We start from the raw sequence: 55774 nt of genomic DNA, 5'->3' as shown, positions 1-55774 counted from the left end.
ATCGCGGAGGCGGAGTTCGCGGAGGTGAAGCAGGCACTGGACCAGTTGATCGACGTGGAACTGGCGGGTCTGAAGGAACGCCTGGACGGCGCCGGGGTACCCTGGTCACCGGGCCGCGGCGTGCCGCTCCGCTGACACCAATGTAGGAGGGCCTTCAGGCCCGACCGGGCTTTCTGTTGGCGTAGGCCCGCCATCGGCTGGGGTGGACTACTGGGGACGCTCAGTCGGACGTCCTGTCCTCCTTCACTTCGGCCGGGCCTCCTTCCCGCCGTCCTGGCTCCAGTCGGCCCGGACGACCCCAGCAGGGCGGCCAGGAAAGAACGTGGTGTCAGGCGGCCTTGCCGCCCTCGAACTGTTCCTTGTTCGCCAGCACCCGCTCGGTGAGGAAGTCGGAGACGGCGCGGATGCGGGCGCTGTGACGGAGTTCCTCGTGGGTGAGCAGCCACATCGGCGCCTCGAACAGGTTCGTGCCGGCCAGCAACGGCACCAGCCCGCCCTGCATGGCGACCCAGCGGTGTGACAGCACGGCGATGCCGTAGCCGGCCCGGGCGGCGGACATCTGCGCGGCCGCGCTGTTGGTGGTGAAGACGAAGCGGCCGGTCGGCAGATGGGCGAGCTCGTCGCCGGGGACGAGGTGTGCCGGGCTGCCGGCCTGCTCGAGGCCGATCAGATCGTGGTGCGCGAGATCGTCGAGCGACTCGAGCGGCGGCGCGTGCTCCAGATAGGAAGGCGCCGCATACAGCCCGAAGCCCACCGTGACGAGCCGCCGCCCGATCAGCTCGGGCTCTTTCGGTTCGCCGAGGCGCAGCGCGATGTCGGCCTCCCGGCGCAGCAGATCCATGGTGCGGCTGTCCACGCGGATATTGAGCGTGATATCCGGATAGCGCCGGCGGAATTCGGTCAGCTCCGGCGGCAGCCATTCCGTGCCCGTGCCTTCCGTGGCGGTGATCACCACCTCGCCGGCGAGTCCCTTCGACTGCACGTCCACGGCGCGCTCGATGGCGAGCATCTCCCGTTCCATGCGCTGCGCGTTCTCCAGGATGGACCGGCCCGTGTCCGTGAGCTGCATGCGCCGGCCGGTGCGCACGAACAGAGGCACGCCCATGCGCTTCTCCATCGCGGCCAGGCGGCGGCCGAGCGTGGGTTGGGATACGGACAGGTGTTCGGAGGCGGCGAGCAGGCTGCCGTGCTCCACGATGGCGAGGAAGAGGCGGATGTCGCCCCAGCCCCGCAGCGAGGTCGTGCTATTCATAAATGAATAGTAATTATATTTTTTCTTTATTGCTATGCGTATGCGTAATCCATACCGTATCCCCACGGTTCATCGAGAGGGAGATACCCATGAGCATCGCAACACAACTGGCCGCACTGGCATTGACACTGACCGGCGCCCTCGGCGCCACGGACGCGGCGGCGGCAGGTCTGGACCTGCAGACGACGCCGGAATTCGTACAGCGCGCCGAGGTGGCGCTGGCGGCCGGCAACACCGAACGGGCGGTGGGCCTCATCGCGCCGCGCATCGATCGGCTGCGGGGCGAGTACGCCCGCAACCGGGCTTACGCGACCCTCTGCAACGCCCACCTGCGCCAGAAAGACTACGAGCTGGCGGGCGAGGCCTGCAGGCTCGCGGCCGAGAACCGCTACGCCACTTGGAGTGACTACAACAACCTGGGTGCCTGGCATTACCTGACCGGCGACCTGGAGGCCGCGCGCAAGCAGTTCGAGAAAGCCGCGGAACTGGCGCCGGGCCGGGAGGCAGTCGCCATGAACATCGAGGCGACCGTGGCCGCCCGAGGCAGCCAGGGCCGCTGAGACTCGCGGCACCTGCGCCGGACACGATGCGGTCCAGCCTCCCCCGGACCGTATTCGCGCCTCTCGCGGTGCGCCGCAGCCGGGCCAGCAATGGCCCGGCTTTTTTCCTTTTTTTTCTAAGGCGCCAGCGGCCTTTCCGGCAGCAGCCCGCGCCGCTCCAGCAGCGGCTCGATGACCGGATCGCGCCCGCGGAAGGCCCGGAACAACTCGAGACCCGGCTTCGTGCCGCCCTTCGACAGGATCTCCTCGCGGAAGGCCGCAGCCGTCTCCCGGTCGAACAGCCCCTGTTCCCGGAAGGCCTGGAAGATGTCGGCGTCCATGACCTCGGACCACAGATAGCTGTAGTAGCCGGCGGAATAGCTGCTGGAGAAGATGTGCCGGAAATAGGTGCTGCGGTAGCGGGGGATGATGTCGTCGATCAGGCCGATACGCTCCATCTCCGCGCGCTCGAACTGCTCGGGCACCACCTCCGCGCCGGGCTCCAGCATGTGGTAGGCCATGTCGAGATAGGACGCCGCCATGTACTCCACGGTGCGGAAGCCCTGGTTGAACTTCGCCGTCGTCTGGATCTTGCGTATCAGCTCGTCCGGCAACGGCTCGCCGGTCTCGTAGTGACGGAAGGTCTTCAGCATCTCCGGTTCGCCGAGCCAGTTCTCCATCACCTGCGAGGGCAGCTCCACGAAATCACGCGCCGTGCTCGTTCCGGCCAGTGACGGATAGCGCACCTCGGAGAGCATGCCGTGCAGCGCATGGCCGAACTCGTGCAGCAGGGTCTCCGCCTCGGAGTAGCGGAGCAGGGCGGGCTGGCCGGGCGCCGGCGCCGGGAAGTTGAAGTTATTGGTCACCACCGGTGTCACGAATCCGTCCATGTCCGACTGCTGACGCAGCGCGTTCATCCAGGCGCCGCCGCGCTTGCTCTCCCGGGCGAACCAGTCCATGTAGAGGATGGCGAGATGGGAGCCGTCCGCGTCGAACACCTCGAACACCTGCTGGTCCGAGTGCCAGCGCGGCAGGTCCGGGCGCTCCTCGAAGGTCAGGCCGAACAGCCGGCCCGCCAGCTCGAACGCCGCGCTGCGAACGGCGGAGAACTCGAACCAGGGTCTGAGCGCCTGCTCGTCGAAGTCGTAGCGCTGCTTGCGCAGTTTCTCCGTGTAGTAGCGCCAGTCCCAGGGCTCCAGCTCGCCGTCGATGCCGTCGGCACGGAGCATCGCCCTCAGCGCATCCCGTTCGCGCTTCGCCATGGCCAGCGCCGGCTCCCAGACCTCGTCCAGCAATTCGTAGACGCGCTCCGGCGTCTGCGCCATCCGGTCCACCAGCACCGAGGCGGCGTGATTGTCGAAGCCGAGCAGCCGGGCCCGCTCGGCGCGCAGCGCCACCATCTCGGTGACGATCGCATTGTTGTCAGCCTCGTTGCCCCGGTCGCCGCGCAGGGCGTAGCCCGTAAATATCTGCTTCCGGAGCTCCCGGTTCGGCGAGTACTCCAGGAACGGCTCGATGCTCGGCCGCTGCAGCGTGAAGACCCAGCAGTCCTCGCAGTCGTGGCCGCGGCGCTCCGCCTCCGCCGCGGCGGAGGCGACCAGGCTCGCCGGCAGCGCGCCGAGGTCCGACCGGTCCGTGACCAGCAGTTCGAACCGGTTGGTCTCCTCCAGCACGTTCTGCTGGAAGTCCTCCTCGAGCACGGCGAGCCGGCTGTTGATCTCCCTGAGCCGCGCGCGGGCCTCGTCGTCCAGTGCCGCGCCGGCCAGGACGAACTCCTTGTGGGTCTCCTCCAGCAGCCGCAGCGCCTCGGCATCCAGCTCGAGGTCTTCCCGACCCTGCCAGAGCGCGTCGATGCGTTCGAACAGGGCCGGGTTCAGCAGGATGTCGTCGTCGTGGGCCGAGAGCTCCGGGGCGATGGTCTTCGCCGTCTGCCGGATCACTTCGTCCGAGTGAGCCGAGTTCACGGCGTAGAAGACCCGCGCCGTGCGTTCCAGGGACGATCCCGCGCGCTCCAGCGCCTCGACGGTGTTCGCGAAGGTCGGCGGCTCGGGGTTGGCGATGATGGCCTCGATCTCCCCGCGCTCCCGGCGCATGCCCTCGCGCAGGGCCGGCAGGTAGTGCTCCGCGCGGATGCGGTCGAAGGGCGGCACCCCGTGGGGCGCGTCCCAGTCGGCGAGCAGCGGGTTGCCGACGGCGGGAGGCTCGTCGGTTGCCGCGGGCGGCGCCGTTCCGGCGCCGGTGGCGGTGCCGGAGTCCTGGCCGCAGGCCGCGATCATCAGGGTCGTAAATGCGAGCAGACCTCGTGCGTACATGTTGCCTCTTCGGTGTCCGTGGATGATGGAAGGCCGCGACGCGGCGGGGTCGCGTCGTTCAGGCGTCCGCGAACACGATGTTCACGCGCCGGTTGTGCCGGCCCTTCTTCTCGATCTTGCTGACCCGGATGGGACCGATCTCGCTCGTCCGCCGCACGTGGGTGCCCCCGCAGGGCTGCAGGTCGACGTTCGGGATCTCGAGCAGCCGGATGTGCCCGGCGTCCATGGGCGGTGAGACCGACATGGTGCGCACGAGTTCCGGCTGGTCGCGGAGCTCCTCGCCCGTGATCCAGCGGGACTGCACTTCGTGATCCCCGGCGATGAGGGCGTTCACCGCAGCCGTCACGGCCTCCTTGTCCAGCGTCTCCTCCATGTCGAAGTCGAGCCGGCTCTTCGCGGCGCTGATATTGCCGCCGGTGACGCCGTGGGGGATCACGGCGCCCACCAGGTGCAGGCAGGTGTGCATGCGCATGTGGCGGTAGCGCAGCTCCCAGTCGATCACGGCGCGCACCTGTTCGCCCGGCGCGGGGAGTGGGGCGTCCCCGGCCGGGACGTGGCGGATGGCACCGGCCTCGCCCTTGCGGGTATCGACGATGCCGATGCGCTCGCCCGCGGCCGTCTCCAGCCTGCCCCGGTCGCCGGGCTGGCCGCCGCCGAGGGGATAGAACACGGTGCGGTCGAGCACGATTCCGTCCTCGTCCGCCGCAACTACGGTCGCCGTGCACTCCTTAAGATTGGCGTCCTGCTCGAACAGTCTTTCGGTCATGAGGTCTCCGCTCCCGCGGCGGGGCCGGTGCCTGCCGGCTGTGGCCCCAAAGCAACAGAATTGGCATGCGCCCGCGAGTGCCGTGGCGGTCTGCCCGCGACTGTGCCGCTTCCATTGTACATCAACGGAAACTGCCCCTCGCCAGCGATCCTGGATAGCCGGGATTTATTGGACAACGCCTCCACGCCGGGCCCACGCGGATCGGATTGTTGCGGCAAGCCGACAATTATCTTGACCGCGTGGAGCGGCCGTCGCTATGCTTGGTTGGCAGCCGGCGTCCGGCCACGGCCGATTGCCGCGCTGCGCAAGACCGCGCGCCGGCTTCGGCACGTGCAGACATCACAGGGGGAGAAATCGTGAAACACGGAATATCCGGTATCGCCCGGTGGGCGACCGCAGCGTTCGCACTTGCCGGTATGACCGGCGCGGCTACGCTCGCGCAGGCCCAGGGGGCACAGGAAGCCTTCGTCGAGGAGATCATCGTCACTGCGACGAAACGTGCCGGTGGTCAGGAGGTCCAGGACGTCCCCGTGGCCGTCACGGCACTCGGTGAGGAACAGATCGACGCGCTCTATCTGCGCGATCTGAAGGCACTCGGCTACGGCATACCCAACGTCCAGCTCGAGGACATCGGCACCACCCGCGGCGTGGCGAACTTCTCCATCCGCGGCCTCGGCATCAACAGCTCCATCCCGTCCATCGATCCCACCGTCGGCGTGTTCGTCGACGGCATGTACTACGGCATCAATGGCGGCGTCGTGTTCGATACCTTCGACCTGCAGGCCGTCGAGGTGCTGCGCGGGCCCCAGGGGCTCCTCTTCGGCCGCAACGTGACCGGCGGAGCGGTGCTGATGCAGACCAGCCGGCCCACCGAGGAACTCTCGGTCAAGGTCAAGGGAGCGGTGGAGACGGGCAACAACGTCGTCACGTCCGGCGTGTTCACGGGTCCGCTTAGCGAGTCGGGCAATCTGCTCGGCAAGATCGCCGTCTACCACAACAAGGACGGCGGCTGGCATACCAATGATTTCGACGGCAGCGACTTCGGCGAGGCGGATACCACGCTCATCCGCACCGGGCTGACGTGGCGTGCCACGGACGCGCTCGAGTTCCTGCTGCGCACCGAGAACGGTCGCAGCGAGGGTGATGGCCCCGCATCCCAGAACAGCGGCCTGTTCAGCCGGGACAGCTTCGACTTCTCCATCGATTATCCGGGTTCCTACGACAACGAGTGGGACCAGGCCATCCTGGAGACCACCCTCGACGTGGCCTTCGGCGACGGCGAGATCGTCAACATCCTGGCCTGGCGCGACTACGAGAGCCTGTCGGCCGGCGACATCGACGCCTCGCCGTTCTTCCTGTTCCACTCCCGCGCGCTGACCCAGCAGGACCAGATCTCCAACGAGCTCAGGTACTCGGGTGCCTTCGGCAACTTCTTCGTCACCAGCGGCCTGTACTACCTGACCCAGGACCTGGATTACCGGGAGGAGCGCAACCTCATCTTCGGCACCAACCAGATCGTGGGCGGCGGCATCCAGGAGCAGTCGACCTGGGGCGTGTTCACCCAGGTGGACTGGCAGCTGAGCGAGCGCTGGACCATCAATCTCGGTGCCCGCTACAGCTCGGAGGACAAGGACGTGCAGATCGCGACCCTCGGCCTGCCGACCCCGGGCGGCACGCCGGCCTGCACCATCGAGAACGGCTGCAGCTTCTACAACCTGGTGGACGACGAAAGCTGGGACGCCTTCACGCCGAAGATCGGTTTCCAGTGGCGGCCGAACGACGTGACCCAGGTCTACGGCTTCTACACGCGCGGCTTCCGCAGCGGCGGCTACAACCTGCGTAACACGTCGCCTACCGCCTCGCCCGGGCCCTTCGACCAGGAGACCCAGGACTCCTTCGAGCTCGGTGTGAAGACGGACCTGTTCGATGGCCGTGTCCGCATGAACGCCGCGGTGTTCTACAACAAGCTGGAGGACCTGCAGCGCGAGGTGAACCTGCCGGGTAACGAGGCGGGTGTCATCCAGATCATCGACAACACGGCGGACGCGACCATCCAGGGCTTCGACTTCGAGGCTCGCGCGTTCGTGACCGACAGCCTCACCGCCACGGTCAACGCGGGGTACGTCGACGGCCAGTACGACGAGGTGCGCTTCGACATCTCCGGCGACGGCGAGGTAAACGAGGAGGACGAGGCGCTCGACATCCCGCGCCTCGCGCCGTGGTCCTACGGTGCCAGCCTGATCTACGACCGCGACATCGGCAACGGCATGGCGGTTAACGCCCTGGTGAGCTTCAACCACCGCGACCAGGCCCCGTATACGGATAACAACGAGGGGCTGCTGAAGGAGGCCGACATGCTGGATGCCAGCATCTCGCTGTACCTGATGGATCGTGCCCTGAAGCTTTCCGTCTACGGCAAGAACCTGAAGGACGAGGTGACCATCGGCGGCGACACTCAGCTGCCCGACATCTTCGCCGGCGGCCCGCTGGCGGGGGCGGTCTTCGGTATCACGCCGGGGCCGAACGCCACGTTCTCGCCGCTGAACAAGGGCCGGATCATCGGTTTCGAGGCCGAATACTCGTTCTGATCCGAAGTCCGGCGACTTGCCAAACGGGGCCCCTGATCGCAGGATCAGGGGCCCTTCTCGTTCCGGAGACTGCCCATGCGAGTCAATGCGGATTTCGCCGCGCCCGCCTTCGAGCGGACCAGCGAAATGGACTGGGTGCCATCGCCGACGGCGGGAGTGGAGCGGCGCATGCTCGACCGGGTCGGCGACGAGGTGGCACGGGCCACCAGCCTGGTGCGCTATGCGCCCGCGAGCCGCTTTCCCGAACACACCCACGGCAAGGGCGAGGAGTTCCTGGTGCTGGAGGGCGTATTCGCCGACGAACACGGGGAATACCCGGCCGGCACCTACGTGCGCAATCCGCCGGGCTCCTCCCATGCGCCCGCCAGCCCCGACGGCTGCGTGCTGCTGGTGAAGCTGCGCCAGTTCGCCGACAACGACCTGGAGCGCGTGGTGGTCGATACGCACCACGGCGCCTGGGAGGCGATTGCCGCCGAGGGCGTCGAGGGCGTCGAGCGACTGCCCCTGCACGCCCACGACAGCGAGCGCGTGGCGCTCTACCGCATGGCGGCCGGCTCCCGGGTACCGGGGCACGAGCACCCCGGCGGCGAGGAGGTATTCCTGATCGAGGGCGGGCTCTCGGACGGCGAGCGGGATTATATTGCCGGCGACTGGCTGCGCCTGCCGCCCGGCAGCGGCCATGCCGTGAGTTCGGAGAGCGGCGCCGTTTTCTGGGTGAAGACCGGCCATCTGCCGCCGGCGGACGCCGGCTGAACGATCGGATCGCCGGCTTTCGGGTGCGTCGTCCGACCGGCCGTCAGGCGGCGCCCATGCGGAAGGTACCGGTCTGCATGTCGGGGTCCGGTGCCGCGATCTGCACCTGGTTGCGCCCGCCCGCCTTCGCGGCGTAGAGCGCCTCGTCGGCCATCTGGATGAGCCCCTCCGAGCTGCGGCGGTCGGCGGCGGGCTGGGTGGTGGCGACGCCCACGCTGACGCTGAGCCTGGTCGGCCGCCCATCCACCCGGTGCGGGATGCCGAGCTGAAGGATGCTCACGCGGATGTGCTCGGCCAGTTTCGCGGCGTACTGCTCCGTGGTGCCGGTGAGCAGCACCACGAACTCCTCGCCGCCGTAGCGGGCCGCCATGTCGGTGGGGCGGCGCACGGCGGCGCGCACCATTTTCGCCACCGTGATGAGCGCTCGGTCGCCGGCCTGATGACCGTACTGGTCGTTGTATTCCTTGAAGTGATCGACGTCGATCAGCAGCAGAGCCAGCCGCGCCTCGTCGGCCGACGCCTTCTGCCACGCGGAGCGGAAGCGTTCGTCGAAGGCGCGCCGGTTGCTCAGTCCGGTGAGCTTGTCCTGCCCGGCGACGCGCTCCATCAGGTTCGCCTCCAGGAAGCTCCGGCGCCGGCCGCGCTCCAGCGAGTAGGCGCCGAAGATGCCGATGAAGTTCGTGAACAGGATGTACAGGCCGTTGTACATCAGGTCCACCGTGACGCCCTGCAGCGCCAGGCTGAGGCCGACGAAGGTGAAGAGCAGCGTGAGCGCCGTGGCCGTGGCGTAGTAGAAGCCGAGGCCGAGGAAGAAATAGATGTAGACCGTGATGGTCATGAAGCCCGAGAAGTAATAGGGCGTGCCGAGGTCGGCCGCCAGCGCGCCGATGGAGAGCGAACCCAGGCCGGCCACGATCGCCGCGATCATGGTGAACAGCTTGATGATGCGCTGGGCGGGCTGCCAGTAGGAGAGCAGCAGGACGCCGGTTACCGCCGGGATGATCACGAAGAGCCGGACAAGGTTCGAGATCCGGGCATATTCCGGCGGCATGAAATAATGGTCCACGGCCATCAGCGCGAACAGCAGCACCAGCCCCAGCCCCAGGCCGGCACGGGTCTGCAGGAGCGTCATCGACAGGTGGTGCCGCTGGTACTCCTCCTCGAGCCGGCGGTCGAAGCGCAGCCACCGGAACCCGGACGCCAGCTGCCGGGCGTAGGGGTTGTCGAGTACCGGCGAGTAGTCCGTCACCTGGATCTCCGCGGCCCCGTGGGCCTCCGCATATTATGTCAAGCACGCCGGATGCGGCAGCGCCCTCACCGTGGCCGGAGGCGACGGCACAGGCCGCTCCACGCCCGATTGCACCGGAAACGCGGCCGGATTGCCCGGGTGCAGGTCACAATCCGGCCGATCCGCCGGCCTGCCTGCCGGCCCGTCTTTGAATACGGGCCGCCCGGGTTCGCTACAATACGGCGGTCCGCACAGCGTCGGCCGCGGAACGGGAGGGGGAGCATGAGTACACGTCATCTGTGGATCGTCATCGGTGTCGCCGCGGTCGCGGCGGGTTGCGGCCAGCCGCCCGATGGCGGCGTGTCCGGCGAGACCGGCGAGCCGCCGGATACGGCGTATCAGGACCGGCTGCTGCAGGAACTCATCGCCGCCCGGCCCGGCGACGTCATCGAGATCCCGCCCGGGGTCCATCGCATCACCCGCAGCCTCACGCTGAACACGGACGGGGTCACCATCCGCGGCGCCGGCATGGACCGCTCGGTGCTCTCCTTCGCCGGGCAGATCCAGGGCGCGGAGGGGCTGCTGGTGAATGCGAGCGACTTCCTCATCGAAGACGTCGGCATCGAGGACACGGCGGGCGACGCGCTGAAGGTCAACGAGGGCCGGAATATCGTCATCCGGCGAGTGCGGGCCGAATGGACCGGGGGGCCCGACACGGACAACGGCGCCTACGGCCTCTATCCCGTGCAGGTGGAGAACCTGCTGCTGGAGGACTGCGTGGCCATCGGCGCGTCGGACGCGGGCATCTACGTCGGCCAGTCCCGCAACGTGGTGGTGCGCAACAACCGCGCCGAGTTCAACGTGGCGGGCATCGAGATCGAGAACACCATCGGCGCCGACGTCTACGGCAATCTCGCCACCAACAACACCGGCGGCATCCTGGTGTTCAACATGCCGGACCTGCCCCAGCCCGGCCATTCGACGCGGGTCTACCGCAACCGCGTGATCGCCAACAATACCGGCAACTTCGCGGCCGAGGGCACGGCGGTGTCCGGCGTCCCGGCCGGCACCGGGGTGCTGATCAACGCCAACGACCGGGTGGAGATATTCGACAACGACATCGCGGACAACGAGACGGCCAACGTGATCGTCTCCAGTTATTTCTCCTCCGGCTTCGAGGGCATGATGGAGGTCGCCGAGGATTACGACCCCTATCCGGAGACCATCTACATCTACGGCAATCGTTTCTCCGGCGGCGGCGACTCGCCCGACACCCTCGCGCTGAAAACCCTGAAGGTGGCCATGTTCGGGCTCGGCGGCTCGCTGCCGGACATCCTCTGGGACGGCTACGCCAACCCGGAGAAGACCGACGAGACCGGCGCGCTGAAGCCGCCGTATGCGATCTGCGTGGACAACGAGCCGGCCGTGGTGCTGAACGCCGACATGGGCAACGGCAGCGAAGACGTGACCACGGACATGACGGGCCACCGCTGCAGCCACGAAAAGCTGCCGGCCGTGGAGCTGGCGCTGGCCGACGGCGAGGCATGAGCCCGGGCCGCGCACCCGCCCCGGCGGCCGCCGGCAGGGTCGTCGCAATGGCGCGGGCTGCGGCAATGACAATGGCCGTGCTGGCCCTGACCGCCGGCTGCAGCGAACGGCAGGCGCCCGCCTTCCACGAGACGCCGCCCGAGCGGCTGAGCGAATGGGGACTCGTGCTGGCCGACGGCGGCCGGCTGGTAACGAACGAACGGGTGCTGCCCTACACCCTGAACACGCCGCTGTTCTCCGATTACGCGCAGAAGCTGCGCACGGTATGGATGCCGCAAGGCCGTGCGGCCCGCTACCGGGAGACCGGCGACTGGGACTTTCCGGTGGGCACGGTACTCACCAAGACCTTCTACTATCCGGTCGCGGGGCCGGGCGCAGTCTACGCAGAGGCCCGGGAGCGACTTTTCGACGGCGCCGCGCTGCGGCTCGAGGAAGTGCGCCTGATCGAGACCCGGCTGCTCGTGAAACAGGCCGACGGCTGGGAGGCCTACCCCTACGTGTGGAACGAGACGCAGACGGAGGCGACGCTGCGGCCGGTGGGCGACATGCTGGCGCTGCGTCTCGTGGCCGCCGACGGGCGCGAACGGCCGTTCACCTATGTCGTGCCCGATGCCAACCAGTGCGGCGGCTGTCATCGCCCCGACCATACGAGTAAGGAACTCCGGCCCCTCGGGCCGAAGACCCGGCACCTCAACTCCGTCGACGCGGATAGCGCGTCGGCCCCGGGCGGCGATCAGCTCGCCGCCTGGACGGCGGCCGGCTATCTCGCCGGCGCGCCCCCGGCGGCGGAGGCACCCCGCCTCGCCCGCTGGGACGGCACCGAAGGCGCCGACGTCCCGGCCCGTGCGAGGGCCTACCTGGACGTCAACTGCGGCCACTGCCACAACCCCCGCGGCGCGGCGGACACCTCCGGCCTTTTCCTGGACGTCGATACCGCCGACCCCCGACGGCTCGGCCGCTGCAAGCCGCCCATCGCGGCCGGGCGCGGCTCGGGCAACCGGCGCTACTCCATCGTGCCCGGCGATCCGGATGCCTCGATACTCGTCTACCGCATGGAGACCGGCGACCCGGCCGCCGCCATGCCCGAACTCGGCCGCGCGCTCGTGCACGAGGAGGGGGTGGCACTGATCCGCGAGTGGATCGCCGGCATGCGCGGCGAGTGCAGCACGGTGCTAGCCGGGAAGCGCGACGAAGAAACCCTCTGATTCGACGAGCCGGACGGCGGTGCCGTAAAGCTCGCTGAGCCGTGCCGCGGTGAGCAGCTCCCGTTTCGGCCCTGCCGCCACCACGCGGCCGGCCTGCAGCAGTATCACCCGGTCGATTTCGGGCGGGATCTCGTTCACGTGATGGGTGACCAGTGCGATGGTCGTGCCCGCCCGGATCAGTGCCCGGATCCGGGCGAGGAAGGAGAACGCCGCCGCGGGATCCAGGCCGGCCGTGGGCTCGTCCAGGATCAGCGCCTCCGGACGATGAACCAGCGCGCGGGCCAGCAGGCAGCGCCGCTGCTGGCCCGTGGAGAGCGAGCGGAAAGGCCGCTCCTCCAGCCCCGCGAGACCCAGTTCGGCGATCACCTCCCGGGCGCGCTCGAGGTGCTCCGGACCCGGCTCGAAAGGGACGCCCGCGAGTGCCTGGCTGCCGGCGAAGCCGGACAGGACGGCGGTCGCGAGCGGTACGCGGTCCATGTACTCGTGCTGCAGATCGTGGGAGACGAGTCCCAGCCGCTTGCGCAGGTCGCTCACCACCTGCAGGCCCTGGCCCAGCACGCGCACCGCGGGCTCGTCCCGCGCCTCCGGGTACAGCTCGCGGCTGATAAGTTTCAGGAGCGTGGTCTTGCCGGCCCCGTTCGGTCCGAGGATCGCCGTGTGCTGCCCGCCGTCGATGACGAGATCCAGGCCGTCGAAGACCCGTGTGTCGCCTCGCCAGACGACGGCGTCGCGGATCTCGATCAGTGGGGGGACCGGCGGCATCGCGGGAGCATGCCCGGCAGCCTGCAGGCGGTCAAACCGCCGTGCGCCACGGCCCTGCGTGCCGCCGGGGTCTGCCCGCGAGCGTACGAGTGCAGTATGGTAGCCGTATCCGTACCCGGAGAAGCACCGCCATGACGATCGCCAAGAATCTGCCCGGCTTCCTGCGGCACCAGGGTTTCTGGGACGGGGAGTATCGTCACCTGGACGCGCGGGGCAGGATCGTCGAACGCCATCACTCCACCGTCGAGGTGCGCTTCCCGAAGGACGGCCCCTGGGACTACGTGCAGAAGAACCGCTGGGTATGGCCGGACGGGCGCTCCAAGTACGCGGAATTGCCGGGCACTTACCGGGACGGCAGGGTTCACTTCGACAACGACATCCTCACCGGCGTCGCCTGGCAGGGCGCGCCGGACATCGTGCTGCTCACCTGGACCCGGCACGAGAACCCGGGCATGGAGCTGTTCGAGATGATCGTGATCAACGAGTACGACGACCGCCGATCGCGCACCTGGCACTGGCTGGAGGAGGGGGTCTGCGTGCGCAGGACGCTGATAGACGAGATCAAGGTCGGCCCGTAGTCCGTCCGCCGAACACAGGGAGAGAGTCATGAGCGCCGAGAACAGCCACAGAACCATACTTGTGACCGGCGCGTCCGGTTTCATCGCCATGCACTGCATCCTGCAGCTGCTGCAGAAGGGATTCCGGGTGCGCGGCACGCTGCGCTCGCCGTCCCGGGAGACGTCGCTGCGCGCCACCTTCGCGAAGCACGTCGACGCGGACGACCGGCTGTCTTTCTTCACGGCGAACCTGACGGACGACGAGGGCTGGCGCGAGGCCATCGAGGGCTGCGACGCGGTCCTGCACGTGGCCTCGCCGCTGCCGCGCACGCCGCCGAAACACGAGGACGATCTCATCGTACCGGCGCGCGAAGGCGTGCTGCGCGTGCTCGGCTTCTCCGCCGAGCTGGGCGTCCGACGCGTGGTGATGACCTCGTCGGTGGCCGCCGTGCTCTACGGCCACGAGCGCGACGGCAGCAAGGTCTACGACGAATCCAGCTGGAGCATCCCGGAGAAGACCGCCGGCGCCTACGAGAAGTCCAAGACGCTGGCCGAGCGCGCCGCGTGGGGGTTCATGGAATCCCTGCCGGATGACAGCACGCTCGAACTGGTCGCGCTGAATCCGGGTCTGGTGCTCGGCCCCATCCTGGACGAGGACTACGGCACCAGCGGCGAGGCCGTACGCAAGCTCATGCGTCGTGATCTCCCCGGCTGCCCGCCCATCGGTTACGCGCCGGTGGACGTGCGTGACGTCGCGGACGCGCATCTCAGCGCCATGGACGTGCCGGAGGCCGCCGGCCAGCGCTTCATCCTGGCCATCGAGCACGCCTGGTTCGGCGAGATCGCGGACATACTGGACGAACACCTGCGCGAGCGCGGCTACCGCATCCCCACCCGGAGACTGCCCGGCTTCGTGCTGCGTCTCGCCGCGCTGTTCGACAAGACGACGCGGCTGGTGGTCCCCGAGATCGGCCTGCGCATGGACATCTCGAACGAACGCGCGAAGCGGGTCCTGGGCTGGCAGCCGCGCTCGCTCCCGACCATGGTGAAGGACATGGCCGACAGCATGATCGAGTTCGGCGTCGCCTGAGGGCATCGGCCCTCGCGAGTCGGAGCCTCAGCCCTTGTGGGCCGGCTCGTAGCGCGCCACCAGCTCGCTGTTGTCGTGCTGCCAGGGATGGAAGCCGCTGCGCAGGAACGAAAACCAGGCCGGCACGATGCGCCGGAGCGTGCCGGGCCGGCCGAACAGGAACTGGAAGCCGTCCCACCAGGTGCGCCAGCGCCATAGCTGGCCGTCGCGCTTCAGCATGATGCGCGCGTTGCGGAAGGTGTCCTTCAGGAAGAAGAAGCTGGACATCACCAGCGCGTGCCGGCGTTCCTTCACCGTGCCGCCCACTAGTTCGTGGACGTCGAAGGCGACGGCCTTGTGCTCCGTCTCCTCCACCGCGTGCCAGCGCCAGAGTTCGGCGATCTCCGGATCGGCACCGGCCAGCACGTCGTCGTGGGAGAGGAGGTCGTGGGCCATGATGGCGGTCAGGTGCTCGTTGGCCACCGTGCCGGCAAGCAGGCGCCGCTCGTTGAAGTGGCCCTTCGCCCAGGCGATGCGCCGCCGGACCGGGCCCTCGAACTCCTCCAGGTCATAGCCGCGCGCGGCGCACAGCGCCTCGTTGTAGCGCTGGTGCTCCCGGCGGTGGATGGATTCCTGGCCCTGGAAGGCCAGCACCTCGGCACGCAGATCGTCCCCCTCGACGCGGTCCGAGTAAGCCCGGACGCTGTCGATGAAGAACTTCTCGCCGAGCGGGAAGAGCATGGACATGGCGTTGAACCAGGCCGTGCGGAAGGCGCTGCCACCGTGCCAGTCCCGCGCCAGGGCCTCCTTCAGCTCGAAGCGGCGCTGGCGGGGGCGGAAGCCGCCCTCCGGTCCGTGGTAGGTGTCGCGGAGCAGGGTCATGATGCGGTCCGGTCGTCGCTTGCCTCGAGCCCCGATCTTACCCCGTCGCGGACGGCCGGCACAGGACGCACGGTCCATACGAGGGTTCCGCGGGTGCTAGCATGAACCCCATGAGTACCGAACTGATTCTCGTCCTTGTCTTCCTGGTCGCCGGCGCGATCTACCTGGTGATGTACATCCGCCAGCTGATGCGGCGCAGCGAGGCGCAGTGGCAGGCCGCGGACAAGGACAAGCTGCGCACCTGGGACGACGAAGAGGACGAGGAGCGGGACTGAGCCGGACCGTTCCGGTGTTATCCTTGGGCCGTCTGCAACCAAGGGCGGCCGCGCTTGTCCGCCCTCACAGGAGAGAGAATATGACCAGTTCCGTTTTCTGTCGCCTCGTCACCGGTATCGTCGCCGCCGCCCTGCTGTCGTCCGGTTTCGCCGTCAGTGCCTCGGCCGGGGTGATCTCCACCGAGCAGGCCGCCGTGGTCGCGGAGCGTATGGAACGTCTCGATCGCGTGTCCTCGTTCCTGGCCCGGCAGGACGTGGCTGCCGAACTGGAGCGATTCGGCGTCGATCCGGCCCTGGCCACGGAGCGGGCCGCCGCCCTGTCCGATGCGGAACTGGCGGAACTCGACGGACGCATCGCCGACGCGGCGGCCGGCGGCGACCTCCTTGCCGTCATCGGTATCGTTTTCGTGGTGCTGCTGATTCTGGAGCTCGTGGGCGTCACGAACGTCTTCAGCCGCATCTGAGGCAGACGCTCTGAGGCAATCCAGGCGCCGGGCGCCGATGCGCCGGCTGCAACGCCTTGCAGTCTGCGTGGGCGTCCTGGCGCTCGGGGGGTGTGCCGCACCCGGCGTGCCGGTGGCCGACATGACGTCGGCGCCGCTCGAACTCGAGGGCGCGCCGTTCTTCCCCCAGGAGCGCTACCAGTGCGGTCCCGCCGCACTGGCCACCGTGCTCTCCGCGTCCGGCGTGACAGTGGCGCCGGAGGCGCTGGTGGACGAGGTCTTTCTGCCCGGCAGGCAGGGTTCCCTGCAGGCGGAGCTGATCGCGGCCGCCCGACGCCGCGGCCGCGTGCCCTACCGGCTGCCTCCGTCCCAGGAGGCCCTGGCCGCCGAACTCGCGGCGGGACGGCCCGTGCTCGTGCTGCAGAACCTCGGCGTCAGCGCCATTCCGCGCTGGCACTATGCCGTCGTCGTGGGCATGGATCCCGCACGCGATGCCTACGTGCTTCGTTCGGGCACGGAGCGGCGCCGGGTGACCGGCCGCGGCGTGTTCCTTCGCACCTGGTCGCGCAGCGATAACTGGGGGCTGGTCATGCTGGGCCCCGGCGAGCTGCCCGCCGGCGACGACCCGGAAGGCTATCTGCGCGCCCTGGCCGCCGTAGAGGCGACGGGCGGCCTCGCGCTGGCGCGGGCCGGCTACAGGGCCGCGCTCGGGCGCTGGCCCGGCAATCGCCTCGCCCGGCTCGGCCTCGGCAACATCGCCCTGGCGGTGGGCGAAGCGGAGGAGGCGGCATACCATTACCGGGCTCTGCTCGACGGCGATCCCGACGACCCGGTCGCCCTGAACAACCTGGCGGAGGCACTCGGCCGTGCCGGCAGGCCGGCGGAGGCGCTGCGGTACGTCGAGCGCGCGCTGGCGGTGACCCCGGCCGGCCACCCGCTGCGGCCGTTGCTGGTGCAGACCCGGCGCGATCTGGAACGCACGGCTCGAGACTGATTGTTTTTCGGTGGCCGGTCAGTCTTTACGCCGGTCGGCGCGGATCAGGGACTCGAGTTCCCGGGCGGCCTCCCGGGTGGTCTGCACCAGCTGGTCCATGTCGTGCGCCACGGCCTGCTGTCGGCGGAGCGTGGCCTCGTCGTGTTCGGCGAACATCTCGACGATGCGCGCCGCCTCGTTCTCGTCGATACCGTAGTCGCGCAGCAGGTGCTCGCTCATCACCAGGCTGGAATGCAGCGTCTCTCGGATGATTACCTGCACGCCGAGGTCCATGAGCGCGTACGCATGCAGGCGGTTCCTGGCGCGCGCCAGGATCGTTACTTTCGGATAGTGCTGGCGTACGTAGCGGGCGAGCTTCACGGACTTGTCCACGTCGCCGAACGCCAGCACGAAAAAGCGGGCATGCTCGATCCCGGCCGCTTTCAGCAGATCCGGCCGCGACGCATCCCCGAAGTGGACGACGTTGCCGAAACGCCTCACCGCGTCCAGCCGCTCGGGGCTGTTCTCCAGCGCGGTGAACGGGATGGCGCGGGAGCGCAGGATGCGGCCGACGATCTGTCCCACGCGGCCGAAACCGGCGATGAGGATGTCGTTGTGCTGGGCCGGCATCCGGTCGTACTCGGGTTCCGGCACCGCGGGTTTCGTGCGTCGGCCCCACGCCTCGTTGGCGATGTAGAGCAGCGGCGTCACCGCCATGGACAGGATGACGGCCACGATCAGCAGTTCGGAGGTTGCGCGGTCGAGCACACCGGCCGCTACGGCGGCCGTGAAGATGACGAACGCGAACTCGCCGCCCTGTGGCAGCACCAGCGACAGCGAACGGGACTCGTTATTGCCCAGGCCGAACAGGCGGGCGAGCGCGTAGATGACCGTCGCCTTGACCAGCAGGAGGGCGATGACGATGCCGAAGACGTCGGCCGGGCGCGATGCGATCAGCCCGAGATTCACCGACATGCCGACCGCGATGAAGAACAGCCCGAGCAGCAGCCCCTTGAAGGGCTCGATGTCGGCCTCGAGCTGGTGACGATACTCGGAGTCGGCCAGCAGCATTCCGGCGACGAATGCGCCCAGCCCCATGGACAGGTCGGCCACCTCCATCAGGGTGGCGGAGCCGATCACCACCAAAAGCGCCACGGCCGTGAACAGCTCCTCGATGCCCGTGCCGGCCACCCAGCGCAGCACCGGGCGCAGCAGGTAGCGGCCGCCGAACACCAATGCCAGCAGTGCGGCGATGCCGAGCAGCCAGCGGCCCGCCCCGGTGCCGCCATCGGGCGCGGTGGTGGCCAGCAGCGGGACCGCGGCCAGGATCGGGATCACTGCGAGGTCCTGGAACAGCAGGATGGAGAACGCCGAGCGGCCGAAGCGGCTCGTCAACTGCTGCTTCTCGGCCAGCAGCTGCAGCACGAACGCCGTCGAGGAGAGGGCGAGGCCGCCGCCGGCGACCACGGCCGCCTCCGCGGGCATGCCGGCCGCCCAGGCCAGTCCGCCGATCACGACCCCCGTCACCAGCACTTGCGCCGCACCCAGCCCGAAGACCATGCGGCGCAATACCCAGAGGCGCGAGGGCTGGAGTTCGAGGCCGATGACGAACAGGAGGAACACGACTCCGAGTTCGGAGAAGTGCAGGATATGGTCGACCTCGGAGATCAGGCCGAGGGCCCACGGGCCGATCGCCAGCCCGCCCAGCAGGTAGCCGAGCACCGACCCGAAACCGAGTCGCTTCGCCACCGGCACCGCGATGACGGCCGTGATCAGATAGACGAGCGCTTCGTGCAGATACCCCACGTTCTTCTTTTCCCGGGCGGTCGGCGGTGGCGCTAGTGTGTCATTCGGTCCCCCGAGCGGCAACAAGCAGGTTCAGCAGGCCCCGACGAGGCGCGCGGCCGGCAATGGCCGGCAATGCCCGGCCATTGCCGGCCACTACCGGGAATTGCCGGGAAGGAGCCGCGACCGCGCGTTTTTGTTTACACTTCGGCCATGATTATTTCAGCCCGCCGGTTTCCGTCCGTCTCCTGGTTCGTTGTTGCAGCACTCGCCCTGATGACCGCCGCCTGCGGCGGTGACGGCGGCGGGGGCGGAGGCGGCAATGGTGGCGAGGGGGGAGTCCCGCCAGCGTCCGGCGAGAAACCGGCCGCCTCGATGAGCCGCGAGAATGTCGACGCCATGTCCCGGGAGCATGCCGGCGACGAGGCGGTGCCGAGCGGTGCCGCGGGCGCGGCGCCCGGCGGCGTGGTGAGCGAGGAGCTGCCCTACGCCGACGTCGACGGCAGTCTGGTACGCGGCTACTTCGCCGCCCCCGGCGACATGGTGGAGCCGCTGCCCGCGGTCATCATGATCCACGAGTGGTGGGGTCTGAACGACAACATCCGCGCCATGGCGGATCGCCTCGCCGCGGCGGGCTACATGGTGCTCGCCGTCGACCTGTATGGCGGCCGGACGGCCGAGACGCCGTCCGATGCCCGCACGCTCATGATGGAGCTGCTCGAGAACCAGGAGGCGGCGGAGGAGAACCTGCGCCAGGCCCATGCGTTCCTGCAGGAGGTGGGCGCTCCCGGCGTGGCGTCCATCGGCTGGTGCCTCGGCGGCCACTGGTCACTGCGCACGGCGCTGCTGTTCCCGGAGCGGCTGGATGCGGCGGTGATCTATTACGGCCAGGTCATCCTGGACGAAGAGGAGCTCGCGCCGCTGGAGGTGCCGCTGCTGGGCCTGTTCGCCGAGGACGACACCGGCATCCGGCTGGAGTCCGTGCAGGCCTTCCGCGCGACGATGGAGGAACTGGAGAAGGACCTGACCCTGAAGATATACCCGGACGTCGGGCACGCTTTCGCCAATCCCACGGGTAACAATTTCGATCGGGAAGCGGCCGAGGATGCCTGGGCGCTGACCCTGGACTTCCTCGCCGATCACCTGCCGGCGGCATCCTCCGGCGGCTGATCCGCGCCCGGGCACCAGTAGGAGACGTCCACGTCGGTGCTCGCGTAGAGCAGGCGGGAACCGCGCTCCGGGTGGCTGCAGCGTGCCGATGCCGTGGCGCTGAACGCGCCCCGCAGCAGCTTCAGGGAACCTTCCGCGGCCACGGTGTCCGAGCACAGCAGGCGCCGGTTGATGCCCTGCAGCTGACGCGGCGAGACGGCCAGAGTGACCTCCGTACTGCCGTCGTCGTCCAGGCCGCCGGGGTCCGGGGTGAGCCGGGTGTCGGCGATGGACACGGACAGCGACGCCAGTTCCTCGTCCTCGCCGCAGTCGGCCACCAGCCGCAGGAAGAAGCGCAGGGGCTCGCTCTCGCCGAGCAGCGGCGCCGCGCCGGAACCCTCCAGCGCCTGCCGCAGTTCGAGCACGCCGGCGCGGCCAGGCACGGCAGCGAGGCAGAGGCAGGCCGTCATCAGGCCGATTCGCAGAGTGAGTCTTCGCATGGGGCGCAACGATAATCCGGACGCATATTGATGCACAATATGCGCGCTCGCCTCGGGCGGGCAGGGAGTCCCGAATGATAAAGAACGCCGCCAGAATCACCTACAAGGCCGCGAAGCGCATCGTGGTCTTCGTGGTGGGCGTCACCGTCGCGATCACCGGCGTGGTGATGCTGGTGACGCCGGGGCCCGCGTTCATCGTCATCCCCTTGGGTCTGGCCATCCTCAGTATCGAGTTCGCCTGGGCGCGGCGCTGGCTGCGCCATATCCGTCAACGCATCAGCGATACGGCGTCCGCGAGCCGGTCGTGGCGCGCCGGTCAGCGCCGCAGCGCCGCCGAGGCGGGGGGCGGTGACGGAGAAGGCGAGAAAAGAAAACAGGGGCCGGAGGCATAACCGTCGTTTCAGCAGGGGGGCATCCGACTCGGATCACCCTCCGGCCCCTGATTGTCGGCACCGGCGGGGGAACTGGTGCCGACGGGCCCGTAGCGGGCCCGGTAAGCCCGGCGTCGCGCCGGGGTTTTTTTTCGGCGTCCGCTGCCGGCGGCGGGGGAGAGAATGACCGGCCGGGAACGGACGCCTCGGAACGCGTTGTCGGCCGGGAGGCACTGGCCTGCCCGGCTTTCACCAGGAATGTTGCACGGACCGTGCCAACCTGATTTTCCTCGTTGATACAATGACTTGCTACTATCAGCCGCTAACACGGAATTCCGTGATTTACGAGAAGTCGTGACCCGGATCACGGGATTCCGTATATTCCGGTCATGGACGTAGCACAGGGATACCGCCGGCTGCTGCGGCGTGTGCCGGTAATGGGGGCGCTCCTCGACGAGGAGGGCAAGTTCATCGACGTGACCGATCGCTTCTGCGAGCGACTCGGCTACGAACGTGGCGACCTGGTGGGCCGGCGGCCGGTGGATTTCACCACCGTGACCTGCGCCGCGCGCATCGAGCGGGACATACTGCCGAAGCTGAGACGCACCGGGCGGGCCGTGGACGAACCCGTCGAGTTCCTCTCCGTATCCGGCGAGGAGGTATTCCTGGTCTCCAGTGCCGTGATCGAGCAGGAGCCGCAGAGCGGTTATATCCGCACCGTGGTGGTCTACCAGGAGCTCGGCGATTCGGGGAAAGTGGAGCGCAAGTACCGCCAGCTCTACCGGGCCACGCCGTCCATGCTGCACATCGTGGATGCGGAGGGCCGCATCACCCAGGTGAGCGATCACTGGCTGAAGACCATGGGTTACCGGGCCGAGGAGGTGCTGGGTCGCTCCATCCTCGATTTCCTATCGGAGTCCTATCGCTCCGAACTCGGCGGCGGGCGGCTGCAGCGGCTGATCAGCGAAGGCAACGTGAGCGGGCGGGACCGGCAGATGGTGACGCGGGACGGACGGGTGATCGACACGATCATGTCCAGCGTGTCCGAACGCGACGCGAAGGGCCGCGTGGTACAGCTGCTGGTGGCCTCCACCGACGTCACGGAGCGTAACCGGGCCGAACGGGCGCTACGCGAGACGCTGGCCGAGAACGCCCGGCTGCGCGAGGAACTGGAACGCGAGCGCGACTACCTCCGCGAGGAGGTGAACGTGGCCATGAACTACGGCCGCATCGTCGGCGAGAGCCCCGTGCTGAAGGCGATGCTGGGCCGCCTGGAGGCTGTGGCCGGCACGCCGGCGAATGTGCTCATCGAGGGCGAGTCCGGCGTGGGCAAGGAACTGGTGGCCCGCGCCATCCACGCGCGCAGCCCGCGCGCGGATGCGCCCCTCGTGAAGGTGAACTGCGCCACCATCCCGGTGGAGCTGTTCGAGAGCGAGTTCTTCGGCCACGTGAAGGGTGCTTTCACAGGAGCCCACCGTGACCGGGTCGGGCGATTCCAGCTTGCCGACGGCGGCACCATCTTCCTGGACGAGGTGGGCGAGATCCCCGTCGAGCTGCAGGGCAAGCTGCTGCGGGTGCTGCAGGAACGCGAGTTCGAGCGGGTGGGCGACGACGTCACCCGCACAGTGGACGTGCGCGTGATTGCGGCCACCAACCGGGACCTGCGCCAGGACGTGGAGCAGGGCCGCTTCCGCGAGGACCTGTTCTACCGGCTCGGCGTGTTTCCCATCGAGGTGCCGCCACTGCGCAGGCGCGGCGACGACGTCGTGCAGATCGCCCAGCATTTTCTGGAGCAGGCCTGTCGCGAGTTCGGTCGCCAGCCGCTGACGCTGAGTACCGCGCACGTCGAAGCCATTCGCGCCTACGACTGGCCCGGCAACGTGCGCGAGCTCAAGAACGTGATCGAGCGGGCCGTGATACTCTCGGCAGGGAACGTTCTGCGGCTGGACCTGTCTCTACCTGAAGGAGAGACATCCGGCGAGCGAAGGCGCGACGAGCCGCCGCGCAGGGAGACGCCGCGCGCTTTCGTGTCGGAAGCGGAGATGAGAGAGCGCCTGAGGGAGAATCTCGTTGCCGCTCTCGAGCAGGCGGACTGGAAAGTCTCCGGCCCCGGTGGCGCCGCCGAACTGCTCGGCCTGCGGCCGACGACGCTGACCGACCGCATGCGCGCCATGGGCATCCGCCGGCCCGAACGGCGGGGAGCGGCCTGACGCGGAGGGCAGCGATGACGGCAACGGGGGCAAACGTCCTCAGGACCGGGAAGACCACGGCCATCGCGGTCGCGGGTCTGATCGGGTGTCTGGCGATCATGCTGGCCGGCTGTGTCACCGTAGCGTCCCAGGGCCCGGCGCCCCGCCCGGCACCTCTGCCCGAACCCTACCTGAGCCGGGTCGCCGCCGTGCAGCCGCCACCCGGCGCGGACGAGATTCTCGATCTGACGCCCGAGATGCTCGGCTATCTCGAGACCCATATCGACGACAGTCGCTTCCGGACCCACAAGGTGCGGTCCTTGTCGCGCCTGCTGCTGCATCCCGGGCTGCTCGGCATCGACTACGATGCGCGCCGCACCGGCACCGCGGCGGAGACGTTCCGCAGCCGCGCGGGCAACTGCCTCTCCCTGTCCATCCTGTTCGTGGCGATGGCCCGCGAGCTGGGCCTCGATGCCCGCTTCCAGCAGGTGGAGGTGGTGCCGCAGTGGGACATGGAGGGCGACGTCCTGTTCGCCGCCCGCCACGTCAACGTGTACGGCCACCTGCGGGGCTGGGGCGACTACGTGATGGATTTCTACCCGTTCCCGGAGGAGCCCCGCGGCCGCCGCAGGATGCTGACCGACGGCGAGGCGATAGGACAGTTCTACAACAACCTGGGTGCGGCCCGACTGGCGGCCGGCGACTATGCCGGCGCCTGGATTTATTTCCGCGCGGCCATACGCGAGGCGCCCCGCTGGAGCGACACCTGGTCGAACCTGGGCCTCCTGTACCAGCGCGTCGGTGATGCACACAGCGCCGAGGAGATGCTGCGCCACGCCCTCGCCCTGGAGCCGGACAACACCTCCGCCATCAACAATCTCGCCGTGCTGCTGCACCGCCAGGGCCGCGACGAGGAGGCGGGGAAGTGGCTGGACGAGATCCAGCGGGTCCGCGAGAGCAATCCCTACTACTACTACGCGCTGGCGCGGCAGGCGCAGGCTGCCGGCGACTACGACCGGGCGCTCTCTCACATCGAACATGCCATGCGCATGAAGCGCGACGAGACGCTGTTCCGCCGCAAGGCGGCCGAGATAGTGGAGCTGCTCGAGGACGAGGGTATCGGCGAAGCCTACCGCACCACCGGCGGCAGGGAGCCCGCGACCGACGAGCCGGGACCCGCCATCCTCTGAGCCAGGGCGCTCGCCCCTGTACAATGACCACGGCCGGGTTCGCCCGGCCGGCACGATCCGGTGCGCACGATCCAACGGGAGAGAGCATGAACGACGTCAATCGACAGCTGGTCCTCGCCACGCGTCCCACGGGCATGGTGGGCGACGAACACTTCGAACTGAAGGAATCTCCGGTGCCGGAGCCCGGCGACGGGCAGGTGCTGCTGCGCACGCTCTGGTTCTCTTTCGATCCGGCCCAGCGGGGCTGGCTGAACGACGTCAGGAGTTACGTTCCGCCTGTCCAGATCGGCGAGCCCATGCGTGCCGGCGCGGTCGCCCAGGTGGTGGCGAGCCGCCATGATGGCTTCCGCGAGGGCGAGCTCGTTCAGGGCATGCTGAGCTGGCAGGACTACGTGGTGGCGGACCCTGAAGGCCCGCTGCCGCTGACGAAGATCCCGCCCGGGGTGCCGCCCACCTGGTTCCTCGGCGTGCTCGGCATCACCGGCATCACCGCCTATTTCGGGCTGCTGGACATCGGCCGGCCGCAGGCGGGCGACACGGTGGTGGTCTCGGGTGCCGCCGGCGCGACCGGCTCGGTGGCGGGCCAGATCGCGAAGATCAAGGGAGCCCGGGTGATCGGAATCGCCGGCGGCGAGGAGAAATGCGGCTGGCTCACCGGCGAATTCGGTTTCGATGCCGCGATCGACTACAAGAACGAGGACGTCGGCGCGCGGCTGGCGGACCTCTGCGGCGACAGCATCGACGTCTTCTTCGATAACGTGGGCGGGCCGACGCTGGATGCGGTCCTGGCCAATCTGGCCCAGCACGCGCGCATCGTGCTCTGCGGCGGCATCTCCACCGGCTACGGCACGGACCAGCCGCCGGGACCGAAGAACTACATGCAGCTGGTCGTGCGCTCCTCGCGCATGGAAGGTTTCATCGTCCTCAATTACCGGGAACGCTTCCCGGAGGCGGTCGAGGCGCTCGGTGGCTGGCTCGGCGAAGGAAAGATCCGGGTGAAGGAGGACATCCCCGAGGGCGGCATCGAGGATTGCCCCGCGACCTTGCAGCGGCTGTTCCGCGGCGCCAATCTGGGCAAGCAGCTGCTCAAGGTGGCCGAACCGCCGCTGCCCCTGCCCTAGGCGACCACAACCGGTCCGGGCGCAGGGGCCCTCCTGCTTTCCTGTCGGCGCGGGTGGCCTGCGCCCGGTCAGCCGGCGCTGGCGACGACCAGCAGCGGGCCGTCCGAAACCACCACGCCGCCGGGCTGCTCGCGGGTGATGGCGAACGCCTGGGGATCGATGACGCCGAGCTTCGCCCGGATAGGCACGATCACCTCGCCGGCGCCGGCCGGGACGTCGAAGACGCCGCCGTCCACCGGCTGCTCGTCGCGCTCCGGATCGACGATCCAGAGCTGGTACTGGGAGCGCGCCGGGTCGTTGGCCGGCATACCCGCAAGGCGCAGGTAACCTTCCTGCTTCTCGTTGTTCCAGACCACGTCGCCGCGGACCCCCGCATACTCGTCGACGTCCGGCGGGCTCCAGGGCAATACCATCGTGCCCGGTGCCTCGCGGATCAGTTCGGCCCGGGCGTCCACCGGGTCCACGCCGCCCGGCTCTTGCGGCAGCGGACGGTTCACGACCAGCAGCGCCACCAGCAGCATGGCCGCCGCCGCCCAGCCGAGCCGGTTGAAGGTGCTGCCGGCGAGTCCGCCATTGCCGCTGCTCGCCTGCCGGTCTTCGTGTCTGCGCGACCGGCTGCCGATGTCGGTAACGGTGGCCGATGCGCGCGGCGTGTCGCCGCCAGTGCGGGCGCGGGCGTCCGCCAGCAGGCGGTCCTTCAGTCCGGCCGGCATCTCCTCGCCGTAGCCGGCGCCGGCGGCGAAGGCATTCGTCGCCGCCGCGGCGGCGAGTTCGATGTCCTCCGGGTCCGTCTCGCCGTCGGCCGCGAGCAGCCGCTCGAGTTCCCGCTCCTCTTCCGGCGACAGGCCCTCGGTGGCTCTGGCCACCAGGAGATCCAGCATCTCTTCGTCGCGTGCGTTCATGACAACGCCCCCCCGTCGGCGGCGCCCGTTTCACCGAGTTGCTCCCGGATCTGCAGCAGGCCCCGCCGCAGCAGGCTCTTCACCGTGCCGAGCGGCATGCCGGTCTCCTCGGCGATGGCCGAGTGAGACATGCCGAGCCAGGTCGACATGCGGATCACCTGCTGCTGTTCCGGCTTCATGTTATTCAGGACCTCGACCACCTTCTCCGTCTCGGCCGAGGCTTCCAGGGCACGATGGCCGTCGCCGGACAGGGCGTACTCGACGTCTTCGAGATTCTCCCGGTCCGGTTCGCGCCGGTTCTTGCGCAGCCGGTCGATCAGACGCCGCCGGGCGATCATGCTGATGTACGTGGCTTCCGCCGATTTGGATGGATCGAAACGGCCGGCCGTGTTCCAGATCTCGACGAAGATCTCCTGCACGGCATCCTCGGCATCCGCCTCCACGGCGATGAAACGGCGGGCCAGCGACCACACCAGCCCGCTGTAGCGCTCCACACACTGCGCCACCGCGGCCTGGTCGCCGCTGCCGATCCTCTCGAGTAAGCTCGCTTGCCCCGTCACCTGCCGTCCTGGTTGTCGTACTGGTCGCCTGCCGGTTCGGCGTGCCGGCTCGTTGTCGCGGTAGCGCTGTGCCGAATCTGCAGCGGCATTGCCGCCGCAGACAGCGCGTAGCTGCGCGCCGGCACTCACGGGAACAACACTCCCCGGCCGGCGATCACGGGGCGCAAGCTTAGCAATCTTTCCGGGTCCAGCGTAGCCACCCGCCGGCCGGGCGCGCGCACGCTCGCACCCGCCCTGACGGCGACAGGACAGGTGCGGTACGGCTTCGAGGCGGAGTTCACGGTATTTCTCATGTTCGGGTCTCTGCCGGCGCTCCCGCGCCGGCCGGCTGTCAGAACCGGTTTTCGCCGTGGCACCGGCTTCGGATGCAGGATCTGCGCAGGCGTCCGGGACCCCTGAGCGGCGGGATCGCTCAGGTATAATCCGCCCGTGGCCAATCTAATAACACTCAGCCGGCTGCTGCTGCTCATCGTGGTGGTCGCTATTGCTTACCAGCCCGAGCACCCATTGTGGCAGCTGGCCAACGTGCCGCTGTTGATATTCCTGTTCGTCACCGACGGCCTGGACGGCTGGGTGGCCCGGCGCAGGAACGAGACCTCTGTGTTCGGCGCCATGTTCGACATCGCCGGCGACCGTATCGTCGAGCTCACCATGTGGATCGTGCTGGCGGACCTCGACCTGGTACCGGTGTGGGTGCCGCTGGTGTTCGTCATACGCGGCACGGTGGTGGATACGATCCGCGCCAACCAGGTCACCAGCGAGGGCAAGTCCCCGTTCAGCATGATCCGCTCGCCGCTCGGGCAGTGGCTGGTGGGCGGGCGGTTCATGCGCGGCTTCTATGCCGTGCTGAAGGCCACCGCCTTCTGCTGGCTGCTGCTGCTGCAGCCGCTGCCGACGCTCGTCCCGGCCCTCTGGTCCGAGTGGTCGGGCGTGCTGGAGACTGTCGGCGCGGTTCTCGTCTACCTCGCGGTGCTGATCTGCATCCTGCGCGGCCTGCCGGTCGTCACCGAATTCGTCTACAAGGAGCGCGACAGCCTGATGCCCAGATCGGGTCACGAGCACGGCCGACAGGACGGACACTGATGCCGCTGGCGGTATTCGACATCGACGGCACGCTGGTGGCCGGCCCCAGCACGGAGAAGCGCTTCTTCCTGTGGCTGCTGCGCCGGGGCAGGCTGGGCCCGTTGCGGCTGCTCGCCTTCCTGCTGTTCAACCTGCGCTGGCTCGCCCGCTACGGCCGGCACGTGGCGAAGAAGAACAAGGCGTATCTGCGCGGCATGGATGCGGCCACGCTGGAGCGCGAGGCCCGGGCGTTCGTCGCCAGCGAGGTCGAGCCTGCCCTGCATGCGCCCGCGGTCTCCAGGCTCCACCGCCACCGGGCGGCCGGCGATGCCGTGGTGCTGTTGTCCGGCACGCTCCAGCCCATCGCCGAGGAACTCGCCCGCAGGCTCGAGGCCGACGAGGCGATCGGTTCCGTCTGCGCGGAGCGGCGCGGGCGCCTCACCGGCCAGCCGCCCGTGCGTCATCCCTTCGGCGCGGACAAGTGCGCGCTGCTGGACGAGATCTGCGCCCGCCGCGGCGTGGCGGTGTCCGCCGTCGCGGCCTATGGCGATTCCCGCTGGGACCTGCCGCTGCTGGAGCGCGTGGGCACGCCGGTGGCCGTCCGCCCGGACCCGGAGCTGCAGGCCACCGCCGAGGCGCGGGGCTGGGAGGTCCTCTCCGAAGACATCGGCGGGGGCGTCGGGCACGCCAGGCAGGACACCGTCTGAACCGATGAGCGAGGCCGCCAAAACCGGCGCCCGGCGCCGGCTCGTCGCCGGGGGTCTCTTCCTGGCGGCGATGATCGTGGCCGTCTGGACGCTGCCGCTGGACGTCTGGCTGGATGCGGCCGCGGTCTGGATCGCGGAGCACCCGATGCTGGGGCGGGCCCTGTTCGTGGCCGGTTTCACCGTGGGCACCGCCCTGATGGTGCCGGGGTCAGTGCTGACCATGAGCGGCGGTTATCTCTTCGGACTCGCCGGCGGGGTGCCCCTGGTCTCGCTCGGCACGGCCCTAGGCGGCACGCTTTCCTATCTCGTCGGCCGCACGGTGGCGCGGCAATGGGTGCAGCAGAAGGTGGCCGGCGACCGCCGCATCGCCGCCCTCGACCAGGCCATCGCCCATCGGGGCTTCGTGGTGGTCATGCTCACGCGCCTGTCGCTGCTGCTGCCGTTCAATCTGCTGAACTACGCCTACGGGCTCACGCGCATCCGGCTGGTGCCGTATTTCTTCGCGACCTGGATCGGGATGATCCCGGCGGTCACCCTGTACGTGTATCTGGGCTCCATCGCGAAGAACGTGGATCAGCTGGTGGGCGGCGAGGTGGAGAGCGGCATCGCCGGCAAGCTGCTTTTCGGCGCGGGACTGCTCGCCATCGTCGCCGTCACCTGGATCATCCACCGCACGGCCACCCGGGCATTGCGCCGCGAGATGGGAGAGGGCCTGGAGTGACCTTTCAGCGGCGGCCGAGACGCAGCATGAACGTGATGTCCGGCGATGTCTCCACGTCGATGTCCTCGGTGAAGCCGAGCTGCAGGCGATAGTGGCGGCCGATGTCGATGCCGGCACCGAGTCCCAGCATGAGGCTGCCGCCCCAGGCGTCCAGTCCGCTGTCGATCGGCGAGCTTGCCGCCTGCAGCTGGCCGAGCAGCTCGACGCGGGGCGTCAGCCGCCAGCCGACCCCCGCCTGCGCCCAGCCGCCGAATTCCCGGGTGCCCCCGCTGCCAATCGCCGGCAGGTCCGTCGCGCCGAAACGGATGACGCCGGCGATGGCGTGCGCGCTCCAGCGGCCGGACCGGTCCGCCGCGTCCCGTTGCCAGGCGATGCCCAGGGAATAGTCGGCGGCGCCGTTGCCGGTGAGTTCGTCCTCGTCGCCGGTGGGCAGTTCGACGGCGGCCCGCAGGGAGAGCGAGCCCGTCTCATCCTGACGCAGCCGGTAACCCGCGCTCAGGCGGATATCGCCCAGGCCGCCGCTGCTTGCCGTCAGGTCCAGCACTTCCCCGGCGGGATTGCGGTAGGCGTAACGCAGTTCGTCCCTCGGTACCTGGTCGCGGATGCCGTCGGGCAGTCCGAACAGGGCATGCCAGTCGTCGATGACACCGTCGAGGCTGCCGCCGCTGTGGCGCAGCCACGGCACTTCCACGCCGAACTCCCAGCGCTCCCGGAAACGGGTGCGCAGGCGCAGCGCCGTGCGCCAGGTCTCTCCGTCCAGCAGGAGTTCCTCGCCGCCGGCGGCTTCGCTGATGGAGTGGCTGGAGCCCTGCACGAGGAAGTCCAGGCGCCAGGATTCTCCCGGCGCCAGCGCGACCGATTCGCCGGGGGAGGGCAGGCCGAACAGCCCGGTCAGCGGGCCGCCGTGGCGCACGTCCAGTTCCGTGGCGCCGGACGGTTGCAGGGCCGCGCAGGCGACCAGCGCCGCGACTGCGCTCGCGCCATTTGAACGTCGTCCGGATTTGCCGACACAATGCGCCATGCGCTGCTCCCCCGACGGTGACTGGAATGACTGCAATGGCTCGCGAAACGAGAGCGGAGTTTAACCGATGCTGATTGTTCTCCGGGCCGCCGGCCCGGTCGCCGTCCTGGTCGCCTTTCTTGCCGCGACGCCCGCAGCGGCCGCCCTGCCCCCGCAGGTGCAGGCCGTGCTCGACGGTCATGGCCTCGACCCGGACGACCTCAGCATCCACGTGCAGGAACTCGGCAGCGGCCGCGAGGTGCTCGCCCACAATGCGGATGCGCCGCGCAATCCGGCCTCGGTGCTGAAGCTGCTCACCACCTTCGCCGCCCTGGACGAACTCGGCCCGGCGCACACCTGGCAGACGGACGTGTACCTGGACGGTCGTCTCGAGGACGGCGTGCTGGACGGCGACCTGATTCTGCGCGGCGGCGGCGACCCCTACCTGGTCCAGGAGCGATTCTGGCTGCTGCTGCGGGAGTTGCGCCGCCGCGGTCTGCAGCGGATCGAGGGCGACCTGATCCTCGATACCGGTTATTTCCAGCCGGCGCCGGAGGATCGCGGCGCCTTCGACAACCAGCCGCTGCGCGCCTACAACGTCACGCCCCATGCGCTGCTAGTGAACTTCAACGTCGTGCGCTTCTGGTTCGAGCCGGCCGCCGACGGCGTGCTGGTGGACATGGAGCCGCCGCTGGCCAACCTGCGCGTGGACAACCGTCTGCAACCGGCGGCAGGCCGTTGCCGGGGGTATCAGCGGGGCATCGCGGTGCGGGCCCGCCGGGACGAGCGCGCAGTGACTTTCTCCGGCGACTTCCCCGCGGCCTGCGGCCGCTACTCGCTGGCCCGCAGCGTGCTCGGCCACGAGGACTTCGTGTTCGGATTGTTTACGGCGCTGTGGCGGGAGACGGGCGGCGAGCTCGGCGGCGGCCTGGTGGTGGCGGAGACGCCGCCCGGCGCCGAGCGGTTGTTCACCATGACGTCGCTGCCGCTGGGCGAGGTCATCCGCTCCATCAACAAGTACAGCAACAACGTCATGACCCGCCAGCTCCTCTTTACCCTGGGTGCCGAACGCTACGGGCCGCCGGGCACGGAGGAGAAGGGACGCCGGGCCGTTGCGGCCTGGCTGGACGACCGCGGCTTCCGCTTCCCGGAACTCGTGCTGGAGAACGGCGCCGGCCGCTCCCGCGAGGCGCGGATCACCGCCCGCCACATGGGCGAGCTCCTGACTGCGGCCTGGGCCAGCCCCTGGATGCCGGAGTTCGCCGCCTCGATGGCCATCTCCGGCATGGACGGCACCTACGGCCGGCGCCGCGGCGGCACCATCGCCGGCCGCGCGCGCCTGAAGACCGGTTCGCTCGACCACGTCAGCACACTGGCAGGCTACCTGCAGGCCGGCGACGGCACACGCTACGCGGTGGTGGTGCTGCACAATGCCGGCGAGGTGCACCGGGGTCCCGGCGACGAGCTGCAGGATGCGCTGCTCGAATGGCTGAACCAGTTCTCACTTTCGCCGGAGGCGCCGTAGTAGACTGCGGCGCCATGAGATTATGTCACGCACAGGGTCGCGGGCCCGCACGGTATGTTCAGGCGGTGGCGCTGTTCGCGCTGCTGGCGCTGGCCCCGCCGCTGTGGGCACAGACGGCCTACGTGACCGATAACCTGCGCCTGGGACTGCACCGCGCGGAGGACACCAGCGACCGGGCGTTCCGCACCCTCGAGAGCGGCCAGGAGCTGACCGTCCTGACCCGCGGGCCACTGTACGCCCAGGTGCGCCTGCCCGACGGGACCGAGGGCTGGGTGAAGGCGGGCTTCCTGGTGGACGACAAGCCCGCGCGGCTCATCGTCGATCAGACCCGTGCGGAACTCGAGCGCGTCAGTCAGGAGCTGGCCGATACCCGCGAGGCCTTCTCGGGCTCTGCAGGCCGCATCGCGGAGCTGGAGAGCATGACGGCCGCGCAGGCGGAGGAGCTGGCGACCGCCAGGGCCACCGTCGCCGAACTGCGCGAAGAGAACGAGGGCTTCCGCCAGAGCATGTCGCTGTATCAGTTCAGCCTGCCCTGGCCGATGGTCCTGGGCGCCGCCGTCGTCTCCCTGGCGCTCGGCTTCGTGGCGGGCATGTGGTGGATCGACCACCGCAGCCGCCGTCGCCACGGCGGCTTCCGCATCTACTGATCGGCTGCTGAGTCGTTACCGGGTTGTTCAGGCGGCCGCGGAATAGCCGTCGGGGCAGCCGCCCCGCAGCGGCAGCTCGATCTCCTCGAACAGCGCGTCCACGGCGTCCTGGTCCGGCGCCGCGAGGCAGCGGTCGACCAGCGCTGCGCTCAGGTGCGGGGCGAACAACAGCATGAACTCCCGCATGTAGCGCTTCAGCACCGTGTCCCGGCGGAAGCCGATCCAGGTGGTGCTGCGCGGGAACAGGCCGGCTGCGTCGATGGCGACCAGATCCGCCCGGTCCGCGCAATCGTGGGCCATGGCGGCGACGATGCCGACGCCCATGCCCATGCGCACGTAGGTCTTGATCACGTCCGCGTCCCGGGCGGTGAAGACCACGTCGGGCTCCAGGCCCTCCGCGGCGAAGGCCCGCTTCAGGGACGATTCGCCGCTGAAGCTGAAGACGTAGGTGACCAGCGGGTAACGGGCGAGATCGCGGATGCCCGGCTTGCCGGCCCGCCGTGCCAGCTCGTGGTCCCGGGGGGCGAGTATCGTGCGGTCCCAGCGATAGCAGGGCAGGCAGACGAGATCCGAGAACAGATCCTCGCCTCCGCTGGCGATGGCGAAGTCGATGTTGCGGGCCTGCACCATGTCCGCGATCTGCTCGGAGGTGCCCTGATGCAGCTCGAGGCTCACGTTCGGGTAACGCTCCCGGAACCGCCGGATCACCTCCGGCAGGACGTAGCGTGCCTGGGTGTGGGTGGTGCCGATGGCCAGCGTGCCCTCGGTCTCGCGGTGGGCATTCGCCGCCACGGTCCGGATGTTCTCGACCTCCTGCATGATGCTGCGCGCGCGGACCACCACTTCCTGGCCGGCGGCCGTGAGTCCGGCGAGGCTCTTGCCCTTGCGCACGAACAACGCGAGCCCCAGCTCCTCCTCGAGCTGGCGGATCTGCTTGCTCACACCGGGCTGGGAGGTGTGCAGCCGTTCCGACGCCGCCGTGATGTTCAGGCCGTTGTCGACGATGGCCAGCAGGTATCTCAGCTGCTGCAGTTTCATGGTTCGGTCCGCTTCCCTTTCCCGTACTCTATATAACGACCGGGCATAAGCGAAGAAAATTTCATTATTTTTGCCGACTTGCTCTCGCCCGTTATAGTCTCGGGCCTTATTCGCAACCGGATGCGACGATGATCTACGACAGCATACTCGACACCATCGGCAACACGCCGGTCGTGCGGCTGCACCGTACGGGTCCCGACCACGTGACGCTCTACGTGAAGGTGGAATCCTTCAATCCCATGGCTTCGGTGAAGGACCGGCTGGCCTACGCGGTCATCATCGACGCCGAGCAGCGCGGCGCGCTGAAGCCCGGCCAGACCGTGGTGGAAGCCACGTCCGGCAACACGGGCATCGCGCTGGCGATGGTGTGCGCCGCGAGGGGCTATCCCTTCGTCGCCACCATGGCCGAGAGCTTCTCGGTGGAGCGGCGCAAGATCATGCGCGCGCTGGGGGCGAAGGTCATCCTCACGCCGGCGTCGGAGAAGGGCACCGGCATGGTGCGCCGCGCCGAGGAACTGGCCGAGGAGAGGGGCTGGTTCCTGGCCCGACAGTTCCAGAACCCGGCCAACCCGGCCTTCCACCGCAGCACCACCGGCCCGGAGATTCTCCGCGACTTCGCCGCCCGCCGGCTCGACTACTGGGTGACCGGCTACGGCACGGGCGGCACCATGACCGGCGCCGGCGAGGTGCTGAAGGCCGCGCGCCCGGACCTGCGCATCGTGGCGACCGAGCCCGAGGCCGCCCAGCTGCTGGCGGGCAAGGAGTGGCATCCGCACAAGATCCAGGGCTGGACGCCGGACTTCCTGCCGGACGTGCTGAACAGGGAGATTTACGACGATCTCATTCCTATCGACGACGATACCGCCGCGAAGACGTCACGGGCACTGGCCGCGAACGAGGGCATCTTCACCGGCGTCTCCGGCGGCGCCACGCTGGCGGCCGCGCTGAAGGCGGCGGAATCCGCGCCCGCGGGCTCGGTGCTGCTGGCGATGCTGCCCGACACCGGCGAGCGCTATCTCAGCACCTTCCTGTTCGAGGACATCACCGAGGGCTCGGACGACGAGTGGCTCGCCGGCCTGCCCTGAGGCCGCGGACCGGGTGAGGGGCCGCCCGGGATTGCCGGGGATCGGCTCGCGGCCGGTGTTGACCGGCCGGGCAGCGCTGCGACGGGCATCACAGACAGCCGGCCCCTGATTCCGCACCATTCATGGTCGGGGCGGACCAGGGCCGGCGGCTGCCGGCAGGCCGCCGTACGCACGGAACGCGGATGGAAGGAATCGGGAAAAGCTGTGCCGGCGTCGATTTCCGGGCGCTCGGCGAAGCGCTGTCGGCCCTGCTGCCGGCCGCGTGCCGTATCGACTTCTACGGTGACGACGGCCAGTTCGTCTGGAGCAGCGCCGGCGGCCCGGACCGGCAGGTGACGAGCGCGCTGCTGTCTCTGCCCCCGGAGCTGTTCTATGCGGCGTCGACACCTGCCGATCCGCGCGAGCTGACGCTGCCCGACGGCGATGCCCTGCACGTATTCCCGCTGGCGGAACCGGCCGGCCGGCGCGCCGGCGTGCTCGCCTGCCGCGGGTCCGGGGAAGACGCCGGCGACGGCGCGCCGTTTGCCGTCGTCTCCCGGGCCCTGCCTCTGCTGACCGGCTTGCTGGCCGGGCGCCCTTCCGGGGGCGAGCCGGACGTCGCCGGCCCGAACGCGGAACTGGACCTGCTCTACGAACTGGAGCAACAGCTGGAGGAGGCTCCCCACGGCCAGGCGCAGCTCGCCGGCCTCGTACGCGCCTGCGGCCGCCATCTCGGCGTGGGCTACAGCGTATTGATCCTGCCGTCGAAGCAGATCCGCATCGGCGCCACCCACCGCAGCTGGAAGGGCGCCGACCGGCGGGCACTGGACGAGGTCATCGTCGGGCGTTTCCTGCCGCGGCTGAGCCGCCGCCGCACCCCCAGCGTGCTGGACATCGCGACGGTGCCCGAGGGCGTCAGCCAGGCCGGCGACGGCTATCAGCTGCTGCTCTGCCCCGTGCGCGAGCGCGGCGGGCGCGTGAGCGGCGTCTTCGCGCTGGCCGGCCGCACCGACGGCAGCGGCTTCGGCGAGCGGGAACGGCGTTTCGCGAGCCTGGTCGCCAGACGAGCCGAACGGGTGATGGAGAGCTATTACGACGGGCTCACCGGACTCGTGAACCGGGTCGGCTTCGAGGCGCACCTGCGCGAGAGCTACCGCGAGCTGGCCGCGGACGACGACGGCCACGCGCTGGTGATCTTCGACCTCGACAAGCTGCAGCTGGTCAACGACAGTTTCGGCCACGACGCCGGCGACGACATCCTCCGCCGTTTCGCCGCGGAGTTGCAGCAGGCCGTGCCCCATGACGGCGTCGCGACCCGCCTGTCGGGCGACAACTTCGGCGTCCTGCTGCACCACTGCGACGTCGAGCGCGCGGCCTCATTCGCCGAGGACGTGCGCCGTCGTGCCCGCCGGCTCTCGTACCTGCGCGGCGACAAGGCCGTCACCATCACGGTCAGCGCCGGCGTCGCGGCATGGCGCCGCGACTCCGGCGGCGCGGCCGCCGCCCTGGTGGCGCCGAAGGTGGCCTGCACGGCGGCCAAGGAGCACGGCCGCGACCGGGTCGAGGTCTACGACCAGGACGACCGCAGCATCATCCGCCGCGCGGACGACATCCGCATCGTGGCGCACCTGCAGAACGCGCTCGACCGGGACGAGTTCGAGCTCCTGGCCCAGCCCATCGCGCCCCTGAACGCTGCGGGCTCCGCCTACCACGAGGTCCTGCTGCGCATGCGCGGCGAGGGTGGCGAGTGGCTCGCGCCCGAGCAGTTCCTGTCCGCGGCCGAGCGCTACCAGCTCATGCCGCGGCTCGACCGCTGGGTGGTCGGCCGCGCGCTGGATCAGGTCGCCGGCGCCCCCGCCGACGCCGGCCACGTCTTCGCCATCAACCTGTCCGGCCAGTCGCTGGGCGACGACGAGTTCCTCGGCTACGTCCGCGAGCGGGTGGAGGCGAGCGGCGTGGCCCCCGCCGCGCTCTGCTTCGAGATCACCGAGACGGCGGCGGTGGCCAACATGGACCGTGCCGCCGCGTTCATCGCCACCATGCGCGAACTCGGCTGCCGCTTCTCGCTGGACGATTTCGGCGCGGGCCTCAGCTCTTTCGCCTACCTGAAGGACTTCGACGTGGACACGCTGAAGATCGACGGCAGTTTCGTCCGCGACGTCACCGCCAACCGGGTCTCGGAAGCGATGATCGCCGCCATCACCCAGGTGGCCCGGGTGATGGGGCTCGCCACGGTGGCCGAATACGTCACCAGCGAGTCCGTCCGGCGCAAGGTGCGCGAACTCGGCGTCGACTACGCCCAGGGCTACCACATCGGCGAGCCGATCCCGCTGGCCGACGTCGTGGCCGGCCTGGCAGACGCAGAGCGGGTGGCGGCCGCCGCGACCTGAGCGGGCGGCAAGCGCGTCAGAATACGCCGGCTTCCAGCCCGGCGGCGACGGTCATCCCCAGCTCCTCGCACTCGTCCAGGCGCGCCTCGTCGAATTCCCCGGCGATGACCAGCGGCGGCTGGACCTCCTTCAGCGCCAGCCCGGCGACGATGCGCTGCACGCTGGTCACGGCGCCGGTGCCGTCGTTGCCGGCACGCACGAACAGCGCGTACGGCTTGCCCTCCACCTTCTCGAGGCAGGGATAGTAGACCCGGTCGAGGAAGACCTTCAGCCCGCCGCTCATATAGCCGAAATTCTCCGGCGTGCCGAGGATCAGCGCGTCGCTCCAGAGCACGTCGTCGGCGTCGGCCTCGAGCGCGCCGAGCACGCGTACGGTAACGCCGTCGATCTCCTCGTGCCGGGCACCGCGGATCACGGCCTCCGCCATGCGTTCGGTGGTGCCAGACTGGGAGTGGTAGACGATCAGCAGGTGTTTGTCGGCCATCGCTGCATGGTCGTCCAGCGCCGCCGCCGCTGCAACCGCCCGCTGCAACCGCCCGCTGCTCGGGCTACACTGCCGCCATGCCGGCGGACGCGCTCATCGGGACACTGTCATCTTCCATGGAGGCCGATCTGGCGCACCCGCTGGCGGACGATCTCGATGCGTTCCTGCAGTCGCTGGATGCGCCCCTCGACGAGGTCGCCGACGCGCTCGAAGCCGACGGCAGCGAGGCGGTCGCCGCCCGGGTGCTCGCCGCCAGCGAGTTCGTCCGCCAGACGCTGCGTGCCGACCCGGCCGGGTTCGCGGAGCTGATCGCCGGCGGCGAGCTGGGCCGCCCGCGGCGGCCGGCAGAGATTGCCGCCGCGGTCGCCGATGCCGTCGACGACGCATCGGCGGATGGCCCGGCAGACGGCGGGGCGGACGGCCCGGCACGACGGCTGCGGCGGCTGCGCCGGCGGGAGATGGCCCGCATCGCCTGGCGCGACCTGGCCGGTCTGGCCACCCTGGACGAGACCCTGCACGAGCTGAGCGATCTGGCCGATGCCGCGGTCATCGCCGCCATCCGCCACGCCGGCGAGGCGTTGTCGCAGCGCCACGGGGTGGTGCGCGATGCCGCCGGCGAGCCGGTCTCCCTGATCGCCATGGCCATGGGCAAGCTGGGCGGGCGCGAACTCAATTTCTCCTCGGACATCGACCTCATCTTCGTCTACCCGGATGCGGAGGAGAGCGACGGGCCGAAGCCGTTATCGGCGCCGGAGTACTTCGGCCGCATGGTGCGCCGGGTGGTCGCGCTGCTGGGCGAGGTGACGGCCGACGGCTTCGTCTTCCGCGTCGACATCCGGCTGCGCCCGTTCGGCGACAGCGGCCCGCCGGTGGTGAGCTTCTCCGCCATGGAGAATTACCTGCTGCAGCACGGCCGCGACTGGGAGCGCTACGCCTACGTGAAGGCGCGGCCTCTGTCCGACGAGGCCGGCATGGCCGCCTGGGGCGAGCTGGAGGCGAACGTGCTCACGCCGTTCGTCTACCGCCGTTATCTGGACTACGGCGTCTTCGAGTCGCTGCGCTCCATGAAGGCGATGATCCGTGCGGAGGTCGAGCGGCGCGAGATGCATGCCAACGTGAAGCTCGGTCCCGGCGGGATCCGCGAGATCGAGTTCATCGCGCAATCCTGGCAGCTGGTGCGCGGCGGCAGCGACCAGGCCCTGCAGAGCCGGGAACTGCGGGCCGCGCTGACGGCGCTGGCCGAGCGGCGTTATCTGCCCGCCGAGAGCGTGTGGGAACTGCTCGACGCCTATCGCTTCCTGCGCCGGCTGGAGAACCGGCTGCAGGAGATCCGGGACCGCCAGACCCACGACCTGCCGGCCGGCGAGCTGGACCGGGCGAGGCTGGCCCTGGTTATGGATCATCCCGACTGGCCGAGCCTGGCCGATGCGACGCAGCGGGTGCGTGCCGTCGTCGGCGGCCATTTCGAGGAGACCGTGTTCCGCGCCGGCGAGGACGTGCGCGCCGAGCGGCCGGCGTTGCAGGCGCTGTGGGAATCGGCCGATGCCGACGGGCTGGAGGAACGGGTGGCGGCGGCGGGTTACGCGGAGGCGGAGGCGTTCGCGCGGGTGCTGGGCCGCCTGCGCGCGGACATCGACACCCGCCGGCTGGACGAGATCTCCCGTCAGCGGGTGGACGAACTCATGCCGCCGCTGCTCGAACGGCTGCGGGCCCTGGACGAGCCCGACATCGCGCTGCACCGGCTGACGGGGATCCTGGGCGCGGTGCTCCGCCGCAGCGCCTACCTGGCCCTGCTGCTGGAGAACCGCCAGGCGCTGGAGCGCCTGGTGGAGCTGGTCGCGAAGAGCGCGTATCTGGCGACGGAGCTCGCTGCACACCCGCTGCTGATGGACGAGCTCATCGATCCGCGGATCGCGGACCGGGAACCCGGCGCGGCGGACCTGCGGGTGGAATACGAGACCCGGCTGTCCGCGGTGGGTGCCGACGATTCGGAGGCCGCGGTGGAGGAGCTGGCGCGCTTCCAGCGGGCGGCCACCTTCCGCGTGGCGGTGGCGGATTTCAGCGGCCGCCTGCCCATCATGAAGGTGAGCGACCGGCTCACGGAGATCGCCGAGATGGTGGTCGCCAGCGCCCTGTCGCTGGCCTGGAAGGACCTGGTGGCCCGTCACGGCCGGCCCTGGTGCACGGTGGACGGCGTGCGCCGGCGCGCCGGCTTCGCGGTGGTCGGCTACGGCAAGCTCGGCGGCATCGAACTCGGCTACGGTTCCGACCTGGACCTGGTGTTCGTGCACGACTCCGCCGGCGAGGACCAGGAGACCGACGGCGACAAGTGCGTGGACAACGCCGTGTTCTTCGGCCGGCTGGCCCGGCGGCTGGTGCACTTCCTCACGGTGCAGACGGTCTCCGGTGCCCTGTACGAGGTGGACACGCGGCTGCGTCCCAGCGGCCGCTCGGGTCTGCTGGTGAGTTCCGTGGGTGCCCTCGAGCGCTACCAGCGGGAGGATGCCTGGACCTGGGAGCACCAGGCGCTGCTGCGCACCCGCGCCGTGGCCGGCGACGCGCGCGTGCGCCGGGCCTTCGAGGGTCTGCGGGTGGACATACTGCAGAACGCCGTGCGCCGGGATACTCTCCGGGACGAGGTCATCGGCATGCGCGAGCGCATGTGGCGGGAGCTCTCCTCTGCCGAGTCCGGGACCTTCGACATCAAGCGCGACCCCGGCGGTGTGGGCGACATCGAGTTCATCGTCCAGTACCTGGTGCTGGCCCACGCCGACCGCCACCGCTCCCTGCTGCACTACACCGACAACATCCGCCAGCTGGGCGTGCTGGCCACCTGCGGCATCCTCGACGGCGCCACCGCGCTCGAGCTGCAGGATATCTACCGGGCCTACCGCCGTCGGCTCCATCACCTGGCCCTGGACCACCAGGACTCGACCGTGCCGGCCGCCGCGTTCGCCGCAGAGGCCGACGCCGTGCGGCGGATCTGGCGGCAGACCTTCGGCTGAGGCGGTTGCTATACTTGCGCGGATTTCCGGCCGATGCCCATGAGGGTCCAGAGAAGGAAGCAGCGATGAGAAGATCCGGCACCGTCGATCAGGAACTGATCCGGCCGAACGCCGAACACCGCTACGAGGTGACCAGGGCCGACCTGCCGCTGTCCTGCCCCATGCCGGGCATGTATCTGTGGAATTCCCATCCCAAGGTCTACCTGCCGGTGGAGCAGACCGGTGAGGCCAAGTGCGCCTACTGCGGCGCCGAGTACTACCTGCGCGACGCGGCCAACGAAGACGAGGCAGCCGATGAAAGCGATGCAGCCGAGCAGGCCTGAGCAGGGCCGGGCCGGGGAGGTGCAGTCTTGATCATCGTCACCGGCGGAGCCGGCTTCATCGGTTCCAACCTGGTGCGCGGGCTGAACCGCGCCACCGGCGAGGACATCCTGGTGGTCGACGACCTGACCGACGGCCACAAGTTCGAGAACCTCGCCGACCTGGACGTGGCCGACTACATGGACAAGGACGAGTTCATGGCGAAGCTGGAGACGGGCGGCTACCGTCGCCGGGTCTCGGCGGTGTTCCATCAGGGCGCCTGCGCCACCACCACCGAGTGGAACGGCCGCTACATGATGGAGAACAACTTCCGTTACTCCCGCGAGCTGCTGCGCGACTGCCTGCGCCACAACACGCCGTTCATCTATGCCTCGTCGGCCGCCGTCTACGGCGCCGGCCCCGGCTTCAGCGAGACGGCGGAGCATGAGCGACCGCTGAACGTGTACGGTTACTCGAAGCTGCTGTTCGACAACTACGTGCGCCGTCTGCTGCCCGAGGCGGGCAGCCAGATCGTCGGCCTGCGGTATTTCAACGTCTACGGGCCGCGCGAGCAGCACAAGGGCGGCATGGCGAGCGTGGCCTGGCATTTCCACAACCAGGTGGCGGAGTCCGGCGAGGCGCGTCTGTTCGAGGGCAGCGACGGCTACGGGCCCGGCGAGCAGGAGCGGGACTTCGTCTACGTGGACGACATCGTCGACGTCAATCTCTGGTTTCTGCAGCACCCGGAAGTGAGCGGTATCTACAACGCCGGCACCGGCCGGGCCCAGACCTTCAACGAGGTGGCCCGCGCCGTCATCGACTGGCACGGGCGCGGCGAGATCCGCTACATCCCGTTCCCGGCCGGCCTGAAAGAGGCCTACCAGAGCTACACCCAGGCCGACCTGACCCGCCTGCGTGCCGCCGGCTACAGCGGCGAGTTCCGGCCGGTACAGGCCGGCGTACCGGCTTATCTCGACCGCCTGGGAGCGCCGTCGGAGGGCGGCTCTGGCTGAGGCACCCCACGGGCCCGTGCTCGTCGTCGGTCCCTCCTGGGTGGGCGACATGGTCATGGCCCAGTCCCTGTTCCGGCTGCTCGCCGCACGCCACCAGGGCGTCTCCCTCGACGTGCTGGCGCCGGGCTGGTCCCTGCCCATCCTCGCGCGGATGCCCGAGGTGCGCGAGGCGGTCGAGATGCCGGCCGGCCACGGCGAGCTGCGCCTGGGCGGGCGCCGCCGCCTCGGCCGCGAACTGCGCGCGCGCGGCTATGCCCGGGCCATCGTGCTGCCCCGGTCGCTGAAGGCGGCGCTCGTGCCCTGGTTCGCCCGCATCCCGCGGCGCACCGGTTTCCGCGGAGAGCACCGCTACGGCCTCATCAACGACATGCGGCCCTTCGATGCCGCCCTGCTGGACCAGACGGTGAAGCGATTCGTGGCGCTCGGGCTCGAGCCCGGCGAGCCGCTGCCCGACGTGCTGCCCAGGCCGCGCCTGCGGGTGGATGCAGAACGCCAGGCGCAAGCCATGGCGCGGCTGGGGCTGGACCCGACGGCCGACCCGGTCGCATTCATGCCGGGGGCGGAGTATGGGCCGGCCAAGTGCTGGCCGCTGGAGTATTACGCCGAGCTGGCCGCGCGGCTCACCGATCGGGGCCACGCCGTCTGGGTGTTCGGTTCGGCGAAGGACGCCGCGGCCGCTCGCACCATTGCCGGAGCCGCGCCGGTGCAGGACCTGTGCGGCCGCACGAGCCTGGAGGAGGCCATCGATCTCCTCGCGGCCTGCCGCGCGGGCGTCACCAACGACTCCGGTCTGATGCACGTCGCGGCCGCAGTCGGACTGCCGGTGGCCGCGTTGTACGGTTCGTCGTCGCCGGCCTTCACGCCGCCGCTGACGGACCGGGCGGTGGTGCATTATCTCGGTCTGGAGTGCAGCCCCTGCTTCGAGCGGGAATGCCCGCTGGGCCACTTCCGCTGCATGCGGGAGATCACGCCGGAAGACGTGCTGGCGTCGCTCGTCGAACTGGCCGCCTGGGCGAACTGAGCGAGCCAGGCGACCTCGGCAACCTAGGCGGCCGGTGCCGCGCCGCCCAGCACCTCGTCCAGCCGCGCCTCGACCGCATCGGCCCGGATCAGGTCCATGGCCGCCGGGTCGCGCACCCGACGACCCCACGCGATCTCGCTCACCGGCCTGCCGAATTCCCGGCGCACCGCCTCCGGATAGGCGTTCACCACCAGGTGGCGGCTCAGATACGGGCCGGTACGGTCCGGATTGGAGGTGGCATAGAGGCCGATCACGGGCGTCGCCGCCGCCGTGGCCATGTGGGCGGGGCCCGAGTCCGGGCAGACGACGACGGCGGCGCGGCGGATCAGCGCGAACAGCTGTTTCAGCGTGCTGGCGCCCACCAGGTTGACGGGTTTGTTCGCCGCGGCGGCGGTGATGGCCTCGCCGTATTCCCGCTCCAGCGCCGTCGGGCCGCCGGTGATCACGGTGCCGGCGCCGTGGCGCTCGGCCGCGTGATCCACCAGGCGCGCGTAGTTGGCCACGCTCCAGTTGCGGTAATTGCGGGCGCGCTGGGAACTGCACGGGCTCAGCAGCATCCAGGGTCGCCCCGCCGGCAGGTGCCCGGCCGCGTATTCGCGGTCGGCATCGGAGACCGGTATGTCCCAGGTCAGGCGGCGCTCCGTCACGCCCAGGTACTCGGCGAAGCCGAACAGGCCGTCCATGACGTGCTCGCGGGGCCGGTGCGGGATGCGCTCGTCGGAGACCAGCCACTGGAAGTCCCGGGCCCGCTCCCGGTCGAAGCCGATGCGCCGCCGCGCCGGGACGAGGCGGCTGACCGCGTTGGCGCGCAGCGAGGCGTGCATCATCAGCAGCGCATCGAAGCGGCGGCCGGCGAGACGGCTTCTCAGTTCCCGGTAGCCGGCCAGGCCGGCCGACTTGTCGAAGGTGATAAACTCGAACTCCGGAATGTCCGCCATCAGGGAAGCTTCGGTGCGGCCGATGACCCACGTGATGGCCGTCTCCGGCCAGGCGGCTTTCAGCGTCCGCAGCACCGGCAGGGTATGGCAGGTGTCACCTATCGCGGACAGGCGCACGGCGCAGAGCGAGCCGGGCGGAGCGCTGTTGTCTATGGGATTCGCCAATACCTCGGAGCCGACTAGCGTGGAAGAGAGGATCCTGCCCAGCGCGGACGGCGCCATCCTATACGATCCCCGTATCTTCAACCACTTCGAGCCGGCCTGGCTGGAGCCCGGCGCGTGGGACACCCAGGGCGAAGTGCCCGATGCGCCCGGCCGGGGCGCCGTGCGGTTCGTCACCGGCGAGGCAGGCGACTTCGCGCTGCGCCACTATCGTCGGGGCGGACTGGTGGGTCGCGTACTGGACGACGAGTTCCTGTGGCTGGGGCAGACCGCCACGCGGCCGTTCCGCGAGTTCCGGCTGCTCGCCCGACTGGCCGCGGCCGGCCTGCCCGTGCCGGCGCCGGCGGCCGCGGGCTACCGGCGCAGCGGCGGGGTCTACCGGGGCGATATCCTCACATGCCGCCTGGCCGGCGTCCGCTCGCTGGCCGGCGTGCTCGGCGAGCGTGCTCTGGCGGCGGACGAGTGGCGGCGCATCGGCGCCATCATCCGGCGCTTCCACGACGCCGGTGTCTGCCATGCCGACCTGAACGCCCACAACATACAGCTCGGCGAGGAGGGCGCCGTCTGGCTGCTGGACTTCGACCGCGGCCGCCTCCGCCGCCCGGGCGCCTGGCAGCGGCGCAACCTCGCACGGCTGCTGCGCTCCCTGGAGAAGCTCCGCGCCAGCGTGCCCGGCTTCCGCTACGAGGCCGGCGGCTGGCGGGAGCTGGTGGCCGGCTACAGGAACGGTCCGGACAGCGACCGAACCGCTCGACACGACCAGACTGCCGGCTGATTCAGACGTCGTCGTAGTGGGCGGGGTCGCCCTTGAAACGGCGGTGGATCCAGTAGTACTGATCGGGGGCCGCACGGGCCTGGCGCTCCACCACGGCGTTCAGCCGCGCCGCGTCGGCCACCTCGTCGCCGCCGGGGAAGTCCTCCAGCGCGGGCTCCACGGTGATCCGGTAGTGCCCGTCCGGTTCCCGTCGTCCCGCTACCGGCAGCACCGCGGCACCGCTGCGGGCGGCGAGCCGGGCGGGGCTGCCGGTGGTCGGCGCCGGCAGCCCGAAGAACGACGCCAGCACCGGCCGGCTGCTCGTCTGGGCCTGGTCCACGGCCATCCACAGCGTACGGCCCCGTGCCAGCGCATCCAGGATGCCGCGCAGGTCGAATTTCGAATAGACGGTGCCGACGGCCCGCAGCCGGCCGCGGGTGAGCTGCCGGTCGAGGGCCGGGTAGCCGAAGGGCCGCTGGATGCCGTCGTAGTCGACGGCGAGACCCAGCAGCCGGCAGGCCAGGTCCATGGTGGTGAAATGGCCGGCGATCAGGATGACCGGCCGACCGGCGGCACGGGCGGCCTCGAGATGCTCCAGGCCCTCCAGCGTGGCCATGGCGCGCAGGCGCCGGTCGCTCGCCCACCAGGCCATGCCGAGCTCCATCAGGCCGATGCCGAGCGAGCGGAAGTGACGGCGCAGCAATTGCTGCCGCGCGTCGGCGGTGAGCTCGGGGAAGCAGAGTTCCAGGTTGCGGGCCGCGATGCGGCGCCGGCGCCCGGCGAGGCGGAAGGCGGCCGCGCCGAGGCCGCGCCCCAGCAGCCGCTGTGCGCGCCACGGCAGCAGCACCAGGGCGCGCTGCAGTGCGAGTGCCGCCCGGATCAGGGCCTCGCGGCCGCGCGACTCGCCTGCCGCGGACCGGGTGCCGGCGTCGTTCATCGGGAAAAACTCGGTGCGGCGAAGGACATTACTGTGGAATTGTAGCGCCGCCGGCGGGTCATACTCGGGCTCCGGCGCTTGAATCGGCCGCCGGCGGACCCATTATCGATCGTTCTGCAGGGGTCTGCAGAGCATTGGGCTCGTACTGCCAGGAGTAGTGCATATGAAGAGAATCCTGTTGTTCGTGGCGACCAACGTCGCGGTGCTGGCCGTCATCAGCATCGTATTCCGGGTCTTCGGTCTGGAGAGCATCGTCTCGGAGACAGGCGGGCTGAACCTGACCTCGCTGCTGATCTTCTCGGCGGTCATCGGCTTTGCCGGCTCGTTCATCTCTCTCGCCATCTCGAAGAAGGTGGCGCTCTGGACCACCGGCGCGAAGGTCATCACGCAGCCGTCCAATGCCACCGAGTCCTGGCTGCTCGCAACCGTGCAGAATCAGGCCGGCCGTGCCGGCATCGGCGTGCCGGACGTCGCGATCTACGACGCGCCCGAGGTGAACGCGTTCGCCACCGGCATGAGCCGCAACAAGGCGCTGGTCGCCGTCAGCACCGGCCTGCTGCGCAATATGAATCAGGCGGAGGCCGAGGCCGTGCTCGCCCACGAGGTCTCCCACGTCGCCAACGGCGACATGGTGACTATGACGCTGCTGCAGGGCGTGCTGAACACCTTCGTCATCTTCCTCTCGCGGGTGGTCGGTTTCTTCGTGGACCGGGTCGTGTTCCGCAACGAGCAGGGCGCCGGCATCGGCTTCTTCCTCACCAGCCTGGTGGCTCAGATCATCTTCGGCATCCTCGCGACCATCATCGTGCACTGGTTCTCGCGGCGGCGCGAATTCCGCGCGGACGCGGGCGGCGCCGAGCTGGCCGGCCGGGAGAAGATGGTGGCCGCGCTCGAGAAGCTGCGCGCGACCTACGAGCCGAGCGAGCTGCCGAAGCAGCTGTCGGCCTTCGGCATCGCCGGTCTGGGGGCGCACGGGCTGAAGAAGCTGTTCATGACGCACCCGCCGCTGGAGGAGCGCATCAACGCACTGAAGGCGAGCGGCTACTGATCGCCCGCCCCGGTGCCCGGGGCGTCGGCCTCGCCGGCAGAGTCTTCGCCGGCGTCGACGTCGTCGCGGGACTCGGTGGCTGCCACTGACGCCTCCTCGGCCGGCTGCTCCGCCGCCGGCTCGGCGTCTTCCTCGTCGCCGAGGCTGCCGCCGGCTTCCGCCGGCGCGGCCTCGGCGGTCTTCGGCTCGGGCCGCGGCAGCCCGATATGGAAGGCGGCGTAGCCGGGCATGACCACCTGATTCAGCGCCATGCCGATCACCCGGCCGTCCGTCGGCGCATAGATGTTGGTCCTGGCGTTGGTGATGGGATCGGTGATGGTGCCGAGCAGGTCGCCGGCGCTCACCCGCCGGCCCAGGTCCACCTCGGACAACAGGATCCCGCCCCGGTTGGCGCGTACCCAGGTGGAGCGGTAGTAGACGGGTTCCGGGTCGCCCCACAGACTCACCTTGCGCACCATGCCGAGCGTATTCAGCAGGGTCTCGATGCCCTTCACGCCGTGGCTGACTTCTTCGGTCTCCAGACGGGAAGGCCCGCCGGCCTCCAGCGTCACCGTTGGGATGCCCGCGTCCGTGGCCGCCTGACGCAGCGTGCCGTCCGCCGGGATGCTGTTGATGATCACCGTGGCGCCGAAGCCCTGGGTCAGTGTGACCACGCCCGGATCGCGCAGGTCGGCGCGCAGCTGCGGCAGATTCGCCCGGTCGAAGGAGCCGGTGTGCAGGTCCACCAGGGCGTCGCAGTGGCGCACGATGCTGTTGAAGAACGAGTGGGCGATCCGCGAGGCGGCGCTGCCGGCCGGGTTGCCGGGGAAATAGCGGTTCAGGTCCCGGCGGTCCGGCAGGTAGCGCGAGCCGCGGCGGAACGCCTGCAGGTTCACGATGGGCACGCCGATGACCGCGCCGGAGAGCTTCTGCGGGTCCAGGTCGTGGAGCACCCGGCGCACGATCTCGATGCCGTTCAGCTCGTCTCCGTGCACCGCCGCGGTGAGGCACAGCACCGGGCCGGGATAGCGGCCGTTCATCACCAGCACCGGCGTGTCCACCGGGATGCCCTCGAACAGCTCCGTCGCCGACCAGGACAGACGCTGATAGCTCGCGGGAGGCACCGTGCTGCCGAGTAACTCCAGCGCCTCCGCGTCGGACTCCCGGGCCTGGCCCCACTCCACCGGCTCGAGCGTGGTCAGGGGGCGCTCGGCCTGCGGCCGCTCCCGTGCGACAGCCGGCTCGGGCTCGCTGTCGTCATGCTGTTCGCGGGCGTCCTCCGGGTTGTCCACCACCTCTTCGGTGGCGCCTATACCCGGGCCTATACCCGGGCCGGCGACGGCGACGCCTGCGATGGCCAGCGACAGCACGGCCGCCGTCGCCATGGCGGCGGCGGTGGTGGCTGCGGTACGCCTGTTGTCCATCTTGATACCCATGGTCGACATCCGGCGAGCTACGCCTCTCTGCTTCGGCAGGCGCGGCCGCCCGGGGTTCCCTCCAGCGGAGCCGCCGCCCGCAAGGTTACGTAAACTATACGGAAACCGACAGCGAATCTGTGACCTGTTCTCGATATGCCGGATTTCGCTCTTCCTATCATTGATGCCATTGCCGCCGCCCGGAGGCCGCCCGCCATGCGCCGTGCCCTGCACATCCTGCCGCTGCTCCTGCTACCGCTGTTCGCCGGCTGCAATACCGGCGCCGACGACAAGGCCCTCGTCCGCGGCTATCTGCAGACCCTCATGATCGAGGGTCGCTGGGAGGACTGGGACCGATACTTCGCGCCCGGTGCCACCGTGAACGGTTCCCGCCATGCCCGCGAGGTGCTCTCCTCGATCGGGCGCGGCCTGCACGGCGCCTTCCCCGACCTCGAGCTGGAAGTGCTGGAGCAGATCGCCGAGGACGGTCGGGTGGCCACCCGGATACGCTTCACCGGCACGCACGAGGGCGTCTTCGATGCGACGCCGCCGACCGGCGCCCGGGTGAGCTTCGAGGGCCTCCTGCTCGACCGGATCGAGGACGGCCGGGTCGTCGAGAGCCGGCAGCAACTGGACATGCTCGGGCTGAGCCGCCGGGTGAAGGGCATCGCCGCGGGTCGGGGCGGCGGCTGATGTTCGGCCACTGGTCGCTCGTGCCGCCCGTCGTCCTGCTCGCGGCGGCAGCGCTCGTGATTCTGGAGGCGGAGGACTACGGCCCCCACGCGGTGCCGAATCTGCTGCCCCCGGCCCTCACGCTCGGCCTGCTGCTCTACGCCCTGGCGCGCGCCGGCTGGCGCTGGCGCGAGGCGGACCGGCGCTGGCTGCTGGGGGTCCTCGGTTTCGCCGTTCCGGCGCTGGGGCTCTCTCTCTACCTGCACCTCGGGCTGATGCTGGACTGGGGCGGCATGGCGAGCCGCGCCCGCACGCCGGAACTCCTGTTCCGCTTCCTGCCGTATTACACGACGGGCGCAGGGGCGATCGGGTTCGCCATCGGCTGGATCATCGGCCGCAATCTGGACGGGGAGCGCCGGGCACCGGGCGGGCGGCGACGGCGGGAATGAGACGGGTTTGTCTGTTGCCGGCGCCGGCATTAGCATAATCTTCGCGCTCGGGGACCCCGGAAAGCGGTGACGACAAGCGCTGACGATGAGCGGGACGAGAGGAAAGAGCATGGCAGGCGGGACGAATAGGCACGGGCCGGGACGCAGACGGCGGGCGGCGCTCGCGCCGCTGGCGTCACTAGCGTTCGCCGCGCTGGCCGTAGTGGCGCCGGGCGGGGCCGAAGCCACGCTCGAGGTCGCCGACAAGGTGGTGGTGGAGAAATCCGATCGCAAGCTCCACCTGCTGAAGGGCGAGCGGATCCTCGCCAGCTACGAGATCTTCCTCGGCATGGAGCCGGAGGGCCACAAGCAGGAGGAGGGCGATTCGCGCACGCCGGAGGGCCTGTACTATCTCGACCTGCGCAACGAGAACAGCGATTTCTTCCTCTCCATCCGCATCTCCTACCCGAACGCGCGGGACCGGGAGCGGGCGCGGCGGCTCGGCGTGGACCCGGGCGGCCAGATCATGATCCACGGCTACCCCAACGAGCCCCGCTATACCCCGGAGTTCTATCGCTCCGGCGACTGGACCGACGGCTGCATCGCGGTGTCCAATGCCGCCATGGTGGACATCTGGCTGATGACCCGCGAGAACACGCCGATCGAGATCCGCCCCTGAACCCGGCGCGTCCGCTGGCGCGCACCCCCGACAGGCGAACAGCATGGACATCGAAGTCTCTCCGGAGGGCAGCCTCGAACTCCTGTCACAGGAGGAGGTGAACCGGCTGCGCAACCGCGGCGAGGGCGGCCTCTACGCGCTGCTGCGGCGCTGCGCGCTCGCGGTGCTCACCTCCGGTTCCATGACGGACGACACCCGGGAGCTGCTGGCCCGCTACCGGGATTTCGAGGTGGGCATCATCCAGCAGGACCGCGGCGTGCGACTCGCGCTGCGCAACGCCCCCGAATCCGCCTTCGTGGACGGCCGCATGATCCGGGGCATCCGCGAGCTGCTGTTCTCCGTGCTGCGCGACGTGGTGTTCGTGGACAACGAGCTGCGCGAAGGCGGGCAGTTCGATCTCGCCCGTTCGGACTCCATCACCAACGCCGTCTTCCACGTGCTGCGCAATGCCCGCATCGTGCGGGCGCCGGCCGACACGAACGTGATCGTGTGCTGGGGCGGCCACGCCATCAGCCGGGAGGAATACGACTACACCAAGACCGTGGGCTACGAGCTGGGCCTGCGCGGCCTGCAGGTGTGCACCGGCTGCGGCCCGGGCGCGATGAAGGGGCCGATGAAGGGCGCGACCATCGGCCACTCCAAGCAACGCATCCGCGACGGCCGCTACATCGGCATCACGGAGCCCGGCATCATCGCCGCCGAGTCGCCGAACCCCATCGTCAACGAGCTGGTGATCATGCCGGACATGGAGAAGCGGCTCGAGGCGTTCGTGCGCGTCGGTCACGGTTTCGTGGTGTTCCCCGGCGGCGTGGGCACGGCGGAGGAGATCCTCTTCATCCTCGGCGTGCTGCTGCACCCGGACAATGCCGACATGCCGTTCCCGCTGGTGTTCACCGGGCCGGCCGGCAGCGAGGACTATTTCCGCCGCATCGACGAGTTCGTCGGCGCCACGCTGGGCGAGGCGGCGCAGCAGCGCTACCGCATCATCGTCGACGACCCGGTGGCCGTGGCCAGGACGATCCAGTCCGGACTCACCGACGTGCGCGATTTCCGCCAGCGCCACAGCGATGCTTACTACTACAACTGGCGCCTGAAGATCGACCACGACTTCCAGGTGCCCTTCCGGGCGAGCCACGAGTCCATGGCTTCCCTGGCACTGCATCCCGAGCAGGCGCCCGACGAGCTGGCCGTCAATCTGCGCCGGGCCTTCTCCGGGATCGTCTCCGGCAACGTGAGGGAGGACACGATCCGGATGATCGACGAGCGGGGGCCCTTCCGCATCGAGGCCTCCGGCAAGATCATGCCGCTGCTGGACGACCTGCTCCGCGCCTTCGTGGCCCAGGGGCGCATGAAGCTGTCCGGCAGTTACAGCCCCTGCTACGAGGTGGTCGCCTGACGCCCCTGCCGCGCGCAGCCGCCTTTTCCCGTAATCGCCCCGCTTAAGTCAAAAAGCCCGCAGCGCGGGGCCCGGCGCCGACCGTTAAGTCAAATCGGGTGGCTGAACCCGCTGATTTATCTGTCTTTTTTAACGCTGTTCATTGTGATGCAGTTCCTCGCTCCGGCACCCCCGGCGGCGTAATGTTCGCCCATCTGCTGGGAGTGGGATCAGCCATGCCTGACGACAAGGACATCCGCTGGGCCGCGGGCCCGGAAGAGGACGCGGACCATGACGAGACGGTGTCCGCGGCCGACCGGGACGACGGCCGCGACGGCGAGCCCTGGGACGCCTACCGCAAATGGCTCTCACGGCGCGGCGACCGGCCGCGCAGCCGCGGTGCGCTGGACCCGTCGCTCTACACCTGGAAGGGCTACCGCAACTGGGCGGAGGAAGTGAAACGGAACTGGAGCGATCGCAACCGCAGTGACCGTGACGAATCGTGACGCCGCCACCGGCCGCACGAACCGACTGACAGAAGAACGACGGATTCTTCCCACCTCGATCTCGAAAACTATGTCCAAACCGAAACCGGGCGCCGAAGAGCAACTGGCGCTGTTCAAGACCGAAGAGACCCGTGAGCGCTGGCGCTGGGTGCACGAAGCCATCGCCTACGCCAAGGAAGCCAATCGCACTGCGATGCTCATGGCGGAGGATCCGCCCCGGGACAGCCGCCCCGCCCTGAGACGGGTGCGCTGAGGCACCCGGCGGCGCCGACGGCCGGGCTTGGGCTCCGCGCTGACGTCTTATGGTTCAATTCACACCGCTGACACGAAGAAAGCGTTAGAATGTGTTGATTGCTGAGGGATTCGGCGGAAGAGAACATGGAACGGCTGCTGCAGTATCTGGATGAGATGGACGACTTCGTGTGGTCCGTGCCGCTGCTGTGGGAGCAGGTCCGCCGTCTCCTCGCGCGCCTGGTCGCGCTCCTGGCGGGCGCCATCATCGGCGTGGGCCTGGCCGTCGCGGCAGCGACCCTGCCGCTGGTCGCCGGTGCTTTCCTCGTGGCTGCCCTGATCGCCGCCCTCGTCGTCGCGATGTCCTGGCTGACCCGTCAGCCGGCGGCGCGCTGGACCGCCCGCCACTCCTGAGCCGCACCCGCTCGGCGGGTTGAAAACACCGCGAACGTCCCCACACTCCGACCTGCCCGGAGAGCGGCGGCGCGCCGTCGTGCCGCATCCGGGCACGGTACAGGTTCCACCCAGGGGAGGGCGACATGGCAGAGACCCGGAGCGCGGAGACGCTCGGTTTCCAGGCGGAGGTGAAGCAGCTGCTTCACCTGATGATCCACTCGCTGTACAGCAACCGGGAGATCTTCCTGCGCGAGCTGATCTCCAACGCTTCCGACGCCGCCGACAAGCTGCGCTTCGAGGCGCTCGCCGACCCGGCGTTGATGGAGGATGAGCCCGAACTGCGCATCGACGTGGACTTCGATGCCGAGGCCGGCACGGTGTCGGTCAGCGACAACGGCATCGGCATGAACCGGGACGAGGTGATCGCCAATCTCGGCACCATCGCGAAGTCCGGCACGGCGGAATTCCTGCAGTCGCTGACCGGCGATACGCGCAAGGACTCGCGCTTGATCGGCCAGTTCGGCGTCGGCTTCTACTCCTCGTTCATCGTCGCCGACCGGGTGGAGGTCTACACCCGGCGGGCCGGCCAGCCGGCCGACACTGGCATCCACTGGGAATCCGACGGTCAGGGTGAATTCCGCATCGGCTCCGCCGAGCGGCCCGAGCGGGGTACCCGCGTGGTACTGCACCTGCGCGACGACGCGAAGGAGTTCGCCGCGGCCGAGCGGCTGCGCCACCTGATCCGCCGTTACTCCGACCACATCGCGTTCCCGGTCACCATGCCCGCCGGCGACGGCGACGGCGACGGCGAGAGGGAGACGGTGAATGCGGCCACCGCCCTGTGGACGCGGCCCCGTGCGGAGATCGGCGACGAGGAATACCGGGCGTTCTACAAACACCTCACCCACGACCCGACGGACCCGCTGGCCTGGTCGCACAACCACGTGGAGGGCAAGCGCCAGTACACGAGTCTGCTCTACATCCCCGGCCGCGCCCCGTTCGACCTGTGGAACCGGGAGTCGCCCCGGGGGCTCAAGCTGTACGTGCAGCGGGTATTCATCATGGACGACGCCGAGCAGTTCCTGCCGCTGTATCTGTGTTTCGTCCGCGGTGTCATCGACACCGCCGACCTGCCGCTGAACGTGTCCCGCGAGCTGCTGCAGTCTCATCCCACACTGGACGCGCTGCGCAGCGCACTGAGCCGCCGGGCCCTGGAGCTGCTTGAGAAGACGGCCGCGGACGACCCGGAGACCTATCAGAAGATCTGGGACGAGTTCGGCGAGGTACTGAAGGAGGGCATCGGCGAGGATCCCGGCAACGCCGAACGCATCGCCGCGCTGCTGCGCTTCGTGACGACCCGCAGCGAAGGCACCACCCAGGACCAGTCGCTGGACGACTACATCGGCCGCATGCAGACCGACCAGGAGGCCATCTACTACCTGGTGGCGGACCGCCTGGAGAAGGCGCGATCCGCGCCCCAGCTGGAGGTGTTCCGGGAACGGGGCATCGAGGTGCTGCTGCTGCACGACCGGCTGGACGAATGGATGATCGGCCAGCTGCCCGAGTACAAGGGTACGAAGCTGAGCGACGTCGCCAGGGGCGGCGCGGAACTCCCCGGCGGTGAGAGCGGTCCGGAACAGGAGGCGCTGGACGAGGAGCAGAAGCCGCTCCTGAAGAAGCTGCGGCGTCTGCTGAAGGACCAGGTGGAGACCGTGCGGGTCAGCCGCCGGCTGGTGGAATCTCCCGCCTGCCTGGTGCTCTCGGAGCACGACGTCGGCCGCCAGATGCGCCATCTGCTGGAGGCGGCGGGGCAGAAGCTGCCGGAGACGAAGCCCATCTTCGAGATCAACCCGTCCCATCCGCTGGTGCAGCGCCTGTCCGCCGAGAGCGACGAGGGCCGCTTCGAGGACCTGGCGAGGGTGCTGGTCGATCAGGCGCGCCTGGCCGAGGGCGGCTCGCTGGAGGATCCGGGCGCCTACGTGCGCCGCATGAACCGGCTGCTGCTGGAGCTCGCCGGCGACGGGGAGCAATGAACCCGGCCCGACGCGCTAGAATCGATCCACGGCAATCGGCAAACGGCCGCCGGCCGACGACCGACGGAGGATAACGAGGCAATGACGGAAGAGACGAAAGACCAGTTGCGCGAACGACTGGGCGACGAGGCATGGCGGGTGACCCAGCAGGGCGCCACGGAGCCGCCGTTCGCCGGCCGCTACGTCAACCAGAAGGACGACGGCACCTATGCCTGCGTGGTCTGCGGGGCCGAGCTGTTCAGCTCGGAACACAAATACGACTCCGGTTCCGGCTGGCCGAGCTTCTGGCTGCCGCTGGCCGGCGACCGGGTCCGCACCGAGCGGGATACGAGTCACGGCATGGTCCGCGACGAGGTGCTGTGCGCCGCCTGCGGCGCCCACCTCGGCCACGTGTTCCCGGACGGGCCCGAACCCACCGGGCTGCGTTTCTGCATCAATTCCTGTGCGCTGTCCTTCGACGGGGAAGACCCCGAGGGTCGTTGAGGAGCGCTGAGCGGTGCTGCGCTTCCTCGCCTCGTTCCTCGCTGCCTGCGTGGTCGTCGCCGCCATGCTGGTGGTGGCCGTCCAGCTGTGGGGCGGCTTCGAACGGGTGACGGGCGAGGACGAGATCGCCGTGGAGGCGCATCCCCTCGACCTGCTCGTGGGTTACGACAGCCTCGACGTCGCCGAGCTGCTGGGCGAGCCGCGCCGCCGCCTGCCGGAACTGGAGGCGCCGCCGCCGATGCTGGAGCCGGTGCCGCCCGCCGGCGTAACCGAGCGAGAGCGGCAGGGCTTTGTGCAGGTGGAAGTCGAGGTGGATGCCAGCGGCTGGCCGGTGGACGCCCGGGTGCTCCGGGCCGCCCCCGCCGGCGTCTACGAGGACGACGCCCTGGCGGAGGTGCTGGGCCAGCGCTACCCGGCGGGCGAGCCCGGCACCCGGATACGGATCGTGGATTTCACCGTCCGCCCGGATGCCGCGCGCTGATCCGCGTGCCGAAACGAGGCGTCAGCCGACGTCCGGATTGAGCGTGTAGGTTCCCACCACCCGGGACTCGGCGAGGATGTGTCCTGCCAGCGCCGCCATCACGTCCTGGCCCGTGAATTTCCCCTCGACCGGCACCCGCTCGAGGTCCGTCGCGTAGAGCACGAAGTGGTAGTGATGGAGCAGCTCGTCGTTCCACGGCGGGCAGGGCCCGTCGTAACCGAAGTATTCGCCCGCCATGTCGGGATTGCCGGCCATGAAACTCGTGTAGTCGTTCAGTCCCTGGCGGGCACCATCCGGTCCGGCCGGCTCCTTCTTGCCTTTCGGCGTAACGCTGTCGGAGCAGGAACCCGCGGGTATGCCA

General features: G+C 69.5%; 56 protein-coding genes (2 of these 56 only partly in view). 39 read left to right on the top strand and 17 right to left on the bottom strand.

Features of this window, described 5'->3' with window-relative positions:
• Positions 1-135, top strand: the 3' end of a protein-coding gene (locus ACJMK0_RS10960; RefSeq protein ID WP_452233286.1) for a VPS10 domain-containing protein. The gene continues 3156 nt to the left of window position 1, outside the view; only the last 135 of its 3291 coding nucleotides appear in the window; the start codon falls outside the window, past its left edge; its stop codon occupies positions 133-135.
• Between the two features lie 193 nt (positions 136-328).
• Here ACJMK0_RS10960 and ACJMK0_RS10955 read toward each other — a convergent pair whose 3' ends face one another.
• Positions 329-1252 (bottom strand): LysR family transcriptional regulator, encoded by a 924-nt coding sequence (locus tag ACJMK0_RS10955; protein WP_405238331.1) that lies wholly within the window; start codon positions 1250-1252, stop codon positions 329-331.
• A gap of 89 nt (positions 1253-1341) precedes the next feature.
• On the opposite strand from ACJMK0_RS10955, the gene ACJMK0_RS10950 reads away from it, so the two are divergent.
• On the top strand, positions 1342-1812 hold the full coding sequence (locus tag ACJMK0_RS10950; protein ID WP_405238329.1) for a tetratricopeptide repeat protein: 471 nt from the start codon (positions 1342-1344) through the stop codon (positions 1810-1812).
• 116 nt (positions 1813-1928) lie between these two features.
• Here ACJMK0_RS10950 and ACJMK0_RS10945 read toward each other — a convergent pair whose 3' ends face one another.
• Together ACJMK0_RS10945 and ACJMK0_RS10940 are read right to left on the bottom strand one after the other, a co-directional pair.
• Positions 1929-4103: a M3 family metallopeptidase gene (locus tag ACJMK0_RS10945; RefSeq protein WP_405238327.1), complete on the bottom strand. Its 2175-nt coding sequence runs from the start codon at positions 4101-4103 to the stop codon at positions 1929-1931.
• A gap of 58 nt (positions 4104-4161) precedes the next feature.
• Positions 4162-4869, bottom strand: a complete 708-nt coding sequence (locus tag ACJMK0_RS10940) for an alanyl-tRNA editing protein (protein WP_405238325.1) — start codon at positions 4867-4869, stop codon at positions 4162-4164.
• A gap of 356 nt (positions 4870-5225) precedes the next feature.
• Between ACJMK0_RS10940 and ACJMK0_RS10935 the strand changes: the two genes are divergently transcribed.
• Together ACJMK0_RS10935 and ACJMK0_RS10930 are read left to right on the top strand one after the other, a co-directional pair.
• Positions 5226-7457: a TonB-dependent receptor gene (locus tag ACJMK0_RS10935; protein WP_405238323.1), complete on the top strand. Its 2232-nt coding sequence runs from the start codon at positions 5226-5228 to the stop codon at positions 7455-7457.
• Between the two features lie 75 nt (positions 7458-7532).
• Positions 7533-8210 carry a cupin domain-containing protein gene (locus ACJMK0_RS10930; RefSeq protein WP_405238321.1) on the top strand — a complete coding sequence of 226 codons (678 nt, stop codon included), beginning with the start codon at positions 7533-7535 and terminating at the stop codon, positions 8208-8210.
• Positions 8211-8253: 43 nt separating this feature from the next.
• On the opposite strand, the gene ACJMK0_RS10925 is transcribed toward ACJMK0_RS10930, so the two are convergent.
• The gene (locus tag ACJMK0_RS10925; RefSeq protein ID WP_405238319.1) at positions 8254-9459 is read right to left on the bottom strand and encodes a GGDEF domain-containing protein; all 1206 of its coding nucleotides are present in this window, start codon (positions 9457-9459) and stop codon (positions 8254-8256) included.
• Positions 9460-9720: 261 nt separating this feature from the next.
• Here ACJMK0_RS10925 and ACJMK0_RS10920 point away from each other — a divergent pair, with 261 nt between their 5' ends.
• Complete coding sequence (locus ACJMK0_RS10920) at positions 9721-10986, top strand: parallel beta-helix domain-containing protein (protein WP_405238317.1); 1266 nt, start codon at positions 9721-9723, stop codon at positions 10984-10986.
• Positions 10987-11051: 65 nt separating this feature from the next.
• On the top strand, positions 11052-12191 hold the full coding sequence (locus ACJMK0_RS10915) for an SO2930 family diheme c-type cytochrome (protein ID WP_405238315.1): 1140 nt from the start codon (positions 11052-11054) through the stop codon (positions 12189-12191).
• On the opposite strand, the gene ACJMK0_RS10910 is transcribed toward ACJMK0_RS10915, so the two are convergent.
• On the bottom strand, positions 12159-12953 hold the full coding sequence (locus ACJMK0_RS10910; RefSeq protein WP_405238313.1) for an ABC transporter ATP-binding protein: 795 nt from the start codon (positions 12951-12953) through the stop codon (positions 12159-12161). The genes ACJMK0_RS10915 and ACJMK0_RS10910 overlap by 33 nt on opposite strands.
• A 131-nt stretch (positions 12954-13084) precedes the next feature.
• Between ACJMK0_RS10910 and ACJMK0_RS10905 the strand changes: the two genes are divergently transcribed.
• Complete coding sequence (locus ACJMK0_RS10905) at positions 13085-13531, top strand: hypothetical protein (protein ID WP_405238311.1); 447 nt, start codon at positions 13085-13087, stop codon at positions 13529-13531.
• A gap of 28 nt (positions 13532-13559) precedes the next feature.
• Entirely contained in the window at positions 13560-14600 is a 1041-nt protein-coding gene (locus ACJMK0_RS10900) for an SDR family oxidoreductase (protein WP_405238309.1), read from the top strand.
• Between the two features lie 27 nt (positions 14601-14627).
• Here ACJMK0_RS10900 and ACJMK0_RS10895 read toward each other — a convergent pair whose 3' ends face one another.
• Entirely contained in the window at positions 14628-15461 is an 834-nt protein-coding gene (locus tag ACJMK0_RS10895; protein ID WP_405238308.1) for a metal-dependent hydrolase, read from the bottom strand.
• Between the two features lie 110 nt (positions 15462-15571).
• On the opposite strand from ACJMK0_RS10895, the gene ACJMK0_RS10890 reads away from it, so the two are divergent.
• The 3 genes from ACJMK0_RS10890 (at position 15572) to ACJMK0_RS10880 (ending at position 17173) form a co-directional block, all read left to right on the top strand.
• Positions 15572-15736 (top strand): hypothetical protein, encoded by a 165-nt coding sequence (locus ACJMK0_RS10890; RefSeq protein ID WP_405238306.1) that lies wholly within the window; start codon positions 15572-15574, stop codon positions 15734-15736.
• A gap of 80 nt (positions 15737-15816) precedes the next feature.
• Positions 15817-16200, top strand: coding sequence for a PA2779 family protein (locus ACJMK0_RS10885; RefSeq protein WP_405238304.1), 384 nt, complete (start codon positions 15817-15819; stop codon positions 16198-16200).
• Positions 16201-16237: 37 nt separating this feature from the next.
• Entirely contained in the window at positions 16238-17173 is a 936-nt protein-coding gene (locus ACJMK0_RS10880; protein WP_405238302.1) for a PA2778 family cysteine peptidase, read from the top strand.
• An 18-nt stretch (positions 17174-17191) separates the two neighbouring features.
• Here ACJMK0_RS10880 and ACJMK0_RS10875 read toward each other — a convergent pair whose 3' ends face one another.
• Positions 17192-18958 carry a monovalent cation:proton antiporter-2 (CPA2) family protein gene (locus ACJMK0_RS10875; protein ID WP_405238300.1) on the bottom strand — a complete coding sequence of 589 codons (1767 nt, stop codon included), beginning with the start codon at positions 18956-18958 and terminating at the stop codon, positions 17192-17194.
• Between the two features lie 354 nt (positions 18959-19312).
• On the opposite strand from ACJMK0_RS10875, the gene ACJMK0_RS10870 reads away from it, so the two are divergent.
• Positions 19313-20107, top strand: coding sequence for a dienelactone hydrolase family protein (locus ACJMK0_RS10870; RefSeq protein WP_405238298.1), 795 nt, complete (start codon positions 19313-19315; stop codon positions 20105-20107).
• Here the strand turns inward: ACJMK0_RS10870 and ACJMK0_RS10865 are convergent.
• Entirely contained in the window at positions 20077-20586 is a 510-nt protein-coding gene (locus ACJMK0_RS10865) for a hypothetical protein (protein WP_405238296.1), read from the bottom strand. The genes ACJMK0_RS10870 and ACJMK0_RS10865 overlap by 31 nt on opposite strands.
• A gap of 74 nt (positions 20587-20660) precedes the next feature.
• Here ACJMK0_RS10865 and ACJMK0_RS10860 point away from each other — a divergent pair, with 74 nt between their 5' ends.
• From ACJMK0_RS10860 to ACJMK0_RS10845, 4 genes are all read left to right on the top strand, one after another.
• A complete protein-coding gene (locus ACJMK0_RS10860; RefSeq protein WP_405238294.1) occupies positions 20661-20978 on the top strand; it encodes a PGPGW domain-containing protein in 318 nt (105 codons plus the stop codon).
• Between the two features lie 368 nt (positions 20979-21346).
• Positions 21347-23167, top strand: a complete 1821-nt coding sequence (locus ACJMK0_RS10855) for a sigma 54-interacting transcriptional regulator (protein ID WP_405238292.1) — start codon at positions 21347-21349, stop codon at positions 23165-23167.
• Positions 23168-23181: 14 nt separating this feature from the next.
• Positions 23182-24336, top strand: coding sequence for a tetratricopeptide repeat protein (locus ACJMK0_RS10850; protein ID WP_405238290.1), 1155 nt, complete (start codon positions 23182-23184; stop codon positions 24334-24336).
• 86 nt (positions 24337-24422) lie between these two features.
• Complete coding sequence (locus ACJMK0_RS10845) at positions 24423-25457, top strand: NADP-dependent oxidoreductase (RefSeq protein WP_405238288.1); 1035 nt, start codon at positions 24423-24425, stop codon at positions 25455-25457.
• Between the two features lie 68 nt (positions 25458-25525).
• Here ACJMK0_RS10845 and ACJMK0_RS10840 read toward each other — a convergent pair whose 3' ends face one another.
• A complete protein-coding gene (locus tag ACJMK0_RS10840; protein WP_405238286.1) occupies positions 25526-26359 on the bottom strand; it encodes an anti-sigma factor domain-containing protein in 834 nt (277 codons plus the stop codon).
• Positions 26356-26919 carry an RNA polymerase sigma factor gene (locus tag ACJMK0_RS10835; protein WP_405238284.1) on the bottom strand — a complete coding sequence of 188 codons (564 nt, stop codon included), beginning with the start codon at positions 26917-26919 and terminating at the stop codon, positions 26356-26358. The genes ACJMK0_RS10840 and ACJMK0_RS10835 overlap by 4 nt, the downstream gene beginning before the upstream one ends.
• Positions 26920-27348: 429 nt before the next feature.
• Between ACJMK0_RS10835 and ACJMK0_RS10830 the strand changes: the two genes are divergently transcribed.
• From ACJMK0_RS10830 to ACJMK0_RS10820, 3 genes are read left to right on the top strand one after another with little or no spacing between them, the layout of a single operon-like run.
• On the top strand, positions 27349-28002 hold the full coding sequence (locus tag ACJMK0_RS10830) for a CDP-alcohol phosphatidyltransferase family protein (protein ID WP_405238282.1): 654 nt from the start codon (positions 27349-27351) through the stop codon (positions 28000-28002).
• Positions 28002-28688: an HAD family hydrolase gene (locus ACJMK0_RS10825; RefSeq protein ID WP_405238280.1), complete on the top strand. Its 687-nt coding sequence runs from the start codon at positions 28002-28004 to the stop codon at positions 28686-28688. The genes ACJMK0_RS10830 and ACJMK0_RS10825 overlap by 1 nt, the downstream gene beginning before the upstream one ends.
• Positions 28689-28692: 4 nt before the next feature.
• On the top strand, positions 28693-29409 hold the full coding sequence (locus ACJMK0_RS10820) for a TVP38/TMEM64 family protein (protein WP_405238278.1): 717 nt from the start codon (positions 28693-28695) through the stop codon (positions 29407-29409).
• Between the two features lie 4 nt (positions 29410-29413).
• On the opposite strand, the gene ACJMK0_RS10815 is transcribed toward ACJMK0_RS10820, so the two are convergent.
• Entirely contained in the window at positions 29414-30430 is a 1017-nt protein-coding gene (locus tag ACJMK0_RS10815) for a DUF3187 family protein (RefSeq protein ID WP_405238276.1), read from the bottom strand.
• A 67-nt stretch (positions 30431-30497) separates the two neighbouring features.
• On the opposite strand from ACJMK0_RS10815, the gene dacB reads away from it, so the two are divergent.
• Together dacB and ACJMK0_RS10805 are read left to right on the top strand one after the other, a co-directional pair.
• Positions 30498-31934, top strand: coding sequence for a D-alanyl-D-alanine carboxypeptidase/D-alanyl-D-alanine endopeptidase (gene dacB, locus ACJMK0_RS10810; RefSeq protein WP_405238274.1), 1437 nt, complete (start codon positions 30498-30500; stop codon positions 31932-31934).
• Between the two features lie 65 nt (positions 31935-31999).
• Positions 32000-32581, top strand: a complete 582-nt coding sequence (locus ACJMK0_RS10805; protein ID WP_405238272.1) for a TIGR04211 family SH3 domain-containing protein — start codon at positions 32000-32002, stop codon at positions 32579-32581.
• Between the two features lie 27 nt (positions 32582-32608).
• On the opposite strand, the gene ACJMK0_RS10800 is transcribed toward ACJMK0_RS10805, so the two are convergent.
• Positions 32609-33619 (bottom strand): LysR substrate-binding domain-containing protein, encoded by a 1011-nt coding sequence (locus ACJMK0_RS10800; protein ID WP_405238270.1) that lies wholly within the window; start codon positions 33617-33619, stop codon positions 32609-32611.
• Between the two features lie 128 nt (positions 33620-33747).
• Here ACJMK0_RS10800 and cysK point away from each other — a divergent pair, with 128 nt between their 5' ends.
• Both cysK and ACJMK0_RS10790 read left to right on the top strand, forming a co-directional pair.
• The gene (gene cysK / locus ACJMK0_RS10795) at positions 33748-34704 is read left to right on the top strand and encodes a cysteine synthase A (RefSeq protein ID WP_405238268.1); all 957 of its coding nucleotides are present in this window, start codon (positions 33748-33750) and stop codon (positions 34702-34704) included.
• 182 nt (positions 34705-34886) lie between these two features.
• Positions 34887-37073, top strand: a complete 2187-nt coding sequence (locus tag ACJMK0_RS10790) for a putative bifunctional diguanylate cyclase/phosphodiesterase (RefSeq protein WP_405238267.1) — start codon at positions 34887-34889, stop codon at positions 37071-37073.
• A gap of 16 nt (positions 37074-37089) precedes the next feature.
• On the opposite strand, the gene ACJMK0_RS10785 is transcribed toward ACJMK0_RS10790, so the two are convergent.
• The gene (locus ACJMK0_RS10785) at positions 37090-37605 is read right to left on the bottom strand and encodes a flavodoxin family protein (RefSeq protein WP_405238265.1); all 516 of its coding nucleotides are present in this window, start codon (positions 37603-37605) and stop codon (positions 37090-37092) included.
• A gap of 29 nt (positions 37606-37634) precedes the next feature.
• Between ACJMK0_RS10785 and glnE the strand changes: the two genes are divergently transcribed.
• From glnE to waaF, 4 genes are all read left to right on the top strand, one after another.
• A complete protein-coding gene (gene glnE, locus ACJMK0_RS10780) occupies positions 37635-40562 on the top strand; it encodes a bifunctional [glutamate--ammonia ligase]-adenylyl-L-tyrosine phosphorylase/[glutamate--ammonia-ligase] adenylyltransferase (RefSeq protein WP_405238263.1) in 2928 nt (975 codons plus the stop codon).
• Between the two features lie 65 nt (positions 40563-40627).
• On the top strand, positions 40628-40885 hold the full coding sequence (locus ACJMK0_RS10775) for a zinc-finger domain-containing protein (RefSeq protein ID WP_405238261.1): 258 nt from the start codon (positions 40628-40630) through the stop codon (positions 40883-40885).
• 27 nt (positions 40886-40912) lie between these two features.
• Positions 40913-41875, top strand: coding sequence for an ADP-glyceromanno-heptose 6-epimerase (gene rfaD, locus ACJMK0_RS10770; RefSeq protein WP_405238259.1), 963 nt, complete (start codon positions 40913-40915; stop codon positions 41873-41875).
• Positions 41876-41891: 16 nt separating this feature from the next.
• Entirely contained in the window at positions 41892-42896 is a 1005-nt protein-coding gene (waaF, locus tag ACJMK0_RS10765) for a lipopolysaccharide heptosyltransferase II (RefSeq protein WP_405238257.1), read from the top strand.
• 23 nt (positions 42897-42919) lie between these two features.
• On the opposite strand, the gene ACJMK0_RS10760 is transcribed toward waaF, so the two are convergent.
• Positions 42920-44056 carry a glycosyltransferase family 9 protein gene (locus tag ACJMK0_RS10760; protein ID WP_405238255.1) on the bottom strand — a complete coding sequence of 379 codons (1137 nt, stop codon included), beginning with the start codon at positions 44054-44056 and terminating at the stop codon, positions 42920-42922.
• On the opposite strand from ACJMK0_RS10760, the gene ACJMK0_RS10755 reads away from it, so the two are divergent.
• On the top strand, positions 44019-44771 hold the full coding sequence (locus ACJMK0_RS10755) for a 3-deoxy-D-manno-octulosonic acid kinase (RefSeq protein ID WP_405238253.1): 753 nt from the start codon (positions 44019-44021) through the stop codon (positions 44769-44771). The genes ACJMK0_RS10760 and ACJMK0_RS10755 overlap by 38 nt on opposite strands.
• Position 44772: 1 nt before the next feature.
• Here the strand turns inward: ACJMK0_RS10755 and ACJMK0_RS10750 are convergent, their stop codons facing one another.
• Positions 44773-45687 (bottom strand): LpxL/LpxP family acyltransferase, encoded by a 915-nt coding sequence (locus ACJMK0_RS10750; protein ID WP_405238251.1) that lies wholly within the window; start codon positions 45685-45687, stop codon positions 44773-44775.
• Positions 45688-45850: 163 nt separating this feature from the next.
• On the opposite strand from ACJMK0_RS10750, the gene htpX reads away from it, so the two are divergent.
• Complete coding sequence (gene htpX, locus ACJMK0_RS10745) at positions 45851-46735, top strand: protease HtpX (RefSeq protein ID WP_405238249.1); 885 nt, start codon at positions 45851-45853, stop codon at positions 46733-46735.
• Here htpX and ACJMK0_RS10740 read toward each other — a convergent pair.
• A complete protein-coding gene (locus ACJMK0_RS10740; RefSeq protein ID WP_405238247.1) occupies positions 46729-48150 on the bottom strand; it encodes a succinylglutamate desuccinylase/aspartoacylase family protein in 1422 nt (473 codons plus the stop codon). The genes htpX and ACJMK0_RS10740 overlap by 7 nt on opposite strands.
• Before the next feature lie 195 nt (positions 48151-48345).
• Between ACJMK0_RS10740 and ACJMK0_RS10735 the strand changes: the two genes are divergently transcribed.
• The 10 genes from ACJMK0_RS10735 to ACJMK0_RS10690 all read left to right on the top strand — a co-directional run bounded on the left by ACJMK0_RS10735 (position 48346) and on the right by ACJMK0_RS10690 (position 55413).
• Complete coding sequence (locus ACJMK0_RS10735) at positions 48346-48822, top strand: ester cyclase (RefSeq protein ID WP_405238245.1); 477 nt, start codon at positions 48346-48348, stop codon at positions 48820-48822.
• On the top strand, positions 48822-49250 hold the full coding sequence (locus ACJMK0_RS10730; protein ID WP_405238243.1) for a hypothetical protein: 429 nt from the start codon (positions 48822-48824) through the stop codon (positions 49248-49250). Before ACJMK0_RS10735 ends, ACJMK0_RS10730 begins: the two co-directional genes overlap by 1 nt.
• A 109-nt stretch (positions 49251-49359) precedes the next feature.
• Positions 49360-49908, top strand: a complete 549-nt coding sequence (locus tag ACJMK0_RS10725; protein ID WP_405238241.1) for a L,D-transpeptidase family protein — start codon at positions 49360-49362, stop codon at positions 49906-49908.
• Positions 49909-49951: 43 nt separating this feature from the next.
• Positions 49952-51304: a nucleotide 5'-monophosphate nucleosidase PpnN gene (gene ppnN, locus ACJMK0_RS10720; RefSeq protein WP_405238239.1), complete on the top strand. Its 1353-nt coding sequence runs from the start codon at positions 49952-49954 to the stop codon at positions 51302-51304.
• Positions 51305-51519: 215 nt separating this feature from the next.
• Positions 51520-51789 (top strand): hypothetical protein, encoded by a 270-nt coding sequence (locus ACJMK0_RS10715; RefSeq protein WP_405238237.1) that lies wholly within the window; start codon positions 51520-51522, stop codon positions 51787-51789.
• A 70-nt stretch (positions 51790-51859) separates the two neighbouring features.
• Entirely contained in the window at positions 51860-52042 is a 183-nt protein-coding gene (locus ACJMK0_RS10710; RefSeq protein ID WP_405238235.1) for a hypothetical protein, read from the top strand.
• Between the two features lie 98 nt (positions 52043-52140).
• Positions 52141-52434 carry a hypothetical protein gene (locus tag ACJMK0_RS10705; RefSeq protein ID WP_405238234.1) on the top strand — a complete coding sequence of 98 codons (294 nt, stop codon included), beginning with the start codon at positions 52141-52143 and terminating at the stop codon, positions 52432-52434.
• 125 nt (positions 52435-52559) lie between these two features.
• Positions 52560-54449 (top strand): molecular chaperone HtpG, encoded by a 1890-nt coding sequence (htpG, locus tag ACJMK0_RS10700; protein ID WP_405238232.1) that lies wholly within the window; start codon positions 52560-52562, stop codon positions 54447-54449.
• 81 nt (positions 54450-54530) lie between these two features.
• Complete coding sequence (gene msrB, locus ACJMK0_RS10695; RefSeq protein WP_405238231.1) at positions 54531-54932, top strand: peptide-methionine (R)-S-oxide reductase MsrB; 402 nt, start codon at positions 54531-54533, stop codon at positions 54930-54932.
• Between the two features lie 13 nt (positions 54933-54945).
• On the top strand, positions 54946-55413 hold the full coding sequence (locus tag ACJMK0_RS10690) for an energy transducer TonB family protein (protein WP_405238229.1): 468 nt from the start codon (positions 54946-54948) through the stop codon (positions 55411-55413).
• 21 nt (positions 55414-55434) lie between these two features.
• Here the strand turns inward: ACJMK0_RS10690 and ACJMK0_RS10685 are convergent, their stop codons facing one another.
• Positions 55435-55774, bottom strand: partial view of a YbhB/YbcL family Raf kinase inhibitor-like protein gene (locus tag ACJMK0_RS10685; RefSeq protein WP_405238227.1) — the 3' portion only. 287 nt of this gene lie beyond the right edge of the window; the window shows 340 of its 627 coding nt (coding positions 288-627); the start codon falls outside the window, past its right edge; it ends in the stop codon at positions 55435-55437.

Source organism: Lentisalinibacter orientalis, from assembly GCF_040706535.1.
Lineage (GTDB): Bacteria > Pseudomonadota > Gammaproteobacteria > Steroidobacterales > Woeseiaceae > Lentisalinibacter > Lentisalinibacter orientalis.
This window is presented reverse-complemented; position numbering and strand designations above follow the sequence as displayed.

Coding starts and splice junctions, on each gene's coding strand:
- ACJMK0_RS10870 (WP_405238298.1), top strand. CDS start 19,313: ATGAGCCGCGAGAATGTCGACGCCATGTCCCGGGAGCATGCCGGCGAC.
- ACJMK0_RS10865 (WP_405238296.1), bottom strand. CDS start 20,586: ATGCGAAGACTCACTCTGCGAATCGGCCTGATGACGGCCTGCCTCTGC.
- msrB (WP_405238231.1), top strand. CDS start 54,531: ATGACGGAAGAGACGAAAGACCAGTTGCGCGAACGACTGGGCGACGAG.
- ACJMK0_RS10800 (WP_405238270.1), bottom strand. CDS start 33,619: ATGAAACTGCAGCAGCTGAGATACCTGCTGGCCATCGTCGACAACGGC.
- ACJMK0_RS10750 (WP_405238251.1), bottom strand. CDS start 45,687: ATGAACGACGCCGGCACCCGGTCCGCGGCAGGCGAGTCGCGCGGCCGC.
- ACJMK0_RS10850 (WP_405238290.1), top strand. CDS start 23,182: ATGACGGCAACGGGGGCAAACGTCCTCAGGACCGGGAAGACCACGGCC.
- ACJMK0_RS10715 (WP_405238237.1), top strand. CDS start 51,520: ATGCCTGACGACAAGGACATCCGCTGGGCCGCGGGCCCGGAAGAGGAC.
- ACJMK0_RS10735 (WP_405238245.1), top strand. CDS start 48,346: ATGCGCCGTGCCCTGCACATCCTGCCGCTGCTCCTGCTACCGCTGTTC.
- ppnN (WP_405238239.1), top strand. CDS start 49,952: ATGGACATCGAAGTCTCTCCGGAGGGCAGCCTCGAACTCCTGTCACAG.
- ACJMK0_RS10890 (WP_405238306.1), top strand. CDS start 15,572: ATGAGTACCGAACTGATTCTCGTCCTTGTCTTCCTGGTCGCCGGCGCG.
- ACJMK0_RS10730 (WP_405238243.1), top strand. CDS start 48,822: ATGTTCGGCCACTGGTCGCTCGTGCCGCCCGTCGTCCTGCTCGCGGCG.
- ACJMK0_RS10825 (WP_405238280.1), top strand. CDS start 28,002: ATGCCGCTGGCGGTATTCGACATCGACGGCACGCTGGTGGCCGGCCCC.
- ACJMK0_RS10885 (WP_405238304.1), top strand. CDS start 15,817: ATGACCAGTTCCGTTTTCTGTCGCCTCGTCACCGGTATCGTCGCCGCC.
- ACJMK0_RS10945 (WP_405238327.1), bottom strand. CDS start 4,103: ATGTACGCACGAGGTCTGCTCGCATTTACGACCCTGATGATCGCGGCC.
- ACJMK0_RS10915 (WP_405238315.1), top strand. CDS start 11,052: ATGACAATGGCCGTGCTGGCCCTGACCGCCGGCTGCAGCGAACGGCAG.
- ACJMK0_RS10840 (WP_405238286.1), bottom strand. CDS start 26,359: ATGAACGCACGCGACGAAGAGATGCTGGATCTCCTGGTGGCCAGAGCC.
- htpG (WP_405238232.1), top strand. CDS start 52,560: ATGGCAGAGACCCGGAGCGCGGAGACGCTCGGTTTCCAGGCGGAGGTG.
- ACJMK0_RS10845 (WP_405238288.1), top strand. CDS start 24,423: ATGAACGACGTCAATCGACAGCTGGTCCTCGCCACGCGTCCCACGGGC.
- ACJMK0_RS10860 (WP_405238294.1), top strand. CDS start 20,661: ATGATAAAGAACGCCGCCAGAATCACCTACAAGGCCGCGAAGCGCATC.
- ACJMK0_RS10955 (WP_405238331.1), bottom strand. CDS start 1,252: ATGAATAGCACGACCTCGCTGCGGGGCTGGGGCGACATCCGCCTCTTC.
- ACJMK0_RS10790 (WP_405238267.1), top strand. CDS start 34,887: ATGGAAGGAATCGGGAAAAGCTGTGCCGGCGTCGATTTCCGGGCGCTC.
- ACJMK0_RS10855 (WP_405238292.1), top strand. CDS start 21,347: ATGGACGTAGCACAGGGATACCGCCGGCTGCTGCGGCGTGTGCCGGTA.
- ACJMK0_RS10760 (WP_405238255.1), bottom strand. CDS start 44,056: ATGGCGCCGTCCGCGCTGGGCAGGATCCTCTCTTCCACGCTAGTCGGC.
- dacB (WP_405238274.1), top strand. CDS start 30,498: ATGCTGATTGTTCTCCGGGCCGCCGGCCCGGTCGCCGTCCTGGTCGCC.
- ACJMK0_RS10940 (WP_405238325.1), bottom strand. CDS start 4,869: ATGACCGAAAGACTGTTCGAGCAGGACGCCAATCTTAAGGAGTGCACG.
- ACJMK0_RS10880 (WP_405238302.1), top strand. CDS start 16,238: ATGCGCCGGCTGCAACGCCTTGCAGTCTGCGTGGGCGTCCTGGCGCTC.
- ACJMK0_RS10775 (WP_405238261.1), top strand. CDS start 40,628: ATGAGAAGATCCGGCACCGTCGATCAGGAACTGATCCGGCCGAACGCC.
- glnE (WP_405238263.1), top strand. CDS start 37,635: ATGCCGGCGGACGCGCTCATCGGGACACTGTCATCTTCCATGGAGGCC.
- ACJMK0_RS10905 (WP_405238311.1), top strand. CDS start 13,085: ATGACGATCGCCAAGAATCTGCCCGGCTTCCTGCGGCACCAGGGTTTC.
- ACJMK0_RS10920 (WP_405238317.1), top strand. CDS start 9,721: ATGAGTACACGTCATCTGTGGATCGTCATCGGTGTCGCCGCGGTCGCG.
- ACJMK0_RS10895 (WP_405238308.1), bottom strand. CDS start 15,461: ATGACCCTGCTCCGCGACACCTACCACGGACCGGAGGGCGGCTTCCGC.
- ACJMK0_RS10950 (WP_405238329.1), top strand. CDS start 1,342: ATGAGCATCGCAACACAACTGGCCGCACTGGCATTGACACTGACCGGC.
- ACJMK0_RS10820 (WP_405238278.1), top strand. CDS start 28,693: ATGAGCGAGGCCGCCAAAACCGGCGCCCGGCGCCGGCTCGTCGCCGGG.
- htpX (WP_405238249.1), top strand. CDS start 45,851: ATGAAGAGAATCCTGTTGTTCGTGGCGACCAACGTCGCGGTGCTGGCC.
- cysK (WP_405238268.1), top strand. CDS start 33,748: ATGATCTACGACAGCATACTCGACACCATCGGCAACACGCCGGTCGTG.
- ACJMK0_RS10710 (WP_405238235.1), top strand. CDS start 51,860: ATGTCCAAACCGAAACCGGGCGCCGAAGAGCAACTGGCGCTGTTCAAG.
- ACJMK0_RS10900 (WP_405238309.1), top strand. CDS start 13,560: ATGAGCGCCGAGAACAGCCACAGAACCATACTTGTGACCGGCGCGTCC.
- ACJMK0_RS10930 (WP_405238321.1), top strand. CDS start 7,533: ATGCGAGTCAATGCGGATTTCGCCGCGCCCGCCTTCGAGCGGACCAGC.
- ACJMK0_RS10725 (WP_405238241.1), top strand. CDS start 49,360: ATGGCAGGCGGGACGAATAGGCACGGGCCGGGACGCAGACGGCGGGCG.
- ACJMK0_RS10740 (WP_405238247.1), bottom strand. CDS start 48,150: ATGGGTATCAAGATGGACAACAGGCGTACCGCAGCCACCACCGCCGCC.
- ACJMK0_RS10815 (WP_405238276.1), bottom strand. CDS start 30,430: ATGGCGCATTGTGTCGGCAAATCCGGACGACGTTCAAATGGCGCGAGC.
- ACJMK0_RS10910 (WP_405238313.1), bottom strand. CDS start 12,953: ATGCCGCCGGTCCCCCCACTGATCGAGATCCGCGACGCCGTCGTCTGG.